Source organism: Mycobacterium sp. (assembly GCF_052143115.1).
GTDB lineage: Bacteria > Actinomycetota > Actinomycetes > Mycobacteriales > Mycobacteriaceae > Mycobacterium.
Genome location: NZ_JBKQTQ010000055.1, coordinates 1 through 44,297, shown reverse-complemented (window position 1 = coordinate 44,297; position 44,297 = coordinate 1). Strand labels below are relative to the sequence as shown.

The window sequence follows — 44,297 nt, the reverse complement described above, 5'->3', positions numbered from 1 at the left end:
TGATCCGCTCCCAGGCCGCGTCGTTGGAGGCCGAGCACCAGTCCATCGTGCGTGATGTGCTGGCCGCCGGTGACTTCTGGGGCGGCTCGGGTTCGGTGGCCTGCCAGGAGTTCATCACCCAGTTGGGTCGCAACTTCCAGGTCATCTACCAACAAGCCAACTCCCACGGCTCCAACGTGCAAAACGCCGGCAACAACATGAGCTCCACCGACAGCGCCGTCGGCTCCAGCTGGGCCTGACAACACAAACCCTGTGGCCCGCACACCCACCGGTGTGCGGGCCACAACATTTTTTATAGACATCGCCCTGCTTGCTTTATCGCCGCCGCTCCGCTCGGACCGTCGGCGCTGGAGATTCAGACCCGCGCAGTGCAGCTCGCTTCTGTCGATGCCGTCGCCGATCTGACGGCTGGTCAGGAATTTCCCATCGCCAGCTGGACGGACGTCTACAACGACACCGTCTCCAACCTGCAGTCGCTCGAAGCGCAGATGACCGCCGACCCCCATCCGATCCTGTCGGCGATCGACGCCAACATGACCGAGTATGCGAATGAGCTTTCCTCGGCCGCGCAGACTTCGAGCAGCAATCTGACGAACGCGCTGCAAGATCTGTCGAGCGTGCTGTCGAACGCGTGGAGCGACCTGCAGTCCGGCGACGTGTATGACGCGGAAACGAGCATCTGGCAGGCCCTGCTCCAGGACCCGACGAGCGTGAGCCGACCGTTCGAGAACGGCTACTTCGAGATCATTCAGTCGATGGTGAACAACCTCGACAACGTGCTCCGCCCTGCGGCAATTTACGCCCAAACAGCCGCATCGGACATCATGAGCATATCTGCCGTTCCAGCATGGTTCAGCGATCTTGAAGCGGCTTCGCTGTATGGTCCCAATGCGGCCGAATATGCGATGGCCGGGGTGACCCAGGACATCGTCACTGCGTGGCAAAGCGGCGACACCAGCTTGGCGCTGAGCGATCTCTCGAATGCCCTCTCCACGGTCGCGGACGCATACCTGAACGGCTATCAGGTCGATGACAGCGTCGGTATGTTGGGCGACTTCGCCTCGGCGTTGGACCCCAACGCCGTCGCGGACATCACGTCACAGCTGAGCGGAGACCTGGCACCCAACGCCAGCGGCTGGGCCGTTGATCTCTTCTCGATGTTCTGATATATAGCCGCAGCAAGCTGACACCGAGCGTGACGCCGCGGCGGAGTCTCGCAGAGGCGTTCGCCGTGGCGCTACGGTCGGCTCGGGTCGGATGACTACATGCCCACCGCGGCGCAAGCGCCGAGGATGGTGGTCGATGCGTAGTTAGCGGCGTTGGCTAAGTGGTTATCGGTCGGCGTGTAGGTGGGCAGCGACACAACGAATCCGCGGCGATACTGTGCGGCGAGGTTGGCCAAATCCTGCCAGACAGCGTTATCGCTTTGCCGGCCAAGCTGTTCCAGCTTGCCGGCATACGAGCTCATCACCTGGGCAACCCCATAGTTGACGGCCCTCTGCTCGCGATTCCAGTAGATCGCGGGAATGTTGGGATCCATCTTCTGCCACGCGGCGGTGTCCTTGGCGAACTGATCTAACGCCGACTTCCAGTCATCGCAAACAGGATTGGTGGTAGTGAGGAAGGGCTGCGGGTTAGCGGGATTACCCATCGGGGCGATGTCCGACGGTGGCGCCGCAGGCGGCACCAGCGGACCGCGCGCAGCCGCGGGACCATCGGTGATAGCAGCGCAGATCGACCCCAAAGCAGACGACGCGCTGTTCGCGGCACCCGCCAGGTTGTTGTCGGCCGGCGTGTACTTGGGGACGCGTGCGGCGTACGCGCGCGCGTAGGCGATGAACTGCTGGTACAGCTCGCGCATCACCCGATGTGGCGTCAACTTGACCAGGCCGACCGCCTGCGCTGCGGCACCGCGCATTGACTGCGCCGCCGCGATGAATTGCGCACGCAGCTTCGGCGTCCACGCCGAGGCCGGAACCGATCGATCCCGCTCGTTCCAGAGGCCATCGCCGCTGTGCGCAAGCTCGTTGTTGATCGATGTCCACGCCGCGCAGCTGGGGTCCTCGGTGATCACGGCGACCGGCCCGGTGTCTTTGGCACTAGCGACCGCGGCCGCTCCTTCCTGGCTCGAGCCGTCATCGGGTTGAGCCCCTTTCGGCGCCCCCGAACCACCCCCGCCGAATAGCAACACCAACGCGACGACCGTCGCCAGGACAGCGACCGCGCCGACCGCGCCCATCGCCCACTTGAGGTTTCTATTGTTATCCGGATCGTCAGAATCAGACGTCACGGTGGTCCAGCTTACTTAAATGACAACCTGGCCGCCGCAGGCAGATTGGCGAGGCGCGGGTCGACGAATGTCGCCGCTGTCAGGCGGCGGCAGGGTTGACAGTTAGTCGAACAAGAGTTCGAATAGGGTATGCGGTGGGACAGTCAGAACATCGAGGTCGATGACGGCGCGCTGCCCGGATTGGAGCGCATTGGTTTCGTCCGCAGCGTGCGGACGCCTCAGTTCGATGGCATCACATTCCACGAGGTTCTGTGTAAGTCCGCGCTGAACAGAATTCCCGACGCCGCTGCCGTCCTGCCCTTTAAATACACAGTCAACGGCTACCGGGGTTGTTCGCATGCGTGCCGCTACTGTTTCGCCCGGCCCACTCACGAATACCTGGATTTGGACTGCGGCAACGACTTCGACACCCAGATCATCGTCAAGACGAACGTCGCCGACGTGCTGCGCCGCGAGGTGGGCCGAAGGTCGTGGTGCCGCGAGACCGTCGCATTAGGCACCAACACCGATCCCTATCAACGCGCCGAGGGGCGCTATGCGTTGATGCCGGGCATCATCGGCGCACTCGCGGGGTCGGGCACGCCACTGTCGATTCTGACCAAGGGCACGCTGCTGCGACGTGACCTGCCGCTGATCGCCGACGCTGCCGAGCAAGTGCCGGTCAGCCTCGCAGTCTCGCTCGCGGTCGGTGATCCCGAACTGCACAACCGGGTCGAGCCAGGTACCCCCACCCCGCAGTCCCGCCTCGGGCTGATCGCGGCGATTCGCGAGGCCGGCCTGGACTGCCACGTGATGGTGGCGCCGGTGCTGCCGTACCTGACCGATTCCGCGGAGCACCTCGACGATCTGCTACGCCAGATCGCGGCGGCCGGGGCCACCGGTGTCACGGTGTTCGGGCTGCATTTGCGTGGATCGACCCGTGGCTGGTTCATGTCGTGGCTGGCGCGCACCCACCCGCAGCTGGTCGGGCAATATCGTGAGTTATACCGGCGTGGAGCGTATTTGCCGCCGTCGTACCGAGACGAGCTTCGAGCCCGGGCGGCACCGCTGATCGCTGCGTACGGGCTGGGTGGCGATCAGCGGCGACTCGATGTCGCCCCGCCGCAGCGTGTCGTCGAGACTCCGCAGCCGACGCTGTTCTGAGCTAGTTGAGGTTCGGTTCGCGGAAGGTGTCGCACTGATTGGGGTCACCGGTCTGATAGCCGACGGTGAACCAGTGCTGACGCTGCTCCGACGAGCCGTGGGTCCACGACTCGGGGCTGGTGCGCCCGGTGGCGGCCTTCTGAATGCGGTCGTCTCCCACCGACGCCGCCGCTGACAGCGCGTCGGCAATGTCCTTGTCGCTCAGCGGCTCCAGGTACGGCACCCCGGTGCTCTCCTGCTTGACGGTCGAGGCGTAGTGTGCCCACACCCCGGCGTAGCAGTCGGCCTGCAACTCGGTGCGCACACCGTTGCCGCCGGCGCCTTGCGCGCCCTGCTGAGCGCGGCCGAGGCTTCCCTGCAGATCTTGCACATGGTGGCCGAACTCGTGAGCAACCACGTATTCCTGCGCCAATGGTCCACCGCTTGAACCGAATTGGGTGCGCAGTACGTCGAAGAAGCCGGTGTCGAAGTAGGCGGTTTGATCCACCGGGCAGTAGAACGGCCCGACTTCGGTGCTGGCCGGTCCGCAGCCGGTGTTGACCTGACCGCTGAACAGCCGCACCCGCGGCCGGGTGTACCCGGGCATCAGCTGCTTCCAGACCGCGTCGACGGAGTTGCCGGTAGCCACCACGCGGCACTGCACGTATTGGTTGGCGTCGGCTCCGGTCCGGCACTTGCTCAGATCGAACCCGGGTGCCACGTCCTGACTGGGGTTCATCGGGAGCTGAGTCGCCACTTTGCCGGGGTCGACCCCGAGCAGCAGGGCCACGACCAGGAACAGCAAGCCACCCAGTCCACCGCCGATAGCGATTCCCCGTCCGCCACCGCCGGATGCGGACGTCGTGCTGGTGTCGATCTGCATACCCTCGTTGAAGGTCATCGCATTCTCCGTTGCGTCTATGTCGTGGCTCGCAGCCCGGCGAGATCAGCTTCGCACACTACGATTCAGGCGTGCCCGCGGTTGCCGAAGTTCCTGCTCTCGCGCACACAACCGTCGGCGATCTTCGCGGCACCGCCGAACGCGGCGTCGCGGTGTGGCGCGGTGTGCCGTACGCGCAGCAACCCGTAGGCGAGCGTCGATTCGCCGCGCCGGCGCCGCTCGTGCCGTGGACGGGTGTGCGCGACGCCGTCGAGCACGCGCCGCTGCCGCTGCAGAGCCGCTCGTTGGTCGCGGGCGACCGCAACGACCCGAAGATCCGCGACGAGGCCTGCCTGACGGTGACGGTGTGGTCACCGGATGTGTCTGGCTCGCTGCCGGTGATGGTCTGGATTCCCGGCGGAGCGTTTCTGAACGGCGCCGGACAGCTGCAGCTCTACAATGGGTCGCGGCTGGCCGCCGACGGCAACGTGGTCGTGGTCAACGTGACTTACCGGGTCGGGGTTTTCGGCGGTTTCGAGCTCGGCGACCTCGGCGAGGGATTCGAAAATAATCTGTGCCTGCGCGATCAGATCGCGGCATTGGCCTGGGTGCGAGACAACATCGCCGCGTTCGGTGGCGACCCGGACCGGGTCACCGTGTTCGGTGAATCCGCCGGCGCCACTTCGGTCTTGGCGCTGCTGGCCAGTCCGGCCGCCGACGGGCTGTTCGGCCGGGCGATCGTGCAGAGCCCTGCCTTGCCGCTGATCGCGGATCGCGCCACGCGAGCCGAGCAGGCGCAGCGGTTCCTCAGCCAGCTGGGCGTAGCTGCGGAAGAGCGCAAAGCACTGAAAGAATTGAAAGAACTGCCGCAGCGGCAGTTGCGACGGGCGGCCGGCGAGCTGCAGCTGGCGAGTATCGCGACGACGCCGACGCTGGCGCATGGGCTGACTTACGGCGTCGATCTGCTGCCGCGGCATCCGATCGAGGCGGCGCGGGCGGGCACGGTGGCCCGGATCCCGCTGATCATCGGAACCAACAAGAACGAGGCGTCGCTGTTTGCCAGGGACAAGCCGCCGCGGCAGCAGATCGACGCCGGCCAACATCGACAGCTATTTCACCCGGCTGGCGCCGCAGGCGCGGGCGCGGGTGCTGGCCGCCCATCCCGGCTACCCACGCCGCCGCGCGCTGGAAGCCATCGGCGCTGACGCCATGTTCGTCGCACCGGCATGGGCGTTCGCTGACGCCTACAGTGCGCACGCGCCTACCTATGTCTATCGGTTCGACCACGCGCCGTGGACGCTGCGGGCGCCGGGCCTGGGCGCGACGCATGGCAGCGAGATCGTGCACATCCAGCACAGTTACGACTCTCAGCTGGGCCGACGGCTGCACCCGTTGGGCCGGTGGCTGCCACCCGCGGTGGGCCGTCGGATGCAGCGGAGCTGGCTGGACTTTGCCACCGTCGGCTGGTCGGGCGGTCAGGTCTGGTCTGATGACTGGCCCCGCTACGACACACCGCGGCGGGCCACCCGCGTCATCCGGTCGGCGTCCGACGTCATCGTCGACGATCCCGACGCCGCACGTCGCTCGGCGTGGGCAGGTTTGTACTGATCCAAGTCTCTGGACTCAGCCATCGAGGCCGAGCAGGCTGTCGCCCAGGCCGATTTCAGTGCGGCTTCTGCGGAGTTCGCCACCGGCACCGCTGGTGTGCCCGCTGGTCTAACAGATTCGTTCGAGGGTCTGGACGACGACACTTTCGGTGTTGCGGACAACCTGAACACGGGATTGCTCGACTCGGTTTACAACATAGTCCCCGCCGATAACTTTGAGTTTACCTTCCGACCCCCGCAAACGACACGGCCGCCGTGACCGAGGCGCAAGCCTTCTAAACCATAGGCAACAACGACATGACCACCGAGGCGACGGATTATTCCAACGGCGACTACACCGCCGGTCTGCTTAACCAAGACCTTGGTGACATAAATTTTGCGACTATCCCTGACGAGATTCAATTTGTCGGCGCGGTCGAGGAACTGCTGGCCTTATTTCCCGGTATGTGACGGTTGACCGGCTAAGCCGGGTCGTGGCGCTACTCGGTGGTCGCGAACGTTTACTGAGAAGCGACTGTGATTCTCTGAGCAAAATGGGGAAAACTCCCGATGCGCGGAGGCCGTCTGCCTGCAGAGGAACTCGCCATCGGTGCGGCGGAGGCTCTGGGGCTCTAACAGCCCTGATCGGCTAACCGGGGCCGTCGCTGGCCGCCGCGAACAGCGGCACCAGGACGTCGCTGATTGGCGTCGCGATGCCGTGCGCGCGTGCCTTGCGGATGATCACTCCGTTGCGGATGTCCCACTCCAGCGGGCGGCCTGCCTCGCGGTCGGCGAGTATTGAGGTGCCCATGTCCGTGGGTGCTTGACGGAACATCTCGACTGTCCCGTCGGCGATGTCGTCGGCCAGTTTTGCGCCCTCGGCGCGGGCGACCGCCAGGCATTCGGCGGCGTAGTGGCTGGCCAGAGCGGACAAGTCGTCGCGGCGGAACATTCCCGCACGTCGCCCGGTGAGCGCCATCAGACCGGCCACCGCGTTGAGCAGCAGCTTGCGCCAGGCCGCTGTGACGAAGTCGGGGTCGCAGTCGGCGGTGCCCCCGGCGCCGCGCCACAATTCGGCGAACGCGGTTGCGGCGGGCCCGGTCGGCAGCGCCAGCCGGGCTTCGCTGCGCAGCCGCACCCAGCCGTCGGGTTGCGTCTCGGCCGAAAACCAGACGATGCCCGGGATCACCGTCGACGACGGGCAGTGCGGCTGCACTTGCTCGACCTGCTCGACACCGTTTTGCAGGACGACGACGATCGTGTGCTCATCACACAACCGGGCCAGCCAGCGACCAGCGTCGTCGTTCTGAGTGGCTTTGAGCGCCAGCAGAACGACGCCGACCGGTTCGGTGATCTCGGCGGGGTTGGTGCAGACCGGGCCGGGCACCACGATCGCCTCGGCCTCATCGGGCCGCAGTTCGATCTGTGATCGCGGTGTCCGCCCGCATATCAGAACCGAGTGACCGGCGGCATGCAGGTACGCGGCGGCCGTCGTACCGACGGCGCCGGGACCGACAACTGCAATATCCATGACAATCCTTGAAGTTAGCGCCTCTAGACTGGGCTGTCGTTTCAACCGTTGACGAGGAGTGTTTGTGCTGCGCAGTCACGCCGCGGGTTCGTTGCGGGCCGCCGATGCCGGTCAAAAGGTCACGTTGGCCGGATGGGTGGCGCATCGCCGCGACCACGGCGGGGTGATCTTCATCGACCTGCGTGACGCGTCGGGGGTGTCGCAGGTGGTATTCCGCGCCGCCGACGTGCTGGCCCAGGCCCACCGGCTGCGCGCCGAGTTCTGCATCGCGGTCGAGGGTGTCGTCGAGATCCGGCCGGAGGGCAACGCCAACCCGGAGATCGCCACCGGCGAGATCGAAATCAACGCAACGTCGCTGACCGTGCTGGGTGAGTGCGCGCCGCTGCCGTTTCAGCTCGACGAGCCCGCCGGTGAGGAGACCCGCCTCAAATATCGCTACCTGGATCTGCGGCGCGACTGCCCGGGCGGGGCAATTCGGTTGCGTTCCAAGGTAAATGCCGCGGCGCGTGGGGTTCTGGCCGCGCACGACTTCGTCGAGATCGAGACCCCGACGATGACGCGCTCGACACCGGAAGGCGCCCGCGATTTTCTGGTCCCCGCACGGCTGCAGCCGGGCTCGTTCTATGCCTTGCCGCAAAGCCCGCAGCTGTTCAAGCAGTTGCTGATGGTGGCCGGCATGGAGCGCTACTACCAGATCGCCCGGTGCTACCGCGACGAGGATTTCCGGGCCGATCGTCAGCCGGAATTCACCCAGCTCGACATGGAGATGAGCTTCGTCGACGCCGACGACGTCCTTGCGATCTCCGAGCAGGTGGTCAAGGCGGTATGGGCGTTGATCGGGTACGACTTGCCGTTGCCGTTGCCGCGGATCAGCTATGCGGATGCGATGCGACGGTTCGGCTCGGACAAGCCCGACCTGCGATTCGGGCTTGAGCTGGTCGAGTGCACAGACTTCTTCAAAGACACCACATTTCGGGTGTTCCAGGCGCCGCATGTGGGTGCGGTGGTGATGGCGGGAGGGGCGTCGCAGCCGCGCCGCACGCTGGACGGCTGGCAGGACTGGGCCAAGCAGCGCGGGCACAAGGGTCTGGCGTACGTGCTGGTTGGCGACGACGGCACGTTGGGCGGGCCGGTCGCCAAGAATCTGTCCGACGCTGAACGCTCCGGCCTGGCGGCACACGTCGGTGCCCAGCCCGGTGACTGCATCTTCTTTTCGGCGGGGCCGGCCAAAGCGTCACGCACCTTGTTGGGCGCCGCCCGCGTGGAGATCGCCCACCGGCTCAACTTGATCGACCCGGGCGCGTGGGCGTTCACCTGGGTAGTGGACTTCCCGCTGTTCGAGCCGGCCGATGAGGCCACCGCCGCCGGTGACGTCGCGGTGGGCACCGGCGCGTGGACCGCGGTGCATCACGCGTTCACCGCGCCCAAGCCGGACTCGGAGGCCACCTTCGACACCGACCCGGGCAGCGCGCTGGCCGACGCCTACGACATCGTCTGCAACGGCAACGAGATCGGTGGCGGCTCGATTCGTATCCACCGCCGCCACATTCAGGAACGGGTTTTCGCGATGATGGGTATCGGCGCAGCCGAGGCGCAGGAGAAGTTCGGATTCTTGCTGGACGCGTTCACTTTCGGTGCGCCGCCGCACGGCGGGATCGCGTTCGGCTGGGATCGGATCGTCGCGCTGCTGGCCGGCACGGATTCCATCCGCGAGGTGATCGCTTTCCCGAAGTCGGGCGGCGGCGTCGACCCGCTGACAGACGCTCCGGCGCCGATCACCGCCCAACAGCGCAAGGAGTCGGGAATCGACGTCGTGCCCGAGTCGCACCGAGATCGACGTTAGAACGACGTTTGGCAGGCTTTTCGGCGCTGGCGTCGATCTCGGCGACATGCGTGGCGGAATAGACGGCCGACCCCGCTAGGTTGACGGGGCATGGCCCGCGCGGTCGACGATGCGGAGCGAAGCGATGAGGAGGAGCGGCGCTAATGGCCCAAGAGATCCCGGACCCCGAAACGATTAAAGCGTTCAATAAGACCGTCACCCACGAATTCCGGGCCAACGACGGCGAGGTCGGCGGCCAATTCGAGGGTGCCGACCTGCTGCTGTTGACCACGACGGGCGCCAAATCCGGTCAGCCGCGAGTCTCGCCGTTGGCCTATTTCCGTATCGACGGCAAGCTGCTCATCATCGGGTCTTATGCGGGCGCCGACGTCAACCCGGCCTGGGTGCATAATCTGCGCGCCAACCCGTCGGCGCACGTCGAGATCGGTAACGAATCCTCGGACGTGACTGCCCGCGAATTGCCGGCCGAGGAACGGGACGAGCTTTTTCCCAAGATCACCGCGGTGGCAACGGGTTTCGCCGAGTATCAGGCGAGGACGACCCGGGTGATCCCCGTTTTCGAGCTGCAACCGGTGGCTTAGCCGGCGAGACGGCGGGCTCGCGATCCGATCGACCGGAGCAGCCGATCACGGGCCGATCACGTCGCCGGATCGGCGAATTCGCTACTGCGGGATCGATAGCGACCACAGCTTATGCAGCCCGCTGCGTATCGGATGCCCGGACCGCAGGATGTTGATCACTTCAATCGGGAACAGGTCCTGGTTGCCGCCGCACTTGGGCCAAGCCTCGGGGCCCTGGGTGGCCAGCACCCGGTTGGCCACCGCGATCTGCTGGTCGCGCGACGCAGTAGCCGGATTGCCGATGCCGCCGTTTTCGTCCCAGGTGGACTGCTTGAATTGCAGGCCACCGTAGAACCCGTTCCCGGTGTCGGCGTTCCACCTGCCGCCCGACTCACACTGCGCCACGGCGTCCCAGTCCATGCCTTCCGCGTATGCCACCCCGGTGGTCGGATCAATGAACACCGATATAGCCAGGACGACCACGGCGGATATCACCAGCGACTTGGACACCGATTGCATACTCAGTGTTCCCCGTAAATGACTCATTTAACACGTGTAACAAACCAGAGTGAAAACTGTCAACGGCTGGGACTTTATGCATTTAATGAGATCTTTGGTGCACCGGCGTTTTGAGTTGCTGGAGTTAATAGAAGTTAATCAATGTGCCGATTGATGTAATTGATACTTAAGTACCCTAACGTTACTAGAGTTACGTAGTTGTGATTAAGTTACCTAGAGTGACTAAAGTTGCTGGTGTTATCAGAGTGACATCTGATGCTTCTGAGGCAGACGCGCTCCGCTTGCCGGCTTTCAGTCGACCTCGCCGAGAAACTCCTGCACCAGGCGCTTCGGGGCCTGCGTCAGCCACGCCTCGACGATCAGCTCACGCAGCCCCAGCCCGTCGATCTCGGCCAGTTTGACCAGCACTGCTGGATAGCCGTCGAAATGCGAGGTGGTGAAATACACGTCCGGTTCGTCGGCGATCAACGCGAACTTGACGCCCTCGTCGGCCACCCGTACGCCGAGGATATCGCCCTCGGGCGGTTCAATCCCCAAGGCGGCCAACGTTTCCCGATCGGACTTACGCAGCGGTCGCTCCCAGGCTATCAGCTTCTTGCCGACCCGCCATTCGTGCGGTGATCGCTCGTCGGTGAGCTGCAGCTCGCCGATGATGCTGGCGACGTCGTCCCACGTGGCCATGACTCATTGTGCTCCCATATCGCGTGGCCAGCGCGCCGATCGCCGCGCAGGCTTGTTCAGCCGTCGCTGCGGCCGGGGGCTGGCTAGTGTTGCAGCTGTGGCCGATCTCGTGCTTCCCGACGAGCCGCTCGCACCCGATCGGCACCCGCCGGGCCTGGGCGCTCGCTACCGGATCACCCACCGCACCGAATACCGCTACTCGCACGTGGTGACCAGCTCTTACGGGCGGGGCTTCCTGACCCCCCGTGACCTGGCCCGGCAGCGCTGCCTGTTCCACGAGCTGCGGATCTCACCAGCGCCCGCCGACAGCTCAACCAGCCGTGACACCTACGGCAACATCAGCTCGTATTTCCACGTCACCGAGCCGCACCAGACCCTGACCATCACCAGCGAGTCGATCGTCGAGGTGTATCCGTCGCCGCCCGAGCGTTGGGGGAGCGGACCGGCGCAGGCTCCGTGGGAGCAGTCCCGCCCGGTCGGAGTGCAGGGCGCGTTGGCCACCGAGTTCGCGCTGGACCTGGATCCGCCCGAGATCACCGACGCGATACGCGAGTACGCCGCTTCCAGCTTTGCGCCCGGACGACCGCTGATCGAGGTCCTGCGCGATCTCACGTCACGGATCCACACCGACTTCACCTACCGAACCGGTTCGACGACGATCTCCACCGGAGTCAATGAGGTTCTGATGGCCCGAGAAGGGGTATGTCAAGACTTCGCTCGGCTGGCAATCGCCTGCCTGCGAGCCAACGGGTTGGCGGCTGGCTACGTTTCCGGATACCTGGCCACCAATCCACCACCGGGAAAGGATCGAATGATCGGTGTCGACGCAACCCATGCCTGGGCCACGGTCTGGACCCCGCGACCGCCTGGGCAGTTCGAGTGGCTGGGGATCGACCCCACCAATAACCAGATGGTCGACGAGCGCTACATCGTCGTCGGGCGCGGCCGTGACTACGCCGACGTCCCACCGCTGCGCGGGATCATCTACACCAACTCCAAGAAGAGCGTGATCCACGTCGCCGTCGACGTCGCGCCGTACGAAGGCGACGAGCCGTATGCGTGATTTCCACTGCCCCAACTGCGGCCAACGTCTGACGTTCGAGAACTCGGCGTGCCTGGCCTGCGGGAGCCCGCTGGGTTTCTCCCTCGACGAGATGGCCCTGCTGGTGATCACCACCGGCGACGACGCCGACAACGCTGGCTTCGTCAGCGCCAGCGAATACGAACTGTGCGCCAATCGTCACGTCGCCGAATGCAACTGGCTGGTCCCGATCAATCAACCTCGCCTGCTTTGCGTGTCGTGCGCGCTGACTATCGAACGGCCCAATGACGCCGACACCGCCGGCCTCGCGAAGTTCGCCCAAGCCGAGGCAGCCAAGCGTCGGCTGGTCGCCGAGCTACACGAGCTGAAACTGCCGATTGTCGGCCACGATCAGGATCCCGACTACGGCCTGGCTTTCCGGCTGCTGTCCAGCGCACACGAGACGGTGCTGACCGGCCACGAAAACGGGGTCATCACAATAGATCTCGCGGAAGGCGACGACGTGCACCGCGAGCAATTGCGCGTCGAGATGGACGAGCCGTACCGCACCCTGCTGGGACACTTCCGCCACGAGGTCGGGCACTACTACTTCTATCGGCTGATCTCGCCATCAAGCGACGACGACGCGCGGTTCCGCGAGTTGTTCGGCGATCCGGACGCCGACTACCAGGAGGCGCTGGACCGCCATTACAGCGAGGGCGCGCCCGAGGGTTGGAAGAAGCGGTTCGTGTCGTCGTATGCGACCATGCACGCCGCAGAGGACTGGGCTGAGACGTTCGCCCACTACCTGCACATCCGCGACACCCTGGACACGTCGGCCTGGTCCGGCTTCGTGCCGGCGACGGCGACGTTCGACCGACCGGTGCTGGGCCCCAGCGCTTTTCAGACCATCATCGACATGTGGCTGCCGTTGTCGTGGTCGCTGAACATGGTGAACCGGTCGATGGGTCACGACGACCTGTACCCGTTTGTGCTGCCGACCGCCGTGCTGGAGAAGATGAAGTTCATCCACACGGTGATCGACGAGATGACCTCGGCGGCAAGCAAGCCCGCGGCGGTCAGCGGGTAGTCGCGGCGGTACCGGTCACGGCATCACCCGACGCTCGTCGGGCCCCCACAGCGGCTGCATTCCGCCGGGCAGTGCCAGCTGCGTCGCGGTGATCACGTCGGCCAGTTCGCGCAACGCGGTATGCACGGCAGTCAGCAGCTCGGCCAACTTGACCCGGCGTCCGCCGGCGGAAACCGCTTCCAATTCGGCGGGATCCGACCGGCGGAGCAGGGTGCTGATCTCGGTGACCATCCGCTCCGGCCGCGACGATCCCGACGAGCCGGGCAGGTCGCCGAGGTCGGCCCGCAGCCGCTCCAGCTGATACGCCAACGACCGCGGATTGGTCGCGTCGAAGAGCATCAGTTCGGCCAGGGCGGCCACGCTGACGTTGCCCACCGTACGGCGGCGGTAGATGACCGACGATTCACACGCGACCAGGGTTGACTCGATGATGGCTCGCTCAGCGGCTGCGGCGCGGACGGTCGTCACCGTGGCTGCCAGCAACGCGGTCAATCCAAGGCCGCGTTCGATGCGTTTGCCGATGTCCATCATCGTCCAGCCGACGTCCTGCACCATCGACTCGCCGGCAACCCCGGCCAACGTCAGCATCCCGACCAACGTCTGGGACTGGGCGGAGGCGAGCACGGCATCGGCCTCGGCAAGCGAATCCGGCGGCTCGGACTTGTGCGCCAGCGCGCGTTCGACACCGGCCAGCACCCCCCAGGTGTCGTTGGACAACTGGTCACGCACCCCCCTGGCGGCAAGGGCCAGCCGGTCCACCGACTGCACCAGCGACCCCGGTCGGCTGCGGTCCATGGTCAGCGACCACAGCGTCGAGGGTGCGATGGCGATCATCTCGGCCTGGTCGCCCGACCCGATTCCGGTTCCGGTGATCCCGCCGAGCGCGGCCATCAGCACAGGCACGCACTCGCTTTCCTCGGTGTGCTGGCGATAGCGGAATTCGTAGTAACGCTGGCGCGCGACGATCAGCAGTCGTGCCATGTTCTCGGCGCGCTCGCCGTAGCGTCCCATCCAGAACAGGTCGGACAACACGCGCGGAGAACTGACTCCCAGGGTGCCCGCACCCGTCTTCACCGGTGGCTCGGGCGTCGGCAGGGTCGCCGTCTCAGCTAGCGCACGCTCCATCGGACGGACCCAGACGTCTTTTGCCACAACGGTTGTCAGTGTGTATGCGGCGGGTCCCGCTGCCAGCACATAGCCCAGGCCGCCGGGCATTGGCGCGTAGCCACCGCGTTGAGCGACCGTGAATAACCGCATACCCACCCCAGAAGACGAGAATTCACCGGCGTAATTGGTTGGCGCCGAAGAGAATTGCGGCAGCTCCTGGCCGACCCATTGCCAAGGCGTGGCCGTGATGCGGGTAGCCAGTTCGGCCAGCTGCGCCGACGAAAGTGTCGGCCCGACAAACGTCGGCCCACCCACGGTGGGCCGGATCAACAGCGACGACAGCCGCGTCAGCAGGAGCGAGCGTTCGCTGTCGATGCCGCCCCAGTAGCTAGGCGCGGTGGCCAGCAGCGGTGCTTCACCGAGCAGCTGCTCGGCCAGCTCGGGCAGAAACCGCAGCAGCCCAGCGCTTTCCAGGATCCCGCTGCCGAGGGTGTTGACCACGGTCACCGTTCCGCGGTGTTGCGCCTCTACCAAACCGACGACCCCCAGCCTGGAATCGGCACGGAGATCCAATGGGTCGGCGTACACCGCGTCGACGCGGCGGAATACCACGTCGACGCGTTTGAGCGTGCCCAGCGAGCGCATCCACACCTTGCCTTCGCGCACCACCAGATCCGCGCTCTCCACCAACGGGAAGCCCAGCAGCGTCGCGAGGTATGCCTGATCGAAAGCGGTTTCGGAGTAGATGCCCGGGCTGAGCACGACCACTACCGGGTCTTGGACGCCGTCGGGTGCCGCGTCGATCAGTGCCAACCGCAGCGCCTGTGCGAATGGTGTGGTCGGCCGTGGCGCGACATTCTCGTAGAGGTCAGGCATGGCGTGGGCGACCACTCGCCGGTCGGCCAGCGCGTAACCGGCTCCCGACGGTGCCTGAGTCCAGTCGGCGTTGACCTGGAAAGTGCCGTCCGGCAGCCGGCTGACATCGCAGGCGTGCATGAAGAGTTGGTGGTGCCCCGGCACTTCGATTCCGGAGGCGGCGCGCACATAACCCGGGTGAGCGAACAGCAATTCCGGCGGCAGCACGCCGTCGGTGAGCGAGCGACGGGGGCCGTACAGGTCGGCGAGCACGGCGTTGAGCACCCGCGACCGCTGGACCAGCCCGGCCTCGAGGACGTCCCAATCCGCCGCAGACACCAACAATGGCAGCGAGTCCAGGTGCCAAGGGCGGGGCTCGACGCCGTCGTCGTCGACGGAGGGCGCACTGCCGGGATCGATTCCGGTGTAGGTGATGTCGTCGTTGTCGACCAGTTGGTGCACCGCTGAGCGCAGCCGATTCAGCCCGGCTCTTCCGCGCTCCCCGACAGCGTCGGCAAGCTCGGTCCAGGCGGGCCGCACATTTCCGGCTGCATCGACGAATTCGTCGTAGCCGACGGCCGGGCCCGCCAAGCCGGGGGTGCGCAGATCGAACAGGGTTTCCTGCGCCCGTGCGGCGCGATACCCGGCCAGTAGCCGGTCGACGTCGGAGCGGTAGCGAAAAGCCGCCGACGGCTCGCTGGAGTGCAGGGCCATGTCAGGCCATCTCGCCCAATGCCATTACCGCAGAACGGTACGCACGCGCCGCAGGTCGAGGATGCCCGGCGCGCCGATGTCGGTGGAAATTCGGGCCTGCTTTTCCCGAATGTCGGACAGGTCGAGCTTGCCCGGGGTGAAGCCGGTGGCCTCGCAGCGGCGGGCGCGGCGAGACTCGGCCTCGACGGCGTTCACCGGGGGCTCGTCGTAGGAGCGCCCGCCGGGATGGGCGATGTGGTAGGTGCAGCCGCCGCGCGACGTTCCGCTGGCCAGGTCGACGAGCTCGAACTGCAGCGGGCCGTCAACCGTGATGGTCGGGTGCAAAGCGCTGGGCGGCTGCCAGGCCCGAAACCGCACCCCACCCACGTGAATGTCGGGGTTGTCGGTGGCCAGCAGCGGCATCGGATAGCCGTTGCAGGTCACCACATAGCGGTGGCGGTCGGCGCCGATGATGCGGACCTGGATGCGCTCGACCGACGAGTCGACGTAGCGGGCGGTGCCGGTGGCGGTCGCCTCCTCGCCGAGGGTGTTCCACGGCTCGATCGCGCCGCGCAGCTCGATCTCTACGCTGTCGAACACGGCGGTGCCGATGCGCGGGAAGCGGAATTCGGTGAACGGGTCCAGCCAGCTGGTCTCGAACGGGATGCCGTGCGCGCGCAGGTCGGCGGCGACGTCGGCGATGTCATGAATGAGGAAGTGCGGCAACAGGTATCGCCCGTGCAGGTTCGAGCCGTGCCGGATCAGCGGAGCCCGCAGCGGCTCGTCCCAGAACCATGCCACCAGCGAACGCACCAGCAGCGACTGCACCATCGCCATCCGCAGGTGCGGCGGCATCTCGAAGCCGCGTAACTCCAACAGGCCCAGCCGACCGCGCGGGCTGTCCGGGCTGTAGAGCTTGTCGATGCAGAACTCGGCGCGATGAGTGTTGCCGGTGATGTCGGTCAGCAGGTGGCGCAGCGCGCGGTCGGTCACCCAGGGTTGTGGGCCGCCGTCCTTGGAAGAGGAAGCGAGCCGGGCGATTTCGGCGAACGCGATCTCCAGTTCGTAGAGAGCCTCGGCGCGGCCCTCGTCCACTCGCGGCGCCTGCGACGTGGTGCCGATGAACCGCCCGGCGAACAGGTAGGACAACGACGGGTGGCGCTGCCAATAGGTCAGCAGCGAGACCAGCAGGTCGGGGCGGCGCAGCAGCGGCGAGTCCGCGGGCTTGATGCCGCCCAGGGTGATGTGGTTACCGCCGCCGGTGCCGCCGTGCGTGCCGTCGACGTCGAACGACTCCGTGGACAAGCGGGCCAGCCGGGCCTGCTCGTAAAGCGTCTCCAGCTGCTGGCGCTGCTCGGCGAAACTGGCGGTGGGTGCGATGTTGACCTCGATCACCCCAGGGTCAGGTGTGATCGTCGTCGACGTCAGCCTTGGATCCGGCGGCGGTTCGTAGCCTTCGATCACTACCGGGCAGCCGATCTTCGCGGCCGCGGCCTCGAGCCGCGCGATGATGTCGACGAAGTGTTCCAGCGCCTCGGTGGGCGGCAGGAAGACGTAGAGCAGCCCGTCGCGGACCTCGGCGACCATCGCGGTGATCGGCGCAGTCGCTGAGTCATCGGGGTCCTCCAGCAATGTCTCGCCGTCGGACAGGATCATCGCGTCGCCGACGGCGGTCGGGTCGGCGACGAAGGACGGCCGCGGCGGCTTCCAGCTGATCGAATCCAGCGGCAGCCGCAGACCCGCAGGCGAATCCCCGTCCAGCAGCACGATCCGGCCGCGGCGCAGTCGCCAGTCGGCGCTGGCCCAGCCGAGGTCGTCGTCGCGACGGTGCAACGGCAGCACGAACGCCGCCGCAGGCGTGGTGGATTCGTCGAGGTGCGCCAGTAGCGCGGCCCGGCTGGCGGCGGTGTCCCCAACCTGGGCGCCGAGGTCGTCGTCCGGTGCCACCGGGTCGCCCTCGGGCAGCCGGACCTTGGCCGCCAACCGCGACAGCGGGTCCTCGAAGGCCGGCCGCACCTGCGAAAGCGGTAGTCCCAGACCGTCGGCGATGCCGGCGAGCAGCTTGTAGGCCGCCTCATTGTCGGCGGGGCCCGCGGACGGGCTGTTCGAGTCACTACCCCAAGCGTCGGCCAGCAGCGTGTTGTCGGTCCACAGCGGCAGCCCGTCGGCCCGCCAGTACAGGGCAATCTGCCAGCGCGGCAACGGTTCGCCGGGATACCACCTGCCCTGGCCGCGCTGGGTCAGCCCTTGCGGGGCCCACGCCGCCTTCAGTCGGGCGGCTAGATCGGATGCCAGCCGGCGCTTGTGCGGACCGTCGGCGGCCGTGGTCCACTCCTCGTCGACCTGGTTGTCCACCGATACGAAAGTGGGCTCGCCGCCGATGGTGAGCCGAACATCGCCGGCGGCAAGCCGCTCGTCGACGTTCCGTCCGACCTCACAGATCGTCTGCCAGGCCTCGTCGGTGTAGGGCAGCGTGACGCGGGGGTCTTCGTGGACGCGGGTGACGGTATTGGAGAACTCCAGCACCGATTCGCACGGTTCGATCCCGCCAGTGATTGGAGCCGCGGTCGCCGGGTGTGGCGTGGCCGCCAGCGGGATGTGGCCCTCGCCGGCAAACAGCCCCGACGTCGGGTCCAGGCCGATCCACCCCGCGCCGGGGATATACACCTCGGCCCATGCGTGCAGGTCGGTGAAGTCGGCCGTGGGCCCGGACGGTCCGTCGATCGCTTCGACGTCGGATGCCAGCTGTACCAGGTAGCCGGACACGAACCGGGCGGCCAATCCGAACTGGCGCAGGATCGACACCAGCAGCCACGCGGAGTCACGACACGACCCGATGCCGGTCCGCAGCGTCACGTCCGGCGTCTGCACCCCGGGCTCCATCCGCAGGCTGTAGCCGACGTCGGCGTTGATCGCCTGGTTCAGCGCGACCAGGAAGTCGATGGTGCGGGTGCCGTCCCGGACGCGGAAGTCTCGCACCCACTCGGTCACCAGTTCACCGGGCCCGGAGCCGTCGCCGGCTTCGTCGACCGGCCGCAAGTACGGTTCAAGGTCGTCGGCGATCTCCTTCGGATAGGCCAGGCCACCCGAAGGCCAGACCTCGGCCCAGTCTTCGATGAAAAAATCGAACGGGTTGATCACCTTGAGGTCGGCGATCAGCCCGACGGTGATGATCAGCCGGCTGGTGGGATTCGGAAACACCAGCCGGGCAAGGAAATTGCCCAGCGCATCCTGCTGCCAGTTGATGAAGTGGTCGGCCGGCTCGATGCGCAGCGAGTAGGCCTCGATGGGTGTGCGTGAGTGGGGTGCCGGGCGCAGCCGCACGACGTGCGGATACACCCGAACCGGCCGGTCAAAGGTGTAGCTGGTGCGATGCTCCAGCGCAACTTTGATGGTCATAACCGCTGATCCCATCACAACAGTCAGAAGGCCGCAGCGCGACCCGATGCAACGGGCCGAGTGGCGTAACCGGGTTTCGGACGTTCTCTTCCCTAGGATCGCTCGAGTGGATGATCGCTATGGTCCTGACGTGCTGGCCCGCGACCCGCACGGCGCGCGCAAGGTCCGGTCGGTTGAATTGCCAATAGAACTCGGCATGGTCGTCGAGGACGCGCAGACCGGCTATGTCGGGGCAGTGGTGTGCGTCGAATACGGCCGGATGGAGCTCGAGGACCGACGCGGCCGCACTAAGCCGTTCCCGATCGGACCGGGCTACCTCGTCGACGGCAAACCGGTGATCCTGATCGCGCCGCGACGACCGTCACCCACCGCCGCCACCCGCACGTCGTCGGGTTCGGTGGCGGTGACCGGAACCCGCGCCCAGGTAGCCCGTGCCGGGCGGATCTACGTGGAGGGCCGCCACGATGCCGAGCTCGTCGAGCAGGTGTGGGGCGATGACCTGCGGATCGAGGGTGTGGTGGTCGAATATCTCGGTGGCGTCGACGATCTTGTCGGCGTCGTCGAGCAATTCCGCCCGGGCCCAACGCGACGGCTCGGTGTGCTCGTCGACCACCTGGTGCCCGGGTCAAAGGAAGCGCGACTGGCCGAAGCGGTACGCCGGGGCCGGGGTGGCGCGCACACGCTGGTGGTCGGGCATCCGTTCGTCGACATCTGGCAGGCCGTCAAACCGGCCCGGTTGGGTCTGTCAGAGTGGCCGGTCGTACCGCGTGGAACCGACTGGAAACACGTGATATGTCAGGCGCTGGGCTGGCCGCACGCCGGCCCGGCCGACGTCGCCGCGGCATGCCGGCGCATCCGCAGCCGGGTGCGCGACTGGGCGGATCTCGACGCAGCGCTGATCGGCCGGGTGGAGGAGCTGATCGACTTCGTCACGCAGCCGTGACGGGTCGGGCTCAGGGAGTTAGCGGCGCGATCGGGCCACCGGAGAGCCGGCGGTAGGTGTAGACCTGGACCAGCAACGCCAGCGGGCCGCCCACGAGGATGCCGACGCCGCAGACCAAGAAGCCGGCGAGCACCAAAAGGCCTTGCACCAGGAAGGACAGCAGCGTGCTGCCGATGTCCGACCGGACCGTGGTGAAGCTGGCCTTCAGCGCGTCGATCGGTGACAGGCCGTGATCGGTCGCGAAGGCGATCGTGAACAGCGCGAAGAAGGCGAACACGGCGATCGCCACCAGCGCCAACACGGCGAAGATTGCGCCGGGGAGCAGCGACAGCGAATCCAAGACTGCGCTGATCACGCTGAGCAGCGCACCGGCCAGGATGACATTGCCGAAGTTGCGCGGCTTGAAGAATGAACCGACGCTGACCGGCCTGCCGTCGGCGAGGTCGAGCGCCCCGGACAAGAAGCCCGCCTGCACGAAGATGCCGTAGACGAACGACACGATCGACAGCACGAGAGTGCCGACGGTGCCCAAACTCGCCGTAAACGATGCGCCGTAGTCGTCGGCGACGTCGGTGGTGTTGGCGTTGGCGCCGCCCAGTAACACGAATACCAGCGCGTGCAGGATCACTCCGACCACCCCATACACCAAGACCGCAGCGATCAGCGGTAAAGGGTGCTTGGCGAACTTATTCCAGGCCCACCGGAACGCATCACCGATGCTGAAATGCTGGCCCGGGGGCGGTGGGTAGCCGGGCTGGGACGGGTACCCAGGCGGCGGCCCGTAGCCAGGCGGTGGCCCGTAGCCGGGAGGCGGCCCGTAGCCGGGAGGCGGCGGTGGAGGCCCGCCATATCCGGGTGGAGGCGGGCCGTACCCCGGTGGCGGTCCTGGAGGTGGTCCGTAGCCGGGTGGCGGTCCCGGAGGTGGTCCGTAGCCCGGTGGTGGCCCGGGCGGCGGTCCTGGAGGCGGGCCGTAGCCGGGCGGTGGGTAGTCGCCGGGATTGGGGTTAGCGCCCCACGGATCGCTCGGGCCGCCGGGGTGCTCTGGGGGTCGGCTCATAGCCGCTCCTGCCTCGTGTGGTGGAGTTCTGCCGTATGCCTCCGCGAACTTAGCAAGTATTCGGCGGCCCCGCTGCGACCCGAACATCGCGAGTCGTGTCGAGGTGGCGTGGTATGCCTGAAACCGTGTCCGACGGTCTGTTCGACGTCCCCGACCCGACCGGCTTGACCGAACGCGCGCCGGGCGGTTCAGCCGCTTTGCCGTTGGCCGTGCGGATGCGCCCGGCCAGTCTGGACGAGGTGGTCGGACAGGACCACCTGTTGCAACCCGGCTCGCCGCTGCGGCGGCTCGTCGAGGGTTCGGGCGTGGCGTCGGTCATCCTTTACGGCCCGCCCGGCAGCGGCAAGACCACGCTGGCCGCGCTGATTTCGCAAGCCACCGGCCGGCGGTTCGAGGCGCTGTCGGCGTTGTCGGCCGGGGTCAAAGAAGTCCGTGCTGTGATCGACGTGGCTCGTCGCGCCGCCGCCCACGGCGAGCAGACCGTGCTGTTCATCGACGAGGTCCACCGGTTCTCCAAAACCCAGCAGGACGCGCTGTTGTCGGCAGTGGAGAACCGGGTGGTGCTACTGGTCGCGGCCACCACCGAGAACCCGTCGTTCTCCGTCGTCGCCCCGCTGCTGTCGCGGTCGCTGATCCTGCAGTTGCGGCCGCTGAGCGCCGAAGACATCCGCACAGTGGTGCAGCGCGCGATCGACGACCCCCGCGGGCTGAACGGGCAAGCCGTGGAGCCCGACGCCGTCGACCTGCTGGTGCGGCTCGGAGCCGGAGACGCCCGACGTGCGCTGACCGCGCTGGAGGTCGCGGCCGAGGCGGGGGAGCAGGTCACTGTCGAGGCCATCGAGCAGTCAGTGGACAAGGCCGCGGTCCGCTACGACCGCGACGGCGATCAGCATTACGACGTCATCAGCGCGTTTATCAAGTCCGTACGCGGTTCCGACGTCGACGCCGCGTTGCACTACCTGGCCAGAATGTTGGTCGCCGGTGAGGACCCGAGATTTATCGCGCGACGGCTGATGATCTTGGCCAGCGAGGACATCGGCATGGCCGACCCCACCGCGCTGCAGACCGCCGTCGCCGCGGCGCAGACCGTGCAACTGATCGGCATGCCCGAAGCCCAGTTGACGCTGGCGCACGCCACGATGCACCTGGCCAGCGCGCCCAAGTCGAACGCCGTCACCACCGCGCTGGGTGCGGCGATGGCCGACATCAAAGCGGGCAAGGCCGGCCTGGTGCCGCCGCATCTGCGCGACGGCCACTATTCGGGCGCCGCGGCGCTGGGCAACGCGCAGGGCTACAGTTACCCCCACGATGACCCGGACGGTGTTGTGCCGCAACAGTATCCACCGGACGAGCTAGTCGGCGTGGACTACTACCGCCCCACCGGCCACGGCGCGGAGCGTGAGCTGGCCGGTCGACTCGAGCGGCTGCGGGCTATCATCCGGCGCAAGCGCGGCTAGCTGCTACGTGATATCTGCCGCCACACAAGCCCCATCTGCACCGGCGAGGTGGGCTGGGGTGGTTTCAGAAACGATGTCGTGGGCGATATCGGCTTGCAAGAGGCATGCGCCCCTCGGCGAGGGACTCGTGGGGCGCATGAGACTTGCCAGGTTCGCCAGCCTAGACGCTGCCCTGCTCCAGCCGGCTGGCCAGTGAGTGACCCGCGTCGAGCACATGGCGCTCGGCGATGCTGCGGGCCTTCTGGGCGTCGCCGTCGGCGAGCGCCGACACCAGCGCTTGGTGATCCTCCAACGAGTGGTGCTCGTGCTCAGGGAACATCGCCAAGAAGTTCGACGGCACGACGCGGACGGCTTGGCGGATCTGCGCCATCAATCGCCGCGAATGGGCCGCGCGATGGATCTCCCGGTGAAAATGCCAATTCGCGCCGATGATGCCGCCCTCTCCGGAGTGGGATTCGACCTCGGTCGCCAGTGCGCGCAACCGCTCAACGCCTTCCGGGGTGACCCGCCGCGCGGCCCATGCGGCGGCCTGGCCGGTCAGCACACCCAGAATCGTGAAACTGTCCAGCACGTCCTCGGGCCTGATGCCGATCACCGTGACGCCGCTGCGTGGCGCGACCCGCACCAGTCCGTCGTAAGACAACTCGAGCAACGCCTCGCGTACCGGGGTGCGGCTGGTGGCGAACTCCTTGGTGATGGCGTCGAGGTCGAGCCGGGTGCCGGCAGGCAGCGCGCCGGTGAGAATGCGGTCGCGCAGCTCGCGCGCGGCGCGCTCGCGCACCGTGCCGGCGATGTCGACGTCGTTGAGCATACCGATGACCTTAGGGCAATCGTGAATCTAACACTTGAAATCTAATATATCAGATGCTAGACATGAGAAATGACTACACGACAAATGGCGCTCGTCGCCTTCATGCAAGCGGGCAGCACCTCGGTGTACGCGGGTTCGTGGCGGCATCCCGCCACCGAGCATGGCTACCTCGACGCCTCGTACTACGCCAAGATCGGCAGGCAGCTCGAAGAGGGTTGTTTCGATCTGATGTTCTTCGACGACCGGCTTGCGATGCCCGGTATTTACGGCGGCTCGGTCGCCGACGCGGTGAAATACGGCGCACGGCCGGTGAAGCTGGACCTGTCCATCGTGCTGGGCGTGCTGGCGCAGGCGACGTCGCGCATTGGTCTCGGTGCGACCTGCTCGACCACCTACTACACGCCGTTCCACGTGGCCCGGACGTTCTCGACCCTGGACCATCTGTCGGGTGGCCGCGCGGCCTGGAACGTCGTCGCCTCGGTCAACGACAGCGAAGCCCAGAATTTCGGCCTGAAAATGCATTTGAGCCATGACGCCCGTTACGACCGGGCCGAGGAGTTCATGGATGCCGTCGTCGGCCTGTGGGACACCTGGGAAGACGACGCGGTGCTGCACGACCGCGTGAAAGGCATTTACGCCGACCCGGCGAAGGTGCACGAGCTCAACCACGAAGGGGAGTTTTTCTCGGTGCGCGGGCCGTTGACGGTGCCGCGCGGCCCGCAGGGTCGGCCGGTGATCATCCAGGCCGGCTCATCCGGTCGCGGGCGTGAATTCGCTTCGCGCTGGGCCGAATTGATCTTCACCGGCGATCCGGGTATCGAGGTGGCCCGCAGCCACTACGCCGACCAGAAGGAGCGCATCGATGCCGCCGGCCGCGACCCGCAGTCGGTCAAGGTCTGTCCGATGGCCTACGCCGTGGTGGGGGAATCGGAGGACCATGCCAAAGAGCGCGAACAGGTGTTTCTCAGCGACCTGGTTCACCCGATGGCGTCGCTGACCCTACTCTCAGAGCTGATGAACTACGACTTCTCCCAACACCAGCTCGATGACCCGATCACCGACGAGCTCATCGAATCGGTGTCTGGCATCCGCGGGCTGGTGCAGAACCTGCGCGCGCACATCGGCGACACCATCACGCTGCGCGACCTGGCCGGCCACCGCGCCACTCTGCTGCAGGGCCCGCGGTTCGTCGGCACCGGCGTGCAGGTCGCCGATCAGATGGAGGAGTGGTTCCACGGCGGTGCCTGCGACGGGTTCGTCTTAGCCGCAACACATCTGCCCGGCGCGTTCGAAGACGTGGTGCGGATGGTGGTTCCGGAGCTGCAGCGGCGCGGCCTGTTCCGCACCGGCTATGACGGCGCGACCCTTCGCGAGCACCTCGGCCTGCAACGGCCGGTTTGTACGCCCGTCGGAGCATGATGCTCGAAGGCATCCGGGTTCTTGACGCCGCCACGCTGGCCGCGGCACCGCTGGCCGCCACCTACCTCGGCGAGTTCGGCGCCGACGTCATCAAGATCGAGCAACCCGGAAGCGGAGACCCGATCCGCACCTGGGGCAACCAGATCGACGGCGTCGGGCTGATGTGGAAGTCGTTGTCGCGCAACAAGCGTTCGATCACCCTGAACATGCGCGTCGCCGAAGGCCAGGCGCTGCTGCGCCGCCTCGTCGAACACGCCGACGTGCTGATCGTCAACACCCGGCCCGCGACGCTGCGCAAGTGGGGGCTGGACTATCCGGCACTGCGCGCCGTCAACGACCGCATCGTCATGCTGCACATCACCGGTTACGGGTTGACCGGCCCGAAGAGCGATCGGCCCGGCTTCGGGACGCTCGGCGAGGCCATGAGCGGCTTCGCCAACATCACCGGCCAGGCCGATGGACCGCCCACCCTGCCGCCGTTCATGCTGGCCGACGGGGTGGCGTCGCTGAACGCCGCCTACGCGGTGATGATGGCGCTCTACCACCGCGACGTGCACGGGGCGTCCGGCCAGTTGATCGACATCAACCTGATCGATCCGCTGGCGCGGCTGCTGGAACAGACGCTGCTGGGCTACGACCAACTCGGGCTGGTGCCGACGCGGGCGGGCAACCGCTGGGACATCTCGGCGCCGCGCAACACCTACCGCACCGCCGACGACCGCTGGCTGGCGATGTCGGGCAGCTCACCGCAATTGGCGCTGCGGGTGTTTCGGGCCATCGGACGCGCCGACCTGGTCGACGACGCCGACTTCTCCGACCCGCAGCGGCGGCTGGCGCGGGCCCGCGAGGTCGACCAGGTGGTCGCCGACTGGGTGGCCACCAAGACGCTGGCCGAGGCGATGGAGATTTTCGACGCCGCCGAAGTGGCCGCCGCGCCGGTCTACGACATCACCGACCTCGTCGCGGACGAACAGCTGGCGCATCGCGAAGTCTTCGTCAAGGTCGGCGACGACGAACTCGGTGCCATGACAGTCCAAGCGCCGGTGCCGCGGTTCTCGGCGGCGAGCGGCCGGGTCGAGCATCTGGGCCCTCGGATCGGTGCGCACAACGCCGAGGTGTACGGCGAACTGCTCGGCCTCAACGGCCGCGAAATCGACGACCTGCATGCTCGCGGCGTGCTGTGAAAGGTGACCGGCTATGACCTCCAAAAACCTGCGCCTGCGCCGCTCGGAGCTCGCCGTTCCGGCCAGCAACGACCACATGTTCGCCCACGCAGCGGCCTCCGAAGCCGACCTGGTGTTCCTCGACCTGGAAGACGCCGTTGCACCGGCGCACAAAGAGACGGCACGCGCCAAAGCCATTGCCGCACTGAACGAACTCGACTGGGGACGGACCGTGCGGGCGATCCGCATCAACGGGCTCGACACCCCGTGGTGCCACGACGACATCGTCGAGGTCGTCACCCACGCCCGGGAGAACCTCGAGACGATCATCGTCCCGAAAGCGTTGCGCGGTCGCGACGTCTGGTGGGTCGACGTGCTGCTCACCCAGCTGGAGGCGAAGCTCGGCCTGTCACGCCCGATCCGCCTCGAAGTGCTCATCGAAGAGGTCGAGGGACTTGCCAACGCCGAGGAGATCGCGACGGCCAGTCCGCGGCTGGACGCGCTGATCTTCGGGGTCGGCGACTTCTCGCTGTCACAGGGCGCCCGGGTGGACACCAACTTCGTCCCGCTGGGTGAGTATCCCGGCGACTTCTGGGTCTATGCGCGCAACAAGGTGCTCGTCGCGGCGCGCATCGCGGGCATCGACGCGATCGATGCGCCGTATCCGGACTACCACGACCTCGACGGCTATGAGCGGGACGCCCGACGGGCGTCGCTGATGGGATACACCGGCAAGTGGGCGATCCACCCGACACAGATCCCGGTGGCCAACAAGGTGTATTCGCCGACCGATGAGGAAATCGCGCTCGCCGAACGCAACGTCGCCGCCTACCGCGACGGCGAGGCGAAGGGGCTGGGCGCGGTCGGCGTCAACGGCGTCCTGGTCGACGCCGCACACGTGAAGATGGCCCACGCGACGCTGGAACGCGCAGCGCTGATCGGGCGGCAGTGAGATGCGCCGAGATCGACGCCAGCGCAAGAAATTGCGCGAAAAGCTGCTTTAGCGTCGATCTCGGCGAAGCAAAGACGACGCGGCTAAACCACCTCGGGCACCCGCAGGTGGGCGATTGCCAATTCGAACTCTCCGACGTCGAATTGGTCCGCGCCGAGGTCGCGAAGCCTGGCGGTACGTAGCGACCGGGCCTGGTCCCCGTTGCGCTCCATCGCGTCGAGGCTGTCGAACGTCGACGACGACACCGCGCGCCAGGAGTTGCGGTCGATCATCAGGCTCGCGCTGCAGAAACCTTCGAGCTCTTCGATCGCGGGCAGCACCGACTCCCGGTAGAACGCGATGGCCCGGTCGAACTGGTCAGGCCGCACTTTGAGCCAAGTGGCCCGCACGCCGGCACCCGGACCGGAGGGGTGGTCGCGGTGCAGAACCGCGATCTCCCATTCGTCGACCGTCGGGCTACCGCCGAACGTCTGGGCCGCCTGATCGCGAACCGGTCGGATCCCATCGGCGCTCGCACGCATCGCCTGTTCGTTCTCCCACGAGCTGGTCGCGATGCAACGACCGGAGCCGCGGTCGACCAGCAACGACACACCAAGACAGCCGTCGACTTTTTGGAGTGCCGGCATGACTACATCGCGAACGTGCGCGATCCCGGCGTCGATGGACGACGGTTGCGCCTCGATAGTGGTAGAGCGCGCATACACGAGACCACTCCTTTCTTTCCGAGCCGAGCTCGCTCGGGCTGCAGCGCCGCGGTGGCGCCACCGGTTCCAGCAACCACCTTCCTCTGGCGGATTGTCGATGGCAATGGGCAACGCCGCTGCGCTTGTTCGGGATTGGCGCAAGGTAGTGCCGGCCGACAGCCAGTCGGCCGGTCTACCGCCGCTCCAATCGATCAGACCAGCTCGGGCGCCCGCAGATGAGCGAGCCGGAGCTCGAACTCACCGTCGTCGAGCTCCTCGGCGCCCACTTCCAATATCTTCGTGTTCTTCAAGGCCGTTGCCTGCTCCCGGCTGCGTTCCATCGCATCGAGGCTGTCGAAGGACGTGCAGGTCGCCGCGCGCCCGGATGCGCGATCCACCAGCAGGCTCGCGCTGGAGAACCCGTCGAGTGCCTCGAGGTCGGGCAGGACGGACGTCTTGTAGAACTCGATGCCCGCGTCGAGTTGATCTGGCGGCAATTTGACCCAGATCGCTCGCGCGCAGGCGCCCTCACCTGCGCGGTGATCACGGTGCAGCACCGCGATTTCCCAGTCTTCGACCATCGGGCTGCCGACGGCGCCGAACTGTTGGGCCGCTTGATCGCGAACCGGTTGTGTCGGCTCGGCGCTGGCGCGCATCGCGTCTTCGGTTTCCCATGCGGTGGTTGCTATGCACCGGCCGGTCTGCTTGTCGACCATCAACGACAAGCCGACGCATCCGTCGACCTCCTGCAGTCTCGGCAGCACGGCATCGCGGATGTGCGCAACGCCGGCGTCGATGGACGATGGTTGCGCCTGGATGGTGGTAGAGCGCGCGTACACGATCCACCCCTTTCCTCCTCGGGGCAGCGCCCCGGTGGCGCCACCGGTTCAACCAACACCTTCCTCCGTCGAATTACCCGTGGCAATGGGCAAATACGGGTGTCTTTATTTGGGATCGACAGCTTGAGATGCAGGTCACCGAGCATGCCCCGTAGGCTGGACCGATGAATACCGATGTGCTGGATGTGGACACCGCGCGTCGCCGTATCGTCGATTTGACCGAGTCAGTTCGCGCGTTTTGCTTCCCGCGCGGCGACGGGCTCTGCAACGTTTTCGTCCCGCACGCGACGGCGGGGGTGGCGATCATCGAGACCGGCGCGGGTTCCGACGACGACCTCGTCGACACCCTGGAACGGCTGCTGCCGCGCGATGACCGCTACCGGCACGCGCATGGGTCGCACGGTCACGGCGCCGATCATGTGCTGCCGGCCATCGTCGCGCCGTCGATCACGGTGCCGGTGCAGGCTGGTGAACTGATGCTCGGAACCTGGCAAAGCGTGGTCCTGGTCGACCTGAACCGGGACAACCCGCGGCGCTCGGTGCGGTTGACTTTTCTCGACGGGTGAATCGGCGCCGCGCCGTCGTGCAGTTCGTTCAGTGTTCAGGCGCGGGCAACCGGACCGGTACTGTAATGCGGTCGAAATAGGCTGCTTAATAGGCTGGAACGCGGCTGTGCGGGTCAGCGGCAAGAGGAAGCGGAGAAGTGCAGACACACGAGATCAGGAAGAGGTTCCTCGATCATTTCGTGAAAGCGGGTCACACCGAGGTGCCGAGTGCCTCGGTGATCCTCGACGATCCCAACCTGCTGTTCGTCAACGCGGGCATGGTCCAGTTCGTGCCGTTCTTTCTGGGCCAGCGCACCCCGCCGTATGCGACGGCGACGAGCATCCAGAAATGCATCCGCACGCCCGATATCGACGAAGTCGGGATTACCACCCGGCACAACACGTTTTTTCAGATGGCCGGCAATTTCTCGTTCGGCGACTATTTCAAGCGCGGCGCCATCGAATTGGCCTGGACCTTGTTGACCAGCTCCGTTGCCGAGGGTGGTTACGGATTCGATCCTGAACGGCTATGGGCCACAGTCTATTTGGATGACGACGAAGCGGCGCAGCTGTGGGCGGAAATCGCGGGGATGCCCGCCGAGCGCATCCAGCGCCGCGGCATGGCCGACAACTACTGGTCGATGGGCATTCCCGGGCCGTGCGGTCCCTCGTCGGAGATCTACTACGACCGCGGCCCGGAGTACGGTCCCGAGGGCGGTCCGCTGGCCAGCGAAGAGCGGTACATGGAGATCTGGAATCTCGTGTTCATGCAGAACGAGCGCGGCGAAGGCACCAGCAAGGAGGACTACCAGATCCTGGGGCCGTTGCCGCGCAAGAACATCGACACCGGCATGGGCGTCGAGCGGGTCGCGGTGCTGCTGCAGGGTGTGCACAACGTCTACGAGACCGACTTGCTGCGCCCGGTCATCGACATGGTGGCCGCGCGCGCGCCGCGTGGCTACGACGTCGGCAATCACGACGACGATGTGCGCTACCGCATCATCGCCGACCACAGCCGCACCGCGGCGATTCTGATCGGCGACGGCGTTAGCCCCGGCAACGACGGGCGCGGCTACGTGCTGCGTCGGCTGCTGCGCCGGGTGATCCGCTCGGCCAAGCTGCTGGGCGTCGAGGGTCCGATCGTCGGCGACCTGATGGCCACCGTGCGTGACGCGATGGGCCCGTCGTATCCCGAACTCGTGGCCGATTTCGACCGGATCAGGCGCATCGCGGTGGCCGAGGAGACCGCGTTCAACCGCACGCTGCAGTCCGGTTCACGGCTGTTCGACGAGGTGGCCGCTGCCACCAAGGCATCCGGCGCCGGCGTGCTGTCCGGATCGGATGCGTTCACCCTGCACGACACCTACGGATTCCCGATCGAGCTCACCCTCGAGATGGCCACCGAGGCCGGCCTGCAGGTTGACGAGGCCGGGTTCCGGGAGTTGATGGCCGAGCAGCGGCGCCGCGCGAAAGCCGATGCCGCCGCGCGCAAACACGCGCACGCCGACCTGACCGCGTACCGCGAGCTGGTCGACGCCGGACCCACCGAGTTCACCGGCTTCACCGAGTTAACGTCGGAGGCCCGGATCCTGGGCATCTTCGTCGACGGCAAGCGGGTGCCGGTGGTGGCGCACGGCACGGAGGGTGCCGACCGGGTGGAGCTGGTTTTGGATCGCACGCCGCTGTACGCCGAGTCGGGCGGGCAGGTCGCCGACGCGGGCACCATCAGCGGCACCGGCGCCAGTGAAAGCGCCCGAGCCGCGGTGACCGACGTGCAGAAGATCGCCAAAACCTTGTGGGTGCATCGGGTCAATGTGGAGTCCGGAGAATTCGTCGAAGGCGACACCGTCACCGCGGCGGTGGACCCCGGCTGGCGTAAAGGCGCCACCCAGGGCCACTCAGGCACCCACATGGTGCACGCGGCGCTGCGACAGGTGCTGGGGCCCAACGCCGTTCAGGCCGGTTCGCTGAACCGACCGGGCTATCTGCGCTTCGACTTCAACTGGCAGGGTCCGTTATCGGACACCCAAAGCTCAGAAATCCAAGAAGTGACCAACCAGGCTGTGCAAGCCGACTTCGAGGTGCACACCTTTACCGAGCAGCTCGACAAGGCCAAGGCGATGGGGGCGTTGGCGCTGTTCGGGGAGAGCTACCCCGAGCAGGTGCGGGTGGTGGAGATCGGTGGCCCGTTCTCGGTGGAGTTGTGTGGTGGCACGCACGTGCACAACTCGGCCCAGATCGGCCCGGTGACGATCCTGGGCGAATCGTCGGTGGGCTCCGGCGTGCGTCGGGTGGAGGCTTACGTCGGGCTGGAATCGTTTAGGCACCTGGCCAAGGAGCGTGCGCTGATGGCCGGGCTGGCCTCGTCGCTGAAGGTGCCCTCCGAAGAGGTGCCCGCCCGGGTGGCGAACCTGGTCGAACGACTCAAAGCCGCGGAAAAGGAAATCGAACGCACCCTGCTGGCGACGGCGCGGGCGGCCGCGGTCAATGCCGCTGCCGGGGCGCAGCGCATCGGTAACGTCCGTCTGGTGGCGCAGCGGATGTCGGCCGGGATGTCGGCTGCCGACCTGCGGTCGTTGGTCGGCGACATCCGCGGCAAGCTCGGCAGCGACCCGGCGGTGGTCGCATTGATCGCCGAGGGCGAGGGCGGCAGTGTGCCCTACGTGATCGCCGCCAACCCGGCCGCCCAAGACCTGGGCCTCCGGGCCAGCGACTTGGTCAAGCAGCTCGCCGGAGCCGTCGACGGCCGGGGCGGCGGCAAGGCCGACCTCGCGCAGGGTTCGGGTAAGGACTCGTCGGGTATCGACGCTGCGCTGGACGCGGTGCGAGCACAGATAGCGCGGGTCAGCTGAGTGGACTCTTCACACCGCCTGCCGGATCGGCCCGGCGCGGACGATCCTGGACCCGGGCGGCGACTCGGCATCGACGTGGGCAGTGTGCGCATCGGCGTGGCGTGCAGCGACCCGGACGGCATCCTGGCCACGCCGGTGGAAACGGTCCGCCGCGACCGGTCGGGCAAGCATCTGCGACGGCTGTTCGAACTGGTCGACGAGCTGCACGCGGTCGAGGTTGTGGTGGGGCTGCCGCGAACCCTGGCCGACCGCACCGGCCCGTCAGCCCGCGACGCGATCGAGCTGGCCGGCGCGCTGGCCGGCCGGATCGCGCCGACGCCGGTGCGGCTGGCCGACGAGCGGTTGACGACCGTCAGCGCGCAACGATCACTGCGCCAGGCGGGGGTGCGGGCCAAGAGTCAGCGTAGGGTCATCGACCAGGCGGCGGCGGTGGCGATCCTGCAGGGTTGGCTCGACGAACGTCGCGCCATGCTGCCCGGGGAGGTCAACGGTGTCTGACGACCAAGGGCGCCCCCGCGCCCAACCCGTGGCGGTTGGACCGCCGCGTCGGGTGCGGTCGCGCGCCGAGCGGATCCGCGCTGAGCGTCGCCGTCGTCGGCGCCGCATCGTGCTTGGATTTGCCGTCGCCCTACTCATGGTCGTGGTTTTGGCGGCGGTGTTCGTCGGCTCAAAGCTGTGGCACAGCCTGGGCCCGCAGAACGACTACGCCGGTAATGGCAAAAATGATTTGGTAATCCAGGTCCACGCCGGCGACTCGACCACCGCGATCGGCGAGACGTTGCAGAACCACGATGTAGTCCGCACCGTCAAAGCGTTCGTCGAGGCCGCGGAAGGCAATGAAGCGATCTCGTCGATCCAGCCCGGCTACTACCGCCTGCGCACCGAAATTGCCGCGTCGAACGCGGTGAAGCGGCTCGCCGATCCCGAGACTCGGGTGGGCAAGTTGGTCATTCCCGAGGGGCAACAGCTCGACGACACTACCGACGTCAAAACCAACGACGTGACGCCCGGAATCTTCACCATGATCTCCAAGGCCACCTGCGTCGAGCTGGACGGGGACAAGCGCTGCGTCTCCGCGGACGATCTGCGGACGGCCGCCGAAAAGACTCCGCTGGCCTCGCTGTCGGTGCCGGCTTGGGCGGTCGAGTCGGTCACCCGGATGGGCGCCGACCACCGACGGATCGAAGGCCTGATCGCGCCGGGCACGTTCAACGTCAACCCGTCCGGTTCGCCCCAGACGATCCTGGAGACGCTGATCAGCGCCAGCACCGAGCAGTATGTGAAATCGGGTCTGTTGGACACCGCAACCGCGATGAACATGTCGCCGTATGACGTCCTGGCGGTCGCGTCGCTGGTTCAGCGTGAGGCCAAACCACCGGACTTCCCGAAGGTTGCCCGCGTCATCTACAACCGGCTGGCCGAGCACCGCACCCTGGAGTTCGACTCGACGGTGAACTATCCGCTGGATCGCCGCGAAGTGGCCACCACTGACGCCGACCGCGCACAGCGAACGCCGTGGAACACCTACGTTTCCGAGGGGCTGCCTGCCACGCCGATCTGTTCGCCGGGCACCGATGCGCTCAAAGCCGCCGAGCATCCCGAGCCCGGCGACTGGCTGTACTTCGTCACCATCGACTCGCAAGGCACGACGTTGTTCACCCGCGATTACCAACAGCATCTGGCGAACATCGAGTTGGCCAAACGCAACGGTGTCCTCGACTCGGCGCGCTAGGAAAGCCGGCGTGCTCGGTTCGCCGATCGCGCATTCACGCTCTCCGCAGCTGCATCTGGCTGCCTACCGCGCGCTGGGCCTCGCCGACTGGACCTACGAGCGCATCGAATGCGGCGCTGAGGAACTGCCCGCTGTGGTCGACGGGCTCGGGCCGGAGTGGATCGGCGTCTCGGTGACGATGCCGGGAAAGTTCGCCGCGCTGCATTTCGCCAACGAGCGCACCGATCGGGCCGAGCTGGTCGGGTCGGCCAACACCCTGCTGCGAACGCCGCGCGGCTGGCGCGCCGACAACACCGATATCGACGGCGTGATGGGTGCATTGGGCGCGGCGACGGATCGGGCGGTGGTGTCGGGGTCGGGCGGCACCGCCCCGGCGGCGATTGTGGCCTTGGCCGAGTTGGGTGTCGGCGATATCACCGTGGTGGCCCGCAACCCGGACAAGGCCGCCCGTTTGGTGGAGCTGGCGACTCGGGTCGGCGCGGCGGCCCGGTTCTGTGAGCTGGACAGCGACCCCGGGGGGCCTGTCGCCCACCGGGTGAAGGCCGCGGGCGTGCTGGTCAGCACGCTGCCGGCCGACGTGGCAGGGCGTTATACCGATGTCTTCGCCGGCGCGCCGGTGCTGCTGGACGCCATCTACGACCCGTGGCCGACACCGCTGGCCGCGGCGGTGGCCGCCGCGGGCGGCCGGGTGATCAGCGGCCTCCAGATGCTGCTGCATCAGGCGTTCGCGCAGGTTGAGCAATTCACAGGGCTGCCCGCGCCGCGAGAGGCGATGATCGCCGCGTTGCATTAGCGTGCCGCGCATGCCGATGGTGGCCGCGCTGTTGTGGATGGGAGCGCTGACCGCCTACGACATACGTCGACGCCGGCTGCCCAACTGGCTGACTCTGCCGGGGTTTGCGGTGGTCATGCTCGTGGCGGCCGGCTCGGGACACGGCCCCGCCGCCGCGCTGGGGGCTGGGCTGCTGGCTGCGTTGTACCTGCTGGTCCACGCCGCGGCGCCGGCGGCAATGGGTGCCGGGGATGTGAAGCTGGCACTCGGGTTGGGTGCGCTGACCGGCTGTTTCGGCCGCGACGTGTGGTTTCTCGCGGCGATCGGGGCGCCGCTGCTGACCGCGGTGATCGGGATCGTGGCTTGGCTCGGCTGGTCGGCGAGGACTGTGCCGCACGGGCCGTCGATGTGCGCGGCCAGCGTAGCGGCGCTGGTGCTGGCCCAGCTGTAACCGGTGGCCGCAACTGGCAGCCTCTGGCAGTGCCGTTGGTCGAGTAGGCAGTGGTTCTCGACGCACTATCGCGACATGACCAGTGCATCTGTTTCAAGTTCTTCAAGGACACACCGTTCAGCTACACACCGCCGGACCGACGTCACACGTTGGCGATCCATCGACGCCGACCTCAGCTTTTGGACCGTGGTGGGCGGGTTCGTCGCCGCCTTCAGCGGCCCGCTCGGTAACTGGTGGAACGTGCCGCGTGCGGAGCTTTTCATCGGTGGGTTGGCATTCGTCGTCGCCGGCGTCGTGCTGCTGTTCGGTCTTAACCGGATTCGTCCGACGTCGGCCGGGCTGGTGCTGGGTTTCGGCGTTTCCAACCTTCTGCTCGCGCCAACCATGTGGGCGCTGGCACTGCGCGGCTGGCTTCCGCTGAGCGCCGCGGGCAACTGGGCGCTGGCCGGTGCCGGTGACGTGGCGCTTGTGCTGGGCATCTGGCAGCTCACCGCGTTGCGACGGTCGCGGCGCACTGAGCAACGCGGTGGCTCAGGTTTCCGCGGCTAATCATGGGCGCTGTGGCGAGCCGCTGATATGTCGCGCGGAGCCAGCATCTGCGCCTCGGCGCGAAGCCATGCCTGCGATGGGACAAAACGGTCGTCATCCCAGCTGGCGGATTGCACCCGTATCCGTCCCCGCCAGTTCTTCATAATGGCGACGTGAACGGGCCAGCGGATGAAACGACGTAAATCGGCGTTGCTGTCCCAGACGGACAGCGATCCGCCGCGCCACTCGGCCGGCTTGCCCCAGAGCCACAGCCCGACCGCGCCGCGCATGATCGGCCAACTCTCCGCCGGCCTCATGCCCAATTCCGCGATCTGCTGCCAATCCTGATCGCAATTGGAATGAAAGTCGGTGAGACTCACCACGACCGGGGACTTGGTCTCGTCGGAGGGCCCCGGCAGCCAGTCAGTGCTGAGCAGGCCACTGCCGGGTGTGATCGGCGGCTGACCGGCCACATTTGACTTGCCTGAAGATGGCTGGCGATCCTCGCCTGTGGCGTGAACGTCGCCGAAGGATGTGGTTGTCATCAGTTCCTCCTAGTGAAGCCGCTGCCGGATGGCGGGTCCGATTGTGGGCTTGTTGGTCGATAGGCGGATTAGTCAGAGTCGATGCATTTCGCGTTCCGGTTTCCAATTTGGGGAGCGGCCGAGATGATCCAGGATGCGATCGAGGTCGTTGGCCTGGTCGGGTGAATGGAGCGCTGGGCCAAACGGCGCACTGTCGGCGGTGCGGAATTCTGTGTCGGGCACGGCGAGCGCAATTGGCAAGGCGGCGGCCACAACGTCGGCCGGAAGCTCAAAGGGGTAACCCATCGTGCGGGCGACGTCCCAGCCGTGCACGACGTAGTCCACGAAGTGAAAGCCGATCGCCAGTGAACCCGGGAAGGTGGCGCCGGGCCCGAACTCAGGTAGCGCGAACGCCGCATCGAGCTGGTCGACACTGGCGAATGCATCGATCACCTCGGCGGCGGCCGCGGTATAGCTGCCGGCGGGGTCGGCTGCGACCGCGTCGGCGACGGTGGCGGGTTGCCATATAGCCGGATCGGCGCCGTGGCCGCGCGCGGCGGCGGCAAAGCCACGATGCTGCACCGTCATGTGAGTGAGCAGTTCGGCGAGGCTCCATTCGGCGCACGGCGTAGCTCTCGATAGGTCTTCGATCGTGACGGTCGAGACCATGTCAACGGACGCCAGTACGGCAGTCCGATGTAGCGGGCGGAGATCGAAATTAATCTGCATTCGCTTATAGTAGGCGTTCATATACAATAGGTCAAGCGCTATCATCACGGGATGGTGCGGAAGGCGACGCGTCCCGACCTCGCGGCGATGCTGGTGCAGCTGGCTCGACAAACCGTGGCTGCCGAACAGCCGGTGCTGGCCGCCCACGGCCTATCGATGTGGGGCTACATCGTGCTGTCGGCCCTGGACCATTCGTCGATCCGCACCCAAGCGGCCCTGGCCGAGTTGATCGGCGCCGACAAAACGCGCATCATCCCAACCCTCGATGAGCTGCAGGAGCACGGCCACATCGAGCGGATTCCCGACCCCGAGGACCGCCGCGCGCGCCTGCTTGCGATCACAGAGTCGGGCCGGTCCGTCAAAAACGCCGCGCAGGTCGACATCCAGCGGAGCGAGGAACGCTGGCTTGGCGAGCTATCAGCGGACGACCGAAGCATCTTCTTGCGGGTGCTGCGCCAGCTCACTTTCGGGTCATGAAAATCCGAGGTTGGACATCGACACGTTCGTCGACGCGGTCGGCGTGAATTTTGCACAGCGGCGCGGGTCACGGGCTGACCCCAGCCTGAGGCTTTAGGCGACGTCCGAACCATCGTGGGAAGATGGGACACGTGTTGCGATGGACCACTGCTGGTGAATCCCACGGCCGGGCGCTGGTGGCCGTGCTGGAAGGCATGGTCGCCGGGGTCAGCCTGACCTCCGAGGACATCGCGTTCCAGCTGGCCCGCCGCAGGCTCGGCTACGGCCGCGGCGCACGGATGAAGTTTGAGCGCGACCAGGTCACCATGCTGGCCGGCGTTCGGCACGGCGTCACACTGGGCGGCCCGATCGCAATCGAGATCGGCAACACCGAATGGCCGAAGTGGGAGACGGTGATGGCCGCCGACCCGGTGGACCAGGCCGATCTTGACGTTGCCCGCAACGCCCCGTTGACTCGGCCGCGGCCCGGCCACGCCGACTACGCCGGCATGCTCAAGTACGGCTTCGACGACGCTCGCCCCGTGCTCGAGCGGGCCAGCGCCCGCGAGACCGCGGCACGCGTCGCGGCCGGCACCGTGGCCCGGCTCTTCCTGCGGCAAGCCCTCGGTGTCGAAGTGCTGTCCCACGTCATCTCGATCGGCGAATCACAGGCCTACGAGGGCCCGCCGCCGCAGGCCGGCGACCTGGATGCGATCGACGACAGCGGGGTGCGGGCATTCGACAAGGCGGCCGAGCAAGCCATGATCGCCGAGATCGAAGCCGCCAAGAAGGACGGCGACACCCTCGGCGGTGTGGTGGAGGCCGTCGCGCTGGGCCTACCGGTCGGGCTCGGATCGTTCACCAGCGGCGACAACCGGCTCGACAGCCAGCTCGCCGCCGCGGTGATGGGCATCCAGGCGATCAAGGGCGTCGAGATCGGCGACGGGTTCACGACCGCGCGCCGCCGCGGCAGCCGCGCCCACGACGAGATGTACCCCGGCCCCGACGGCGTGGTCCGCTCGACGAACCGGGCCGGTGGCCTGGAAGGTGGCATGACCAATGGCCAGCCGCTGCGGGTACGGGCGGCGATGAAGCCGATCTCCACCGTGCCGCGCGCGCTGGCCACCGTCGACATGGCGACCGGTGACGAGGCCGTCGCGATCAACCAGCGTTCCGACGTGTGCGCGGTGCCGGCCGCCGGTGTGGTGGTCGAAACCATGGTTGCGCTGGTCTTGGCACGCGCCGCGCTGGAGAAATTCGGCGGCGACTCGCTGGCCGAGACGCGCCGCAACGTCGAGGCCTACCTGCGCTCGGTCGCCGACCGTGAACCAGTGGCCGAAGTCCGGGCTCGGTCTGTAGGGGGATAGTGGCTCATGGCGCCCAAGGCCGTATTAATTGGACTCCCGGGATCGGGTAAGTCCACGATCGGGCGACGGCTGGCCAAGGCGCTCAACGTCACGATGCTCGACACCGACGTGGCGATCGAACAGCGGACCGGACGCCGCATCGCCGACATATTCGCCACCGACGGCGAGAACGAGTTCCGTCGTATCGAGGAAGAGGTGGTGCGCGCTGCGCTGGCCGAGCATGACGGCGTGGTGTCGCTCGGCGGCGGCGCGGTCACCAGTCCCGGAGTACATGCCGCGCTGGCCGCTCACACCGTCATCTTCTTGGAGATCAGTGCGGCCGAAGGGGTGCGTCGCACCGGCGGCAACACCGTGCGGCCGCTGCTGGCCGGCCCGGACCGCGCCGAGAAGTACCGCGCGCTGATGTCGCAGCGCGTCCCGCTGTACCGCCAAGTCGCCACCATCCGGGTGAACACCAACCGTCGTAATCCCGGCGCCGTCGTCCGCTACATCGTGTGCCGGCTGCGAGACCCGCAACCCGGCGACGCGGGGCGCGGCCGTCGCCGTCCACCGTGGCGACGCTCGCCGTCCTCGCTGAGCCCGACCGAAGCCGAAACCCCAACCGGGCCGCCGCCTACCCCCGCCACGCCGGCGGCACTGGCCGCAGCCCGTCGCGCCGAGGCCGACAAATGACCAACCCTGACAAACCGGTCACCGTGCAGGTTGCCGTCGACCCGCCCTACCCGGTGGTGATCGGCACCGGCGTGCTGGGCGAGCTCGACGGACTGCTCGCCGGCCGGAACCGGGTCGCGATCCTGCATCAGCCGCTACTGGCGCAGACCGCCGAGGAGATCCGAACCCGACTGACGGACAAGGGTATTGACGCGCATCGCATCGAAATCCCGGACGCCGAAGCCGGTAAAGACTTGCCCGTCGTCGGGTTCATCTGGGAAGTGCTGGGCCGCATAGGCATTGGCCGCAAGGATGCTTTGGTCAGCCTCGGCGGCGGGGCCGCCACCGACGTCGCCGGTTTCGCCGCCGCGACATGGCTGCGCGGGGTGTCGATCGTGCACGTGCCCACCACGTTGCTGGGCATGGTGGACGCGGCGGTCGGCGGCAAGACCGGTATCAACACCGAGGCCGGTAAAAATCTGGTCGGTGCGTTTCACCAGCCGATCGGCGTGCTGGTCGACCTGGCGACCTTGCAGACGTTGCCGGGCAACGAAATCGCAGCCGGTATGGCCGAAGTCGTCAAGGCGGGTTTCATCGCCGACCCGGTGATCCTGGATCGGATCGAGGCGGATCCGCAGGCGGCTTTGGACCCGACGGGTGACGTGCTGCCGGAGCTGATCCGGCGCGCGGTCTCCGTCAAGGCCGAGGTCGTGGCCGCCGATGAGAAAGAATCCCAGCTGCGCGAAATCCTCAACTACGGCCATACCTTGGGCCACGCCATCGAGCGCCGGGAACGCTACCTTTGGCGCCACGGCGCTGCGGTTTCGGTGGGTTTGGTGTTCGCCGGCGAGCTGGGCCGGCTGGCCGGGCGGCTCGACGACGCCACCGCCGACCGCCACCGCAGCATCCTGGCCTCGCTGGGGCTGCCGGTCGGCTACGACGCCGACGCGTTGCCGGAACTCCTGGAGTACATGGCCGGCGACAAGAAAACCCGGTCAGGTGTGCTGCGGTTCGTGGTTCTCGACGGGCTGGCGAAGCCGGGCCGATTAGAAGGTCCGGATCCAGCGCTGCTGGCGGCGGCCTACGCGGAGGTAGGGGCCCGATGCGCGCCGACGACGATGCAGAGCGGAGCGATGCGGTGGGGGCACCTCCCGCTTGCGGGGGAGAGTGGCGTATGACGACCGTCAACGTCATCAACGGTCCCAACCTCGGCCGGCTGGGCCGCCGGGAGCCCGAGGTCTACGGCGACACCACCCACGACGATCTGGTCGCGATGATCGAACGCGAGGCCACCGAGCTGGGATTGAAAGTCGTTGTGCGGCAAAGTGACAGCGAGGCTCAGCTGCTGGACTGGATCCATCTGGCCGCCGACGGGAAAGAACCGGTAATCCTCAACGCCGGTGGGCTCACGCACACATCGGTGGCGCTGCGAGACGCCTGCACGGAGCTGAGCGCACCCTTGATCGAGGTGCATATCTCCAATGTGTATGCGCGCGAGGAGTTTCGGCATCACTCCTACTTGAGCCCCATTGCGACCGGGGTGATCGCCGGGCTCGGCGTGCAGGGCTATCTGCTGGCCCTGCGGTATCTGGCCAGCCTCGACCGCTAGTCTTCGTCCCGTTTGGCCGACGGCTCGGTGTGCTCCGTCTCGTGGGTCGGGATCACCTCGGTGGCTTCCGCATTGTGCGGCCGCGGCCAGGGAATCTTTCCGGTCTTTTCCTCGCTGTGGGCCGGGCTGACGGCCTCGGCCGTCTCTTCGCCTTCTTCGCTGTAGGCCGGCGCGGCGTACTCCTCGCGCTCGGCGGTAGCCACCGCCGACGGCTGCTCCTGCGGCCGCGCGCCACCCTCGGCGGCGGCCTCATCCGAGCGGACGGCGGCGAATACGTCGGTGTCGGCCCGATCCTCCTCACCGCCGCCGCGCTGCGGTGTGTAGGCACCCGAGCGGTCGATCAGGAAGCGGCCAAGCGCCACGCCGCTGATCCCACCCAGAAACACCAGCAGCGCCGTGAAGGCGGCGAACACGGTTAGCTCGTTGATCAGCCCGCCGACGTACAGCGCCTTGTAGAACACCCCGATCAGCCACGTCACCGCGCCGCTGACCACCCCGGCCACCAGGCCGGCCAAAAGCCATGTCATCGCCAGATCAGAACGGCGATCCGGGTCCGGGTTCGCGGCGGCGTCGGCGCGGCCGTCGAGAACCCCCCACATGACCACACCGGCCAGGAACAAAAGGAGCAACACAATGCTGATCAGCCCGGCCTGCGTCTGCCATACGTTGATCAGCGATCCCTGGAACAGGCGAACGACGACCATCGCACCGCCGAAGACCAGGCCGCGCAGCATCCAGTAAGTCATGGGGCAACAGCGTAGCGAGTACCGTCATCGGGCGTGACACATTCCCAGCGGCGAGCCGCTCTGAGTGTCCGACTCCGCGCGACCGAGCTTGACGCGATGCTGATCACCGACCTGATCAACGTGCGCTACCTGTCCGGGTTCACCGGGTCCAACGCGGCCCTGCTGGTGTTCGCCGATGACCGGCCGCCGGTGCTGGCCACCGACGGCCGCTACCGCACCCAGGCCGCCCAGCAGGCACCCGACCTGGAGGTGGCCATCGAGCGGGCCTGCGGGCGTTACCTGGCCGGACAGGCCGTGTCGGCCGTTGTGCGGCGGCTGGGCTTCGAGAGCCATGTGGTGACCGTGGACGGGTTCGACGCGCTGGCCAAAGAAGTAGGGCGGGCCGGGAGCACCGAGCTGATCCGCGCCTCCCAGATGATCGAAGCGCTGCGGGAGGTCAAGGACGCAGGCGAGGTGGCGCTGCTGCGGCTGGCCTGCGAGGCCGCCGACGCCGCGCTCACCGACCTGGTGGCTCGCGGCGGGCTGCGGCCCGGCCGGACCGAACGCGAGGTGGGCCGCGAACTGGAAGCCTTGATGCTCGACCACGGCGCCGACGGCGTCTCGTTCGAGACCATCGTGGCCAGCGGGGCGAATTCGGCAATCCCGCATCACCGGCCCACCGATGCGGTGCTGGCCACCGGCGACTTCGTCAAGATCGACTTCGGTGCCCTGGTCGGCGGCTACCACTCCGATATGACCCGGACGTTTGTGCTCGGCATGGCCGCCGATTGGCAGCTAGAGATTTACGAGCTGGTCAGCGTCGCGCAGGCAGCCGGCCGTGCGGCGCTGCGGGCTGGAGCAAGCCTGGCCGACATAGATGCAGAAGCGCGCCGCGTCATCGTTGACGCCGGGCACGGCGAGCACTTCGGCCACGGCCTCGGCCATGGGGTGGGGCTGCAAATCCATGAAGCGCCAGGGATCAACGCCAGCGCCGCCGGTACACTACTTGCGGGCTCCGTGGTGACGGTGGAGCCCGGCGTCTATTTGCCCGACCGCGGCGGCGTCCGCATCGAGGACACGCTGGTTGTGGCGGACGCAAGCTCCGGAAAGACACCGGAACTGCTCACCCGGTTCCCCAAGGAACTGGCGATCCTGTAGGAGATTCACCGACTGTGGCAAGCACTGCCGATTTCAAGAATGGACTCGTGTTGTTGATCGACGGCCAGCTGTGGCAGATCGTCGAGTTCCAGCACGTCAAACCGGGCAAGGGTCCGGCGTTCGTACGTACCAAGCTCAAGAACGTGCTGTCGGGCAAGGTGGTCGACAAGACCTACAACGCGGGCGTGAAGGTGGAGACCGCCACCGTCGACCGACGTGACACCACCTACCTCTACCGCGACGGCTCGGATTTCGTGTTCATGGACAGCCAGGACTACGAGCAGCACCCGCTGCCGGAGTCGCTGGTGGGCGACGCCGCCCGGTTCCTGCTCGAGGGTCTGCCGGTGCAGGTGGCTTTCCACAACGGGGCGCCGCTGTATCTCGAGCTTCCGGTAGCCGTCGAACTCGTGGTCACGCACACCGAGCCGGGTCTGCAGGGCGACCGGTCCAGCGCCGGCACCAAGCCGGCGACCGTGGAGACCGGTGCGGAGCTCCAGGTGCCGTTGTTCATCAACACCGGAGACAAGCTGAAGGTCGACTCTCGCGACGGCAGCTACTTGGGACGTGTCAACGCGTGAGCCGCCCCGTTAAGGGACGGCACCAGGCCCGGAAGCGGGCCGTCGACTTGTTGTTCGAGGCCGAGGCCCGCGGGGTGACGCCGGCCGAAGCCGCCGACGCGCGTACCGCACTCGCGGAGGCGAAGCCTGATGTTGCGCCCCTGAATCCGTACACGGTGACGGTGGCCCGCGGCGTCACCGAGCAGGCGGCACATATCGACGACTTGATCGCATCGCATCTGCAGGGCTGGACATTGGAACGACTGCCCGCCGTCGACCGGGCGATCTTGCGGGTCGCGGTGTGGGAGCTGCTGCATGCCGACGACGTGCCGGGGCCGGTGGCTGTCGACGAGGCGGTGGAGCTGGCCAAGGAGCTGTCGACCGACGAGTCGCCGGGCTTTGTCAACGGCGTGCTGGGCCAGGTGATGCTGGTGACGCCACAGATCCGAGCCGCCGCTGAAGCGGTCCGTGGAGCCCGCCACCCCAGCGCGGATTCATGACGCGGCTGGAGCTGCGCATCGTCGTCGCTGCCGTGATGGCGGCGACGGTCGTGCTTGGCGCGGTGATGTGCGCGGCGTACGGGCAGGCGGTGATCGCGGCGGCGCTGGCGATCTACGCCTTGGGTGTCGGGGCCTGGCTTTATCACTCGATCGAACGCTACGTGCTGGCCCGGCGCATCAGCACGGTTCGGTCGGTGGCCAAGCCGTTCCAGCCGTTGCTTCCGGTGATGGCCGCGATCATGGGATTGACGCAGGCGGTGGTGAGATCGCTGTCGGACGTCACCGACGTGGCGTCCACCACATCAAGGCGCTGGGACCTTCCGGTTCGGCGGTGGATGGAGATCACCCGCAGCGACCGTCGGGGCGGGGACGAGGACGAGTTCGAAGGCTAAGTGCCCGCACGAACAGTCACACCTGTCTCATGGGTACCGTGCAGCCGCGGTACGCGTTGACTCCGCGTTGACTCATCAAATATGCCCGCGTAGCTCCTTCGTTGCCTCATGTGTGAATGCCCGCGTACGGCGTGTCGTTGGGGGCCTGTGGGGTGGGGCTGGGCTACCGCCGGATGATGGGGTTGACGTTGGCGCAGCGCAGTGCCGTGACGAGGGCGATCGCGGTTCGCTATCGGCGGGCGGGTAAG

41 protein-coding genes and 3 pseudogenes are annotated in these 44,297 nt (G+C 67.0%); 30 read left to right on the top strand and 14 right to left on the bottom strand.

Annotation, left to right across the window (positions count from 1 at the left end):
* The first annotated feature begins 2 nt into the window (after positions 1–2).
* Positions 3–239 (top strand): WXG100 family type VII secretion target, encoded by a 237-nt coding sequence (locus tag ACLQI9_RS06515; protein ID WP_442391322.1) that lies wholly within the window; start codon positions 3–5, stop codon positions 237–239.
* A gap of 129 nt (positions 240–368) precedes the next feature.
* On the top strand, positions 369–1,166 hold the full coding sequence (locus tag ACLQI9_RS06510) for a hypothetical protein (protein WP_442376519.1): 798 nt from the start codon (positions 369–371) through the stop codon (positions 1,164–1,166).
* Positions 1,167–1,261: 95 nt separating this feature from the next.
* On the opposite strand, the gene ACLQI9_RS06505 is transcribed toward ACLQI9_RS06510, so the two are convergent.
* Positions 1,262–2,290 carry a hypothetical protein gene (locus ACLQI9_RS06505; RefSeq protein WP_442391320.1) on the bottom strand — a complete coding sequence of 343 codons (1,029 nt, stop codon included), beginning with the start codon at positions 2,288–2,290 and terminating at the stop codon, positions 1,262–1,264.
* Positions 2,291–2,419: 129 nt separating this feature from the next.
* Here ACLQI9_RS06505 and ACLQI9_RS06500 point away from each other — a divergent pair, with 129 nt between their 5' ends.
* On the top strand, positions 2,420–3,433 hold the full coding sequence (locus ACLQI9_RS06500) for an Rv2578c family radical SAM protein (RefSeq protein ID WP_442376516.1): 1,014 nt from the start codon (positions 2,420–2,422) through the stop codon (positions 3,431–3,433).
* Position 3,434: 1 nt separating this feature from the next.
* Here ACLQI9_RS06500 and ypfJ read toward each other — a convergent pair whose 3' ends face one another.
* The gene (ypfJ, locus tag ACLQI9_RS06495; protein WP_442376514.1) at positions 3,435–4,313 is read right to left on the bottom strand and encodes a KPN_02809 family neutral zinc metallopeptidase; all 879 of its coding nucleotides are present in this window, start codon (positions 4,311–4,313) and stop codon (positions 3,435–3,437) included.
* 44 nt (positions 4,314–4,357) lie between these two features.
* Between ypfJ and ACLQI9_RS06490 the strand changes: the two are divergent.
* A pseudogene (locus ACLQI9_RS06490) lies at positions 4,358–5,900 on the top strand (carboxylesterase/lipase family protein).
* A 296-nt stretch (positions 5,901–6,196) separates the two neighbouring features.
* Positions 6,197–6,349: a hypothetical protein gene (locus ACLQI9_RS06485; RefSeq protein WP_442376512.1), complete on the top strand. Its 153-nt coding sequence runs from the start codon at positions 6,197–6,199 to the stop codon at positions 6,347–6,349.
* A gap of 178 nt (positions 6,350–6,527) precedes the next feature.
* On the opposite strand, the gene ACLQI9_RS06480 is transcribed toward ACLQI9_RS06485, so the two are convergent.
* Entirely contained in the window at positions 6,528–7,409 is an 882-nt protein-coding gene (locus ACLQI9_RS06480) for an oxidoreductase (protein WP_442376510.1), read from the bottom strand.
* Positions 7,410–7,467: 58 nt separating this feature from the next.
* On the opposite strand from ACLQI9_RS06480, the gene aspS reads away from it, so the two are divergent.
* Together aspS and ACLQI9_RS06470 are read left to right on the top strand one after the other, a co-directional pair.
* Positions 7,468–9,252 (top strand): aspartate--tRNA ligase, encoded by a 1,785-nt coding sequence (gene aspS / locus ACLQI9_RS06475; RefSeq protein ID WP_442376508.1) that lies wholly within the window; start codon positions 7,468–7,470, stop codon positions 9,250–9,252.
* Between the two features lie 143 nt (positions 9,253–9,395).
* Positions 9,396–9,833 carry a nitroreductase family deazaflavin-dependent oxidoreductase gene (locus ACLQI9_RS06470; protein ID WP_442376507.1) on the top strand — a complete coding sequence of 146 codons (438 nt, stop codon included), beginning with the start codon at positions 9,396–9,398 and terminating at the stop codon, positions 9,831–9,833.
* A gap of 81 nt (positions 9,834–9,914) precedes the next feature.
* Here the strand turns inward: ACLQI9_RS06470 and ACLQI9_RS06465 are convergent, their stop codons facing one another.
* Together ACLQI9_RS06465 and ACLQI9_RS06460 are read right to left on the bottom strand one after the other, a co-directional pair.
* The gene (locus ACLQI9_RS06465; RefSeq protein WP_442391318.1) at positions 9,915–10,358 is read right to left on the bottom strand and encodes a transglycosylase family protein; all 444 of its coding nucleotides are present in this window, start codon (positions 10,356–10,358) and stop codon (positions 9,915–9,917) included.
* A gap of 264 nt (positions 10,359–10,622) precedes the next feature.
* On the bottom strand, positions 10,623–11,012 hold the full coding sequence (locus tag ACLQI9_RS06460) for an MmcQ/YjbR family DNA-binding protein (RefSeq protein WP_442376505.1): 390 nt from the start codon (positions 11,010–11,012) through the stop codon (positions 10,623–10,625).
* 154 nt (positions 11,013–11,166) lie between these two features.
* Here ACLQI9_RS06460 and ACLQI9_RS06455 point away from each other — a divergent pair, with 154 nt between their 5' ends.
* Positions 11,167–12,075 carry a transglutaminase family protein gene (locus ACLQI9_RS06455; RefSeq protein ID WP_442376523.1) on the top strand — a complete coding sequence of 303 codons (909 nt, stop codon included), beginning with the start codon at positions 11,167–11,169 and terminating at the stop codon, positions 12,073–12,075.
* Positions 12,068–13,123 carry a zinc-binding metallopeptidase family protein gene (locus tag ACLQI9_RS06450; protein ID WP_442376503.1) on the top strand — a complete coding sequence of 352 codons (1,056 nt, stop codon included), beginning with the start codon at positions 12,068–12,070 and terminating at the stop codon, positions 13,121–13,123. Before ACLQI9_RS06455 ends, ACLQI9_RS06450 begins: the two co-directional genes overlap by 8 nt.
* 15 nt (positions 13,124–13,138) lie before the next feature.
* Here ACLQI9_RS06450 and ACLQI9_RS06445 read toward each other — a convergent pair whose 3' ends face one another.
* Entirely contained in the window at positions 13,139–15,799 is a 2,661-nt protein-coding gene (locus ACLQI9_RS06445) for a circularly permuted type 2 ATP-grasp protein (protein ID WP_442376501.1), read from the bottom strand.
* A gap of 24 nt (positions 15,800–15,823) precedes the next feature.
* Entirely contained in the window at positions 15,824–19,177 is a 3,354-nt protein-coding gene (locus ACLQI9_RS06440) for a transglutaminase family protein (RefSeq protein WP_442391316.1), read from the bottom strand.
* Positions 19,178–19,283: 106 nt separating this feature from the next.
* Here ACLQI9_RS06440 and ACLQI9_RS06435 point away from each other — a divergent pair, with 106 nt between their 5' ends.
* The gene (locus ACLQI9_RS06435; protein ID WP_442376497.1) at positions 19,284–20,120 is read left to right on the top strand and encodes a DUF3097 domain-containing protein; all 837 of its coding nucleotides are present in this window, start codon (positions 19,284–19,286) and stop codon (positions 20,118–20,120) included.
* A 10-nt stretch (positions 20,121–20,130) separates the two neighbouring features.
* Here the strand turns inward: ACLQI9_RS06435 and ACLQI9_RS06430 are convergent, their stop codons facing one another.
* Complete coding sequence (locus ACLQI9_RS06430) at positions 20,131–21,177, bottom strand: hypothetical protein (RefSeq protein WP_442376495.1); 1,047 nt, start codon at positions 21,175–21,177, stop codon at positions 20,131–20,133.
* A gap of 113 nt (positions 21,178–21,290) precedes the next feature.
* Here ACLQI9_RS06430 and ACLQI9_RS06425 point away from each other — a divergent pair, with 113 nt between their 5' ends.
* Positions 21,291–22,634 (top strand): replication-associated recombination protein A, encoded by a 1,344-nt coding sequence (locus tag ACLQI9_RS06425; RefSeq protein ID WP_442376493.1) that lies wholly within the window; start codon positions 21,291–21,293, stop codon positions 22,632–22,634.
* Between the two features lie 160 nt (positions 22,635–22,794).
* On the opposite strand, the gene ACLQI9_RS06420 is transcribed toward ACLQI9_RS06425, so the two are convergent.
* Entirely contained in the window at positions 22,795–23,445 is a 651-nt protein-coding gene (locus tag ACLQI9_RS06420) for a GntR family transcriptional regulator (protein ID WP_442376491.1), read from the bottom strand.
* Positions 23,446–23,514: 69 nt separating this feature from the next.
* Between ACLQI9_RS06420 and ACLQI9_RS06415 the strand changes: the two genes are divergently transcribed.
* Genes ACLQI9_RS06415 through ACLQI9_RS06405 form a run of 3 tightly spaced genes read left to right on the top strand, consistent with a single transcriptional unit; the run spans position 23,515 to position 26,979 of the window.
* Positions 23,515–24,864, top strand: a complete 1,350-nt coding sequence (locus ACLQI9_RS06415; RefSeq protein WP_442391314.1) for an LLM class flavin-dependent oxidoreductase — start codon at positions 23,515–23,517, stop codon at positions 24,862–24,864.
* Entirely contained in the window at positions 24,864–26,048 is a 1,185-nt protein-coding gene (locus ACLQI9_RS06410; protein ID WP_442391324.1) for a CaiB/BaiF CoA transferase family protein, read from the top strand. Before ACLQI9_RS06415 ends, ACLQI9_RS06410 begins: the two co-directional genes overlap by 1 nt.
* 13 nt (positions 26,049–26,061) lie before the next feature.
* The gene (locus ACLQI9_RS06405) at positions 26,062–26,979 is read left to right on the top strand and encodes an HpcH/HpaI aldolase/citrate lyase family protein (RefSeq protein ID WP_442377931.1); all 918 of its coding nucleotides are present in this window, start codon (positions 26,062–26,064) and stop codon (positions 26,977–26,979) included.
* An 83-nt stretch (positions 26,980–27,062) separates the two neighbouring features.
* Here ACLQI9_RS06405 and ACLQI9_RS06400 read toward each other — a convergent pair whose 3' ends face one another.
* Together ACLQI9_RS06400 and ACLQI9_RS06395 are read right to left on the bottom strand one after the other, a co-directional pair.
* Positions 27,063–27,683, bottom strand: a complete 621-nt coding sequence (locus ACLQI9_RS06400; RefSeq protein WP_442377932.1) for an antibiotic biosynthesis monooxygenase — start codon at positions 27,681–27,683, stop codon at positions 27,063–27,065.
* Positions 27,684–27,874: 191 nt separating this feature from the next.
* Positions 27,875–28,501: an antibiotic biosynthesis monooxygenase gene (locus ACLQI9_RS06395; RefSeq protein WP_442377934.1), complete on the bottom strand. Its 627-nt coding sequence runs from the start codon at positions 28,499–28,501 to the stop codon at positions 27,875–27,877.
* 176 nt (positions 28,502–28,677) lie between these two features.
* Here ACLQI9_RS06395 and ACLQI9_RS06390 point away from each other — a divergent pair, with 176 nt between their 5' ends.
* The 7 genes from ACLQI9_RS06390 (at position 28,678) to ACLQI9_RS06360 (ending at position 35,402) form a co-directional block, all read left to right on the top strand.
* Positions 28,678–29,067 (top strand): secondary thiamine-phosphate synthase enzyme YjbQ, encoded by a 390-nt coding sequence (locus ACLQI9_RS06390; protein ID WP_442377964.1) that lies wholly within the window; start codon positions 28,678–28,680, stop codon positions 29,065–29,067.
* A gap of 137 nt (positions 29,068–29,204) precedes the next feature.
* Positions 29,205–31,898, top strand: coding sequence for an alanine--tRNA ligase (gene alaS, locus ACLQI9_RS06385; RefSeq protein WP_442377936.1), 2,694 nt, complete (start codon positions 29,205–29,207; stop codon positions 31,896–31,898).
* Positions 31,899–32,396 (top strand): Holliday junction resolvase RuvX, encoded by a 498-nt coding sequence (gene ruvX / locus ACLQI9_RS06380; protein ID WP_442377938.1) that lies wholly within the window; start codon positions 31,899–31,901, stop codon positions 32,394–32,396.
* Positions 32,389–33,630 (top strand): endolytic transglycosylase MltG, encoded by a 1,242-nt coding sequence (mltG, locus tag ACLQI9_RS06375; RefSeq protein ID WP_442377940.1) that lies wholly within the window; start codon positions 32,389–32,391, stop codon positions 33,628–33,630. Before ruvX ends, mltG begins: the two co-directional genes overlap by 8 nt.
* A complete protein-coding gene (locus ACLQI9_RS06370) occupies positions 33,608–34,423 on the top strand; it encodes a shikimate dehydrogenase (RefSeq protein ID WP_442377942.1) in 816 nt (271 codons plus the stop codon). Before mltG ends, ACLQI9_RS06370 begins: the two co-directional genes overlap by 23 nt.
* 10 nt (positions 34,424–34,433) lie before the next feature.
* Positions 34,434–34,853: a prepilin peptidase gene (locus ACLQI9_RS06365; RefSeq protein ID WP_442377944.1), complete on the top strand. Its 420-nt coding sequence runs from the start codon at positions 34,434–34,436 to the stop codon at positions 34,851–34,853.
* Positions 34,854–34,928: 75 nt separating this feature from the next.
* Positions 34,929–35,402, top strand: a complete 474-nt coding sequence (locus ACLQI9_RS06360) for a hypothetical protein (RefSeq protein ID WP_442391312.1) — start codon at positions 34,929–34,931, stop codon at positions 35,400–35,402.
* Here ACLQI9_RS06360 and ACLQI9_RS06355 read toward each other — a convergent pair.
* Complete coding sequence (locus tag ACLQI9_RS06355; protein WP_442377948.1) at positions 35,399–35,926, bottom strand: hypothetical protein; 528 nt, start codon at positions 35,924–35,926, stop codon at positions 35,399–35,401. The genes ACLQI9_RS06360 and ACLQI9_RS06355 overlap by 4 nt on opposite strands.
* Before the next feature lie 72 nt (positions 35,927–35,998).
* Complete coding sequence (locus ACLQI9_RS06350) at positions 35,999–36,634, bottom strand: TIGR03086 family metal-binding protein (protein WP_442377949.1); 636 nt, start codon at positions 36,632–36,634, stop codon at positions 35,999–36,001.
* 51 nt (positions 36,635–36,685) lie between these two features.
* On the opposite strand from ACLQI9_RS06350, the gene ACLQI9_RS06345 reads away from it, so the two are divergent.
* From ACLQI9_RS06345 to aroQ, 5 genes and pseudogenes are all read left to right on the top strand, one after another.
* The gene (locus ACLQI9_RS06345) at positions 36,686–37,111 is read left to right on the top strand and encodes a MarR family winged helix-turn-helix transcriptional regulator (RefSeq protein WP_442377951.1); all 426 of its coding nucleotides are present in this window, start codon (positions 36,686–36,688) and stop codon (positions 37,109–37,111) included.
* Between the two features lie 131 nt (positions 37,112–37,242).
* Positions 37,243–38,457 (top strand): chorismate synthase, encoded by a 1,215-nt coding sequence (aroC, locus tag ACLQI9_RS06340; protein ID WP_442377966.1) that lies wholly within the window; start codon positions 37,243–37,245, stop codon positions 38,455–38,457.
* 6 nt (positions 38,458–38,463) lie between these two features.
* Positions 38,464–38,985, top strand: a pseudogene (locus ACLQI9_RS06335) (shikimate kinase); the annotation flags it as partial.
* A gap of 140 nt (positions 38,986–39,125) precedes the next feature.
* A pseudogene (aroB, locus tag ACLQI9_RS06330) lies at positions 39,126–40,220 on the top strand (3-dehydroquinate synthase); the annotation flags it as partial.
* Between the two features lie 62 nt (positions 40,221–40,282).
* Positions 40,283–40,717 (top strand): type II 3-dehydroquinate dehydratase, encoded by a 435-nt coding sequence (aroQ, locus tag ACLQI9_RS06325; RefSeq protein ID WP_442377953.1) that lies wholly within the window; start codon positions 40,283–40,285, stop codon positions 40,715–40,717.
* Here aroQ and ACLQI9_RS06320 read toward each other — a convergent pair.
* The gene (locus ACLQI9_RS06320; RefSeq protein WP_442377954.1) at positions 40,714–41,463 is read right to left on the bottom strand and encodes a B-4DMT family transporter; all 750 of its coding nucleotides are present in this window, start codon (positions 41,461–41,463) and stop codon (positions 40,714–40,716) included. The genes aroQ and ACLQI9_RS06320 overlap by 4 nt on opposite strands.
* Before the next feature lie 33 nt (positions 41,464–41,496).
* Here ACLQI9_RS06320 and ACLQI9_RS06315 point away from each other — a divergent pair, with 33 nt between their 5' ends.
* Genes ACLQI9_RS06315 through ACLQI9_RS06300 form a run of 4 tightly spaced genes read left to right on the top strand, consistent with a single transcriptional unit; the run spans position 41,497 to position 44,049 of the window.
* Positions 41,497–42,600 (top strand): M24 family metallopeptidase, encoded by a 1,104-nt coding sequence (locus ACLQI9_RS06315; RefSeq protein WP_442377956.1) that lies wholly within the window; start codon positions 41,497–41,499, stop codon positions 42,598–42,600.
* 14 nt (positions 42,601–42,614) lie between these two features.
* Positions 42,615–43,178, top strand: coding sequence for an elongation factor P (efp, locus tag ACLQI9_RS06310; RefSeq protein ID WP_442377958.1), 564 nt, complete (start codon positions 42,615–42,617; stop codon positions 43,176–43,178).
* The gene (gene nusB, locus ACLQI9_RS06305; protein ID WP_442377960.1) at positions 43,175–43,657 is read left to right on the top strand and encodes a transcription antitermination factor NusB; all 483 of its coding nucleotides are present in this window, start codon (positions 43,175–43,177) and stop codon (positions 43,655–43,657) included. The genes efp and nusB overlap by 4 nt, the downstream gene beginning before the upstream one ends.
* Positions 43,654–44,049 (top strand): antitermination protein NusB, encoded by a 396-nt coding sequence (locus ACLQI9_RS06300; RefSeq protein WP_442377962.1) that lies wholly within the window; start codon positions 43,654–43,656, stop codon positions 44,047–44,049. The genes nusB and ACLQI9_RS06300 overlap by 4 nt, the downstream gene beginning before the upstream one ends.
* Positions 44,050–44,297 lie beyond the last annotated feature (248 nt).

Coding starts and splice junctions, on each gene's coding strand:
- ACLQI9_RS06450 (WP_442376503.1), top strand. CDS start 12,068: ATGCGTGATTTCCACTGCCCCAACTGCGGCCAACGTCTGACGTTCGAG.
- ACLQI9_RS06425 (WP_442376493.1), top strand. CDS start 21,291: ATGCCTGAAACCGTGTCCGACGGTCTGTTCGACGTCCCCGACCCGACC.
- ACLQI9_RS06300 (WP_442377962.1), top strand. CDS start 43,654: ATGACGCGGCTGGAGCTGCGCATCGTCGTCGCTGCCGTGATGGCGGCG.
- ACLQI9_RS06360 (WP_442391312.1), top strand. CDS start 34,929: ATGACCAGTGCATCTGTTTCAAGTTCTTCAAGGACACACCGTTCAGCT.
- ACLQI9_RS06345 (WP_442377951.1), top strand. CDS start 36,686: ATGGTGCGGAAGGCGACGCGTCCCGACCTCGCGGCGATGCTGGTGCAG.
- ACLQI9_RS06430 (WP_442376495.1), bottom strand. CDS start 21,177: ATGAGCCGACCCCCAGAGCACCCCGGCGGCCCGAGCGATCCGTGGGGC.
- ACLQI9_RS06365 (WP_442377944.1), top strand. CDS start 34,434: ATGCCGATGGTGGCCGCGCTGTTGTGGATGGGAGCGCTGACCGCCTAC.
- ACLQI9_RS06500 (WP_442376516.1), top strand. CDS start 2,420: ATGCGGTGGGACAGTCAGAACATCGAGGTCGATGACGGCGCGCTGCCC.
- ACLQI9_RS06405 (WP_442377931.1), top strand. CDS start 26,062: ATGACCTCCAAAAACCTGCGCCTGCGCCGCTCGGAGCTCGCCGTTCCG.
- ACLQI9_RS06485 (WP_442376512.1), top strand. CDS start 6,197: ATGACCACCGAGGCGACGGATTATTCCAACGGCGACTACACCGCCGGT.
- aroQ (WP_442377953.1), top strand. CDS start 40,283: ATGACGACCGTCAACGTCATCAACGGTCCCAACCTCGGCCGGCTGGGC.
- ACLQI9_RS06470 (WP_442376507.1), top strand. CDS start 9,396: ATGGCCCAAGAGATCCCGGACCCCGAAACGATTAAAGCGTTCAATAAG.
- ACLQI9_RS06480 (WP_442376510.1), bottom strand. CDS start 7,409: ATGGATATTGCAGTTGTCGGTCCCGGCGCCGTCGGTACGACGGCCGCC.
- ACLQI9_RS06460 (WP_442376505.1), bottom strand. CDS start 11,012: ATGGCCACGTGGGACGACGTCGCCAGCATCATCGGCGAGCTGCAGCTC.
- ACLQI9_RS06320 (WP_442377954.1), bottom strand. CDS start 41,463: ATGACTTACTGGATGCTGCGCGGCCTGGTCTTCGGCGGTGCGATGGTC.
- ypfJ (WP_442376514.1), bottom strand. CDS start 4,313: ATGACCTTCAACGAGGGTATGCAGATCGACACCAGCACGACGTCCGCA.
- ACLQI9_RS06465 (WP_442391318.1), bottom strand. CDS start 10,358: ATGAGTCATTTACGGGGAACACTGAGTATGCAATCGGTGTCCAAGTCG.
- ACLQI9_RS06410 (WP_442391324.1), top strand. CDS start 24,864: ATGCTCGAAGGCATCCGGGTTCTTGACGCCGCCACGCTGGCCGCGGCA.
- ACLQI9_RS06415 (WP_442391314.1), top strand. CDS start 23,515: ATGACTACACGACAAATGGCGCTCGTCGCCTTCATGCAAGCGGGCAGC.
- ACLQI9_RS06350 (WP_442377949.1), bottom strand. CDS start 36,634: ATGCAGATTAATTTCGATCTCCGCCCGCTACATCGGACTGCCGTACTG.
- ACLQI9_RS06355 (WP_442377948.1), bottom strand. CDS start 35,926: ATGACAACCACATCCTTCGGCGACGTTCACGCCACAGGCGAGGATCGC.
- ACLQI9_RS06420 (WP_442376491.1), bottom strand. CDS start 23,445: ATGCTCAACGACGTCGACATCGCCGGCACGGTGCGCGAGCGCGCCGCG.
- ACLQI9_RS06440 (WP_442391316.1), bottom strand. CDS start 19,177: ATGACCATCAAAGTTGCGCTGGAGCATCGCACCAGCTACACCTTTGAC.
- ACLQI9_RS06445 (WP_442376501.1), bottom strand. CDS start 15,799: ATGGCCCTGCACTCCAGCGAGCCGTCGGCGGCTTTTCGCTACCGCTCC.